This is a genomic window from Mucilaginibacter sp. SMC90 (assembly GCF_022811725.1).
GTDB lineage: Bacteria > Bacteroidota > Bacteroidia > Sphingobacteriales > Sphingobacteriaceae > Mucilaginibacter.
The window spans coordinates 3,516,605-3,574,275 of the sequence record NZ_CP094527.1; the positions used below are offsets into that span (position 1 = coordinate 3,516,605).

The 57,671-nt window shown below is 41.4% G+C and carries 39 protein-coding genes, 2 tRNA genes and 3 rRNA genes (2 of these 44 running past the window's edge); 28 read left to right on the forward strand and 16 right to left on the reverse strand.

Annotated elements, in window-relative coordinates:
* Positions 1-84 carry the final stretch of a hypothetical protein gene (locus tag MTO98_RS14875; protein WP_243487412.1) on the forward strand. Its footprint begins 234 nt before the window's first position, so only the last 84 of its 318 coding nucleotides appear in the window; the start codon falls outside the window, past its left edge; it ends in the stop codon at positions 82-84.
* A gap of 13 nt (positions 85-97) precedes the next feature.
* On the opposite strand, the gene MTO98_RS14880 is transcribed toward MTO98_RS14875, so the two are convergent.
* Positions 98-913 carry an NUDIX domain-containing protein gene (locus MTO98_RS14880; protein ID WP_243487413.1) on the reverse strand — a complete coding sequence of 272 codons (816 nt, stop codon included), beginning with the start codon at positions 911-913 and terminating at the stop codon, positions 98-100.
* Between the two features lie 97 nt (positions 914-1,010).
* Between MTO98_RS14880 and MTO98_RS14885 the strand changes: the two genes are divergently transcribed.
* The 3 genes from MTO98_RS14885 to MTO98_RS14895 are packed head-to-tail and all read left to right on the forward strand — an operon-like array spanning position 1,011 to position 4,421.
* Complete coding sequence (locus tag MTO98_RS14885; RefSeq protein WP_243487414.1) at positions 1,011-2,003, forward strand: TIM barrel protein; 993 nt, start codon at positions 1,011-1,013, stop codon at positions 2,001-2,003.
* 27 nt (positions 2,004-2,030) lie between these two features.
* The gene (locus MTO98_RS14890) at positions 2,031-3,779 is read left to right on the forward strand and encodes a GMC family oxidoreductase (RefSeq protein WP_243487415.1); all 1,749 of its coding nucleotides are present in this window, start codon (positions 2,031-2,033) and stop codon (positions 3,777-3,779) included.
* An 18-nt stretch (positions 3,780-3,797) separates the two neighbouring features.
* Complete coding sequence (locus MTO98_RS14895) at positions 3,798-4,421, forward strand: gluconate 2-dehydrogenase subunit 3 family protein (protein WP_243487416.1); 624 nt, start codon at positions 3,798-3,800, stop codon at positions 4,419-4,421.
* Positions 4,422-4,464: 43 nt separating this feature from the next.
* Here MTO98_RS14895 and MTO98_RS14900 read toward each other — a convergent pair whose 3' ends face one another.
* The gene (locus tag MTO98_RS14900; protein ID WP_243487417.1) at positions 4,465-7,854 is read right to left on the reverse strand and encodes a DEAD/DEAH box helicase; all 3,390 of its coding nucleotides are present in this window, start codon (positions 7,852-7,854) and stop codon (positions 4,465-4,467) included.
* A 236-nt stretch (positions 7,855-8,090) separates the two neighbouring features.
* Between MTO98_RS14900 and MTO98_RS14905 the strand changes: the two genes are divergently transcribed.
* A complete protein-coding gene (locus MTO98_RS14905) occupies positions 8,091-9,200 on the forward strand; it encodes a deoxyribonuclease II family protein (RefSeq protein ID WP_243487418.1) in 1,110 nt (369 codons plus the stop codon).
* An 89-nt stretch (positions 9,201-9,289) separates the two neighbouring features.
* On the opposite strand, the gene MTO98_RS14910 is transcribed toward MTO98_RS14905, so the two are convergent.
* From MTO98_RS14910 to MTO98_RS14935, 6 genes are all read right to left on the reverse strand, one after another.
* Positions 9,290-9,724: a MarR family winged helix-turn-helix transcriptional regulator gene (locus MTO98_RS14910; protein WP_243487419.1), complete on the reverse strand. Its 435-nt coding sequence runs from the start codon at positions 9,722-9,724 to the stop codon at positions 9,290-9,292.
* Positions 9,725-9,756: 32 nt separating this feature from the next.
* The gene (locus MTO98_RS14915) at positions 9,757-13,026 is read right to left on the reverse strand and encodes an efflux RND transporter permease subunit (protein ID WP_243487420.1); all 3,270 of its coding nucleotides are present in this window, start codon (positions 13,024-13,026) and stop codon (positions 9,757-9,759) included.
* A 2-nt stretch (positions 13,027-13,028) separates the two neighbouring features.
* Complete coding sequence (locus MTO98_RS14920) at positions 13,029-16,283, reverse strand: efflux RND transporter permease subunit (protein WP_243487421.1); 3,255 nt, start codon at positions 16,281-16,283, stop codon at positions 13,029-13,031.
* A 47-nt stretch (positions 16,284-16,330) separates the two neighbouring features.
* Positions 16,331-17,515, reverse strand: coding sequence for an efflux RND transporter periplasmic adaptor subunit (locus MTO98_RS14925; protein WP_243487422.1), 1,185 nt, complete (start codon positions 17,513-17,515; stop codon positions 16,331-16,333).
* A 22-nt stretch (positions 17,516-17,537) separates the two neighbouring features.
* Positions 17,538-18,992, reverse strand: coding sequence for a TolC family protein (locus tag MTO98_RS14930; protein WP_243487423.1), 1,455 nt, complete (start codon positions 18,990-18,992; stop codon positions 17,538-17,540).
* A 229-nt stretch (positions 18,993-19,221) separates the two neighbouring features.
* Positions 19,222-19,608, reverse strand: coding sequence for a hypothetical protein (locus tag MTO98_RS14935; protein ID WP_243487424.1), 387 nt, complete (start codon positions 19,606-19,608; stop codon positions 19,222-19,224).
* Between the two features lie 488 nt (positions 19,609-20,096).
* Between MTO98_RS14935 and MTO98_RS14940 the strand changes: the two genes are divergently transcribed.
* Both MTO98_RS14940 and MTO98_RS14945 read left to right on the forward strand, forming a co-directional pair.
* Positions 20,097-22,040: a hypothetical protein gene (locus MTO98_RS14940; RefSeq protein ID WP_243487425.1), complete on the forward strand. Its 1,944-nt coding sequence runs from the start codon at positions 20,097-20,099 to the stop codon at positions 22,038-22,040.
* Positions 22,041-22,328: 288 nt separating this feature from the next.
* Positions 22,329-23,483: an acyltransferase gene (locus MTO98_RS14945; RefSeq protein ID WP_243487426.1), complete on the forward strand. Its 1,155-nt coding sequence runs from the start codon at positions 22,329-22,331 to the stop codon at positions 23,481-23,483.
* Here the strand turns inward: MTO98_RS14945 and MTO98_RS14950 are convergent.
* Positions 23,480-24,955: an oligosaccharide flippase family protein gene (locus MTO98_RS14950; RefSeq protein WP_243487427.1), complete on the reverse strand. Its 1,476-nt coding sequence runs from the start codon at positions 24,953-24,955 to the stop codon at positions 23,480-23,482. The genes MTO98_RS14945 and MTO98_RS14950 overlap by 4 nt on opposite strands.
* Complete coding sequence (locus tag MTO98_RS14955) at positions 24,956-26,026, reverse strand: glycosyltransferase family 4 protein (RefSeq protein WP_243487428.1); 1,071 nt, start codon at positions 26,024-26,026, stop codon at positions 24,956-24,958.
* A gap of 166 nt (positions 26,027-26,192) precedes the next feature.
* Here MTO98_RS14955 and MTO98_RS14960 point away from each other — a divergent pair, with 166 nt between their 5' ends.
* The 4 genes from MTO98_RS14960 to MTO98_RS14975 all read left to right on the forward strand — a co-directional run bounded on the left by MTO98_RS14960 (position 26,193) and on the right by MTO98_RS14975 (position 31,529).
* On the forward strand, positions 26,193-27,749 hold the full coding sequence (locus MTO98_RS14960) for a glycosyl hydrolase family 28-related protein (protein ID WP_243487429.1): 1,557 nt from the start codon (positions 26,193-26,195) through the stop codon (positions 27,747-27,749).
* Positions 27,750-28,003: 254 nt separating this feature from the next.
* On the forward strand, positions 28,004-29,560 hold the full coding sequence (locus MTO98_RS14965) for a glycosyl hydrolase family 28-related protein (protein WP_243487430.1): 1,557 nt from the start codon (positions 28,004-28,006) through the stop codon (positions 29,558-29,560).
* 200 nt (positions 29,561-29,760) lie between these two features.
* On the forward strand, positions 29,761-31,137 hold the full coding sequence (locus MTO98_RS14970) for an O-antigen ligase (RefSeq protein WP_243487431.1): 1,377 nt from the start codon (positions 29,761-29,763) through the stop codon (positions 31,135-31,137).
* Positions 31,138-31,337: 200 nt separating this feature from the next.
* Entirely contained in the window at positions 31,338-31,529 is a 192-nt protein-coding gene (locus MTO98_RS14975; RefSeq protein ID WP_243487432.1) for a hypothetical protein, read from the forward strand.
* Positions 31,530-31,566: 37 nt separating this feature from the next.
* On the opposite strand, the gene MTO98_RS14980 is transcribed toward MTO98_RS14975, so the two are convergent.
* Complete coding sequence (locus MTO98_RS14980) at positions 31,567-32,412, reverse strand: WecB/TagA/CpsF family glycosyltransferase (RefSeq protein WP_243487433.1); 846 nt, start codon at positions 32,410-32,412, stop codon at positions 31,567-31,569.
* 618 nt (positions 32,413-33,030) lie between these two features.
* On the opposite strand from MTO98_RS14980, the gene MTO98_RS14985 reads away from it, so the two are divergent.
* From MTO98_RS14985 to MTO98_RS15015, 7 genes are all read left to right on the forward strand, one after another.
* On the forward strand, positions 33,031-36,381 hold the full coding sequence (locus tag MTO98_RS14985; RefSeq protein ID WP_243487434.1) for an amino acid adenylation domain-containing protein: 3,351 nt from the start codon (positions 33,031-33,033) through the stop codon (positions 36,379-36,381).
* A 203-nt stretch (positions 36,382-36,584) separates the two neighbouring features.
* Positions 36,585-36,992 (forward strand): hypothetical protein, encoded by a 408-nt coding sequence (locus MTO98_RS14990; protein ID WP_243487435.1) that lies wholly within the window; start codon positions 36,585-36,587, stop codon positions 36,990-36,992.
* A gap of 80 nt (positions 36,993-37,072) precedes the next feature.
* Positions 37,073-38,308, forward strand: coding sequence for a glycoside hydrolase family 55 protein (locus MTO98_RS14995; RefSeq protein WP_243487436.1), 1,236 nt, complete (start codon positions 37,073-37,075; stop codon positions 38,306-38,308).
* 20 nt (positions 38,309-38,328) lie between these two features.
* Entirely contained in the window at positions 38,329-39,108 is a 780-nt protein-coding gene (locus MTO98_RS15000; protein ID WP_243487437.1) for a polysaccharide biosynthesis/export family protein, read from the forward strand.
* Between the two features lie 6 nt (positions 39,109-39,114).
* Positions 39,115-41,448, forward strand: a complete 2,334-nt coding sequence (locus MTO98_RS15005; RefSeq protein ID WP_243487438.1) for a tyrosine-protein kinase — start codon at positions 39,115-39,117, stop codon at positions 41,446-41,448.
* A gap of 32 nt (positions 41,449-41,480) precedes the next feature.
* Positions 41,481-42,626 carry a glycosyltransferase gene (locus tag MTO98_RS15010; RefSeq protein WP_243487439.1) on the forward strand — a complete coding sequence of 382 codons (1,146 nt, stop codon included), beginning with the start codon at positions 41,481-41,483 and terminating at the stop codon, positions 42,624-42,626.
* A 13-nt stretch (positions 42,627-42,639) separates the two neighbouring features.
* On the forward strand, positions 42,640-43,083 hold the full coding sequence (locus MTO98_RS15015; protein ID WP_243487440.1) for a GNAT family N-acetyltransferase: 444 nt from the start codon (positions 42,640-42,642) through the stop codon (positions 43,081-43,083).
* Here the strand turns inward: MTO98_RS15015 and MTO98_RS34275 are convergent.
* Both MTO98_RS34275 and MTO98_RS15020 read right to left on the reverse strand, forming a co-directional pair.
* Entirely contained in the window at positions 43,078-43,200 is a 123-nt protein-coding gene (locus tag MTO98_RS34275; protein WP_256464372.1) for a hypothetical protein, read from the reverse strand. The genes MTO98_RS15015 and MTO98_RS34275 overlap by 6 nt on opposite strands.
* A gap of 21 nt (positions 43,201-43,221) precedes the next feature.
* Positions 43,222-43,476 carry a hypothetical protein gene (locus tag MTO98_RS15020; RefSeq protein ID WP_243487441.1) on the reverse strand — a complete coding sequence of 85 codons (255 nt, stop codon included), beginning with the start codon at positions 43,474-43,476 and terminating at the stop codon, positions 43,222-43,224.
* An 883-nt stretch (positions 43,477-44,359) separates the two neighbouring features.
* Between MTO98_RS15020 and MTO98_RS15025 the strand changes: the two genes are divergently transcribed.
* The 10 genes from MTO98_RS15025 (at position 44,360) to MTO98_RS15070 (ending at position 53,685) form a co-directional block, all read left to right on the forward strand.
* Positions 44,360-45,880 (forward strand): 16S ribosomal RNA (locus MTO98_RS15025).
* A gap of 278 nt (positions 45,881-46,158) precedes the next feature.
* Positions 46,159-46,233 (forward strand) — tRNA-Ile (locus MTO98_RS15030).
* Positions 46,234-46,325: 92 nt separating this feature from the next.
* Positions 46,326-46,399: transfer RNA gene (locus tag MTO98_RS15035), tRNA-Ala, on the forward strand.
* 272 nt (positions 46,400-46,671) lie between these two features.
* A 23S ribosomal RNA gene (locus tag MTO98_RS15040) occupies positions 46,672-49,551 on the forward strand.
* Between the two features lie 269 nt (positions 49,552-49,820).
* Positions 49,821-49,932, forward strand: a 5S ribosomal RNA gene (gene rrf / locus MTO98_RS15045).
* The 16S, 23S and 5S rRNA genes sit together here with 2 tRNA genes alongside, the layout of an rRNA operon.
* Before the next feature lie 720 nt (positions 49,933-50,652).
* Positions 50,653-50,928 carry a hypothetical protein gene (locus MTO98_RS15050; RefSeq protein WP_243487442.1) on the forward strand — a complete coding sequence of 92 codons (276 nt, stop codon included), beginning with the start codon at positions 50,653-50,655 and terminating at the stop codon, positions 50,926-50,928.
* A gap of 42 nt (positions 50,929-50,970) precedes the next feature.
* Positions 50,971-51,177: a hypothetical protein gene (locus MTO98_RS15055; RefSeq protein ID WP_243487443.1), complete on the forward strand. Its 207-nt coding sequence runs from the start codon at positions 50,971-50,973 to the stop codon at positions 51,175-51,177.
* Complete coding sequence (locus MTO98_RS15060) at positions 51,177-52,763, forward strand: Na+/H+ antiporter (protein ID WP_243487444.1); 1,587 nt, start codon at positions 51,177-51,179, stop codon at positions 52,761-52,763. The genes MTO98_RS15055 and MTO98_RS15060 overlap by 1 nt, the downstream gene beginning before the upstream one ends.
* Before the next feature lie 50 nt (positions 52,764-52,813).
* A complete protein-coding gene (locus MTO98_RS15065; protein ID WP_243487445.1) occupies positions 52,814-53,149 on the forward strand; it encodes a hypothetical protein in 336 nt (111 codons plus the stop codon).
* Positions 53,150-53,217: 68 nt separating this feature from the next.
* Positions 53,218-53,685, forward strand: coding sequence for a hypothetical protein (locus tag MTO98_RS15070; RefSeq protein ID WP_243487446.1), 468 nt, complete (start codon positions 53,218-53,220; stop codon positions 53,683-53,685).
* Positions 53,686-53,874: 189 nt separating this feature from the next.
* Here MTO98_RS15070 and MTO98_RS15075 read toward each other — a convergent pair whose 3' ends face one another.
* The 3 genes in view from MTO98_RS15075 to MTO98_RS15085 are tightly spaced (at most 20 nt apart) and all read right to left on the reverse strand, a layout consistent with a single transcriptional unit that may run on beyond the window.
* Positions 53,875-54,558 (reverse strand): arylesterase, encoded by a 684-nt coding sequence (locus MTO98_RS15075; protein ID WP_243487447.1) that lies wholly within the window; start codon positions 54,556-54,558, stop codon positions 53,875-53,877.
* Positions 54,559-54,578: 20 nt separating this feature from the next.
* Positions 54,579-57,137, reverse strand: a complete 2,559-nt coding sequence (locus tag MTO98_RS15080) for an ABC transporter permease (protein ID WP_243487448.1) — start codon at positions 57,135-57,137, stop codon at positions 54,579-54,581.
* A 4-nt stretch (positions 57,138-57,141) separates the two neighbouring features.
* Positions 57,142-57,671 carry the 3' portion of an ABC transporter ATP-binding protein gene (locus MTO98_RS15085; protein ID WP_243487449.1) on the reverse strand. The gene runs 160 nt beyond the window's last position, so only the last 530 of its 690 coding nucleotides appear in the window; its start codon lies off the right edge, out of view — the gene reads right to left on this strand; it ends in the stop codon at positions 57,142-57,144.

Here is a 57,671-nt window from a genome sequence, read left to right on the forward strand (position 1 = left end):
TTTATTTTCGGTCTTTCTTTAGTTGCTCATTGCATAGTTACGTTTTTAGTGCTCCCGCTTTTGCGTAAATCTAATGCATCATAATTTGGTAGCTTGCTTAGCTTAATACAAGTCCTTCTTTCAAAGCGAGGTTGTACGTTTCCTTATCAAAACTATACAGATGTGGTGAGCGGTGCGCTCCTATACTGCGCTTTTCGTCCAGTTTTTTTAAAAGGTTGAGAGCTATAAGTTTTTTAGGGAAGTTACTAATATCAAGTTTTTTGCCGAGTAGTGTTTCATAGAGGGCATGTACCTCGCTCAAGGTAAATTTTTCGGGCAGCATATTAAGGCCAATAGGATAATGGTACAGATGTACCCTCATGGTGTGCAAAGCCTCGCGTACCATCTCATTATGGTCATATTCAAGATTGGGCAAACTGTCTATGTCAAACCAGGCACATTCGGCGGTAGTTATATCAGTTTGCAAAACAGTTTGCGAAAAATCAGTTATCGCATAAAAACCCACCGATATTGTTTGATTAAAAAGCCAGTTGCCTTTCAACGAATCAATACCTGTTATCTCCACCCATTTTTTTTCATCAAACTTATTAAACTGGATACGGTCAGGATCGCCGAAGGTTTTAAATTGCTGCAAAAAAAGATTGTCTATCCCCGTACGATCTTTAACATTGCGGTTAGCTGCTTCCACTAATTTTTCGGTGCGCTTAATGTAACCGCCGGGCAAACACCAGCCATCAATATTTCTGTGTTTGATAAGCAGCAATTTGAGCTGTTGTTCATGGTATCCGAAAATAGCACAGTCGATAGATACATGAGGAATGTAATATAAATGCCCGTTGAGTATAAAATCCTTAAATTCTTCTTCTGTTTGCATCTTCAAAAATAGCATTTCCCATTGTTGAAACCATAGCATTAAATTTATTTAGTGAATTTTACTAAATAATAAATTATTGTATCTATCTTCATTTTGTAAAATCTACTAAATAAATAGTACGCTAACCAATTACATAATGAAAACCAATAGAAGAGACTTTATCAAGCATGCCGCGATGGGGGCGGCCGGATTGGGACTGGCGGCATCCATGCCCGAATTTTTGTATGCCAACGCCGGCACAAAACCGTATTTTAAACTTGCTATTTCGCAATTTTCGTTTGCAAGCCAATTCTGGACAAAACAACTCGATCCCCTTGATTTTCCGGCAAAGGCCAAAGAGCTGGGCATAACCGGGTTGGATTACTGTTCTATGTTTTTTGCAGATAAAGCCAAAGACCAGCAATTTTTAAACGACCTGAAAAAACGCGCTGCCGATGCCGGGAGTTACAACCTACGCATCATGGTTGATGGCGAAGGGGTTTTGGGCGACCTGGATGAGGCAACGCGCTTAAAAGCTGTAGACAACCACCATAAATGGATAGATGCAGCCGCCGCTTTGGGTTGCCCCATGATCAGGGTAAATGTGGAAGGAGAAGGTAACCCGGATGATGTAGCTAAAGCGGCTATTGATAGTTTAGGCCGACTCATTGAATACGGCAGCAAACAAAAAATAGATGTCATAGTAGAAAACCATGTAGGTATTTCCTGCAATGCAGGCTGGCTTGCCAATGTTATGAAGCAGGTTAACAGCAAACACTGCGGCACACTGGCCGATTTTGGAAATTTCTGTGTAAACCGTACTAAGCCCGAAACCAATGATATTGCCGGTTATATGAAAACCAAATGCCTGGAAGAGTATGACAAATATAAAGGCATAACCGAATTGATGCCCTATGCTAAGGGCGTGCATGCTAAATCACATGTTTTTATGGCTGACGGCAGCGATCCGGAAACCGATTTCCTGAAAATGTTTAAGATCATTAAAGATTCGGGCTTTAAAGGCTGGGTGAGTATAGAGTATGAAGGCGGCTTGCTGAAAATGTACAGCAAGGACGAAAAATACCTTGATGATTATGCTGGAACAGTAGCAACCAAAAAGCTCATTGAAAAAGTTGCAGCCCAGGTTTAGGCCTTTCATATTTAATCAATTAATGTAATGCAGATAAAAAAATCGTCAACTATATATGATGTTGTTGTAATTGGCTCCGGAGCAGGTGGTGGTATGGCTGCTTATACTTTAGCTACAGCAGGCATAAAAGTGCTCATGCTGGAAGCCGGGCCGTATTTTGACCCCGCAAAAGATTCGCAGCAATTGAAATGGCCATACGAATCTCCGAGAAGGGGTGGTAATGCTACGCGCCCTATGGGTGATTTTGATGCAGCTTACGGTGGCTGGCAAATTGAGGGTGAACCGTATACTCAAAAAGATGGTTCTGAATTTCAATGGTTCCGCTCAAAAATGCTGGGTGGCCGAACTAATCATTGGGGGCGTATTTCGCTGCGTATGGGGCCAAAAGATTTTAAATGTAAAACAGCATATGGAGTAGGTGATGACTGGCCAATAACCTATGATGAAATAAAACCATACTATGATAAGATAGATCGTTTGCTGGGCGTGTATGGTTCCATAGAAGGACTGGAAAATGATCCTGACGGTATTTTTCTTCCGCCGCCAAAACCCCGGCTTAATGAGTTGTTCGTTAAAAAAGCTGCTACCGGCATGGGTATAAAGGTGATTGCTGGTCGTGGTTCGATACTGACAGCACCGTTACCTGGAAATAAAGACAGGGGAGCTTGTTTTTATTGCGGGCAATGTAACCGGAGCTGTAAAATTTACGGCGATTTTTCATCCTCATCATGTCTGGTGATCCCGGCTATCAAAACAGGCAATTTAACGGTTATTACTAACGCTATAGTAAGGGAAATCCTGACAGATAAAGAGGGCCTGGCAAGTGGTGTATCATATATTAGTAAGGAAGATATGCAGGAATACCAGGTTAATGCCAAAACAGTGATCCTGGCGGCCAGCACATGCGAATCGGCACGGATCCTGTTAAACTCAAAATCAGATAAACACCCTAATGGGTTGGCCAACAGCAGCAATGCTGTAGGTAAATATCTGCACGATTCTACCCAGGGAGGTGGCGTAGCGATATTGCCGCAATTGTTTGGCCGCAAACGATTTAATGAAGATGGAGTTGGCAGTCTTCACTTGTATGCCCCATGGTGGTTAGATAACAAGAAACCAAACTTTGCACGAGGTTATCACCTTGAAATCTTCGGTGGCATGATGATGCCCGGTTATGGCGGTTACTTTGGTTTTGAAGGGGCCGTTGTGCCATTTCTGAATGGCTTTGTTCCCGGTGCAGATGGCAAAACAAAGGACGCAGGTGGCTTTGGCTTATCGCTAAAAAACGACTACAGGACCTTTTACGGCAGCATGGCAGGTGTAGGCTGTCATGGCGCATCGACAGCCAGAGAAGATAACTATTGTGAGATTGACCCTACCGTGGTTGATAAATACGGCGTACCGGTTCTGCGTTTCAGGTATAAATGGGCACAGGACGATATCAACCAAGCCAAACATATGCAGGATATCTCGCAGGAGATTGTGAAACAAATGGGTGGAATTTCACTTGTGCAGCCCAAAGGCCCGGAAACAAATTATGGGTTGGACAAACCAGGCAAGGGCATTCATGAGGTTGGCACGGTGCGTATGGGTGATGATGCTAAAAAAGCCCCGCTCAATAAATGGGGGCAGGCAAATGATTGTAAAAACCTGTTTGTGACAGATGGTTCGGTTTTTACCCAGCAATCCGAAAAGAACCCTACTTGGACAATCCTCGCGCTCTCCATGCGTACTGCCGAATATCTGATAGATCAGCGTAAAAAACAGAATGTTTAACCTTAGCAATTTGACAACATGAACAGACGAGATAGTTTAAAAGCCATAGGTTTAGGTACGTTATCGGCAACAGCACTTATTACCTCCTGTAAAGGTCGATCTGAAGAAAGCTCAGCCGCAGAAAATATTGAGGTAGCATCCACAGGGCGGCAAGACTTTGAAATAGCCCGTGACAAATCATTGCTTAAAGAAACCTTTTTTGACAAGCATGAAATGGCCACCATAACGGTACTTGCCAACCTCATCATACCAAAAGATACAAGAAGCGGCAACGCATCCGACGCCAAAGTACCTGACTTTATTGAATTTATTGTAAAAGATGAATCCGAACATCAACTGCCAATGCGCGGTGGACTTAAATGGCTGGATATGCAAAGCCTTAACCGTTATAATAATGATTTTTTGAGTTGTACGCTGCAACAGCAAACCGAATTGATCAGCGAGATAGCATATCCATTTAAGGCAAAACCAGCTATGCAGCCCGGGGTAGCTTTCTTCAGTAAAATTCGCGACCTCACGGCTATCGGGTTTTTTACCAGTAAAATGGGCATTGAAGATCTTGGCTACAAAGGAAATTCGCCCGGCAAATGGGAGGGTGTACCTCCTGATGTGCTGAAGCAATATGGCCTCGAAAATGTTTAACCCCTACATGTAAAGCCTCCTGTAAAACATTACAGGGGCTTTTTTAGGTTAGTAGATTTAGCAGGTCATCTTTTGAAAGTGAACTTGTAACAGTTTTGTCGGGGGTGATCAGTTTACTTGCAATATCTTTTTTTGATTGCTGCATTACCATGATCTTTTCTTCAATTGTGCCTGGGCAAATAAGCCTCACCGCTACGATCTTCTTATCCTGGCCTATGCGGTGACAGCGGTCTATAGCCTGATTTTCAACGGCTGGGTTCCACCAGGGGTCAACAAGGTAAACATAATCTGCTTCTGTTAAATTAAGGCCCGTGCCGCCTGCTTTGAGGCTAATGAGGAAAACCCTGATGCCAGCATCATTTTGAAATTCGTTTACTACCTGTTCCCGCTTGCGGGTTTGCCCGGTTAGATAGGAAAAGCCGATACCGCGGGCACTTAACTCCTTGCGGATAAGATCAAGCATGGATACAAATTGCGAAAATATCAGGATCTTATGCTGATGCTTTTTACTTTCAATTTCATCCATCAGGGCATCCAGCTTGGCTGAAGCTTCGCCCGGCATTTTTTCTCCTTTTAGCAGCATCGGCGAATCACAGATCTGCCTGAGTTTATTTAGTCCCTTCAGCACATTCATTGAGCTTTTTTTAAGATCTTCATTTGTTGTAGCCGAAATATATTCTCTAAATTCTTTCTCGTAAGAATCATAAATATGGCGTTGTTCCTGCTTCATTTCGCAGTACAATACCATTTCTGTTTTTTCAGGTAGTTCCGCCGCAACCTGCTGTTTGGTTCGTCGAAGAATAAAAGGTTTAACTTTTTCCTGAAGCTGTGCCGCGCGTTTACTTCCTTTAAATTTATCAATAGGGACTGCATAAATATCTTTAAAGTACTGTTTGCTTCCCAGCAAACCGGGGCAGGAAAATGATAGCTGGCCATACAGGTCGAACGTATTATTTTCAACAGGTGTGCCTGTTATGGTGATCCTGTTACGAGATTTCAGCAACCGGGCAGCCTTGTAACGCTGCGACTCGGGATTTTTGATATTTTGGGATTCGTCGAGAAAAACGTAATTGAAATTAAAATCCTTTAGAAAATTAATATCCGACAGCAAAGTACCATACGAGGTGAGTACAATTTCATACTGATGCAAGTGTTTGGTGTGCTTAAGCCGCTCGGCTCCGTAAATAGTATGAACCCTGATGGAAGGCGCAAATTTTTGCACTTCCTGCTGCCAGTTAAACAGGAGCGATGTAGGTACTACAATGAGGTTAGTGTTGTTTTCAACCCTGCTTCGCTGCAGTAGTACAAAGGCAATAACCTGGATACTTTTGCCCAGTCCCATATCATCGGCAAGGCAGCCGCCAAAATTAAGCTCATCTAAAAAGCTCAACCAGTTCAATCCCTGTTTTTGATAGCTACGGAGCGTTCCGTTTAATCCTGGGGGTACAGGCACTTCGTTAATGATTTCTGTACCGGTTAGTTTTCTGCTATATACAGCAAGCTCGTTTCGTACGTCTTCATCCAACATATCCTCATCATAATATTGCTGTATAGCTGTATAATTACTTTTTGAAGTATGCAGTGTATCATCGTCACTGACCTCTCCCGAATTAAAATATTCAGTGAACTTCGCTATCCATTCAGACGGGAGAATCCCCCTGGTGCCGTCATCAAGCCTTATGTATTTGCTTTTGTTTTTTACAGCCTGGTGTATCTGCTTTAATGAAGCCCTTTTTTTGCCAAATTTTAAATCAATAACCGTATTGAACCAGTTAATGCCACTTACTACGTTAATATTTATCTTTACCTTATGTGGGTTAAGCTTATTGCCCTCCAGCTCATTAAAGCCAAGTATTTCGATGTTATAATTATGCCATTCGTCAAATACATTCAGAAACCAGTCTTCATCTAAAAAATATCTTTTGTGCAGATAAAAGTAGTCAAGATCATTATCCAGCTGTTCATTAAAATATGGGTGCTGTTTAACGAGCAAAGCGGTAAATGCTATTTCTTCGTCATCGCGTCTTTTTACTAAAAACTGGTTGCCTTTTTCATCGGTGCCATAGATCTGTTTCTGAGTACGAATAGGTATTTCGGCTTCCCCATAACGCATCACAGGGATAATCATGACATGGGCACCAAAATCCGAAAGGTAAATTATCTTTTCGGCAGGCTGATCAAAACCTTCTTTTTTAATTTGCTCTTGTGTTGCCGGTTTAATATACGTATAATCAATGCGAAGCTTGTTCTCCAGCTTATTAAGCAGGTGTGATTTCAGCTCGCCGAATTTACTTTTGTGAACCTGCAAACTACCCTGCTTTTTTTTCAGCAGCTCGATAACATTTAATACCTGAAGGCTTTCAACAAGATAAAGCGTATTGCCTGTACTTATAAAATAAGTGTACCTTATATCAAGATCTTTTACATCATACAGCATGCCATCTATATTAAAAATACCGCTTATTTCATAAAACTCGTCCCAGGTGTTTACTTTAAGTTCGAGGTCGGTCTTTAAAGGCTTAACCTGAACCTGGCTTACAGAGCTTGCAGTTATCTTTTCTGATATATTGTTGTCATGAGCGTAAAAATTATAAGCTAACGGGTTTTTGATGATGGCCTTTAGTGCTGCTATATCAGCAACGGTTCTTTGGGTATTGATGTGGTTTTGAAACTTATGAACACCTGTAAAAAACTTAAGTTGTTGAGCATCGTTAGTTTCCCATACCAAGTCTAAAGGTGCTATCGGTACTAATGGGTTTTTGATCTTTCCGTCTTTAGTAGTTTGTGCAGCGTATAGTTCAACAAATAAGTATTTATAGTATTTATGTTGTTTTAGTACGATGATGGTTTTCGTTTCAGCATTATCAGCGGGCAGTTCAATAGGTTCAATATTATCATTTACAATGACATTTTGAAAATTGGTTAGGCTTTCTTTAGTAACGGCTGTTAAAGTTGCCGATCGGGGAATAATTTCAAAACTTTTGGATAGTGCCTTCACCTCAAAAAACTTGTCGAGATCGGGCCGGTCTTCAAGCCCGTAATCGGCTGCTGCCTTTTTTAATTTTTTATGTCTTAGGTCGCCATCAAAAAATACGCGTAACTCATCACGTTGTGTAATGGCCGATAATACCTGTGCCTGGTGTTCGCAAAGTTTATTACCTGTGGCATGGCATCCGCATGAAAGTGCAAGCTGTCCTTCATCACTGGTAACAATTACCTCTGGAAAAGCAACCATGCCCGATTGATTAGTGAATGCTCCCTGATTAATTTCAAGGTGTTTAGCCAGTATTTGCCTGTAACTCTGCGTGTCAAAATAAATACTGACCGCCGCGTGAGCGGCAATAATACTTTCGCTAAGGTCTGCTAAAGTTGCGCCTTTGATGATGATATTATGGTTGCCTGAGCCTTCCTGGTAGCTGATTGTCCTGATCACTATAGCTTTAATGTGTTACCCGGTAAATATCATAACAATTATGCTAAAGATTTAATATTAGTAGGCCCAATTTATCCGGAATGCCTGTCATTATACGTAAAAATACGGCAAGGCAGCCTAAAAATACCGTGTAATTACGTTGGTTTGCATGCACGATATTGCATTATCTTTATTGTAGCCTCATCAACGCCTGCAAGCGATTAATCAACCAATTTTACAACCTAACCAAAAAAATTATGAAAATTTCTGCGCTTGATGAAAATGGCGCACCAGTTGACTGGTGGTTTATTTACAAAGTTCCTCAACTTGACGGAGGGGTGGGCAATGACAAGGCTACAGGGTACGAATATGTTTATTATGACTCAAAAATTGATGCCAACACCGATCCGAGACTAAGAGTCATAAACAAATCCCCCAATGTTTTAAACAGCGACAAAGGTGCAGTCAATCTTACAATGGATTCTGTGTTTAAAAACTTCAAATCGCCGGGCCCTACCACCGGATGGATCCTTTATAATGATGAGATGCCCGAAAGTCTTAATAAACATGACGATGGTACCAGGGGCCACACCAAAGGAGTACTGGCTTTTGATACCGAATCGCAAACGGCATTCTGGCTGCTTCATTCATGGCCGAAATTTGCCGACCCGGGTGCTATTAAAGATCCCACACCCAAATATGGGCAAACCTATTTATGCATTTCTTTAGATCTGGATACAGCCAACGCCATTGCAAAGCAAATGCTTAACCACCAGGAACCGCAGATCTACTTTCATAATACAGCCAACCTGCCCGAAACCGCAGACCTTTATAAGCTGACACAGCCGTTAACAAATCATCCATCGCCACTTGGCGATGCTATCGATCTACAATCTATCGGAGGTATGCCCTTCAAAGTTATAGCCAAGAACCGGGAATGGAATAAGGATTTTTGGAACGAATTGGTAGGTGTTGTTTTGGAAGATGATTTGGACGTTGAAACCTGGATTCGGGGCCCCATTCCGCCTATTGCCGACAGCGACGGTATTCACAAAACTTTTGACGTTAAATATATCAACTTGGGCTTCATGGGCGCGCATTGGGCCTGGCCCGAAACAAGTGACCATGCTAAGTGGGGAGTTACTTTACATGAACCATGGATTTGCATTGGCGATATTAACCGTATGATCTCGCAACGAAAACGAGGAGGGGGGACTATTGCATTTAAAAATCAAACATTATGGTCGGGCCTGTCCAAAACAACACTGTTATTGGCTCCTCCCGGGCATAACAGGACCGAAGCTCATGAGTTGATCCAAAAAACGCATCATCATCATGCAGAAGCTCCTTTGAGAGTACAACAGTGATGGGAAACTGGAAATATTCATTTCGATACCGGTCTTTGAAAACAAAGACCGGTATCGAAGAATAAAGTATTGGGCAAAATAAAATAGGACTAAAAGGACAACCTCTTTGTCAGATTATTTTGGATCATTTCAGATACCTCGAAAAAAGTGGTCAGTTTTTGCTGCTCTATACCAGCTTCTGCTAACTCGTTTATTTTTTCAACGCTTAATTTAATGTGGGGTATTGAACTTATGGCCAATGCTGAAAGCGAGATATAATGCTGACGCCTGTCGTCAGGATTAACATTTACCGATATTAATCCGCGCTTTTCCAGTTCAAAAACAATCACCGCCGTGCGCGATTTATCAATCTGAAGCAGTTGCGAAAGTCTGTTTTGTGTAATCTGTTTCTCCTCAACGGCAAGCGTTAATAACGCTTCAAAGTGATGATCAAGTTCAAAAGGAGAAAGTTCTTTTAAGATCATTTTAGTGTATAAGTAATTGATCTTTTTTAATCTTTTTGATATCAATTGTATATTTTTCATACGCTTATGAAAGTAAGTCCATTGCCTTTATTTTAATGTGTTTCCCGTAATCCTGTATGCTCTGCACGTGCCTCTGCAATATCATACTCTAATTCAGGGTCAATATTCTGTGCCTCAACTTTCCTGGCTTTTTCCATCAGTTCGTCATGGTGTTCCTGCAAATAAGCAAGCTGCTTTTTCCCGTAGGATAATCTTGTAAGGAGTACAAACAGCACCGGCACAACAAAAATGGATATAGTTGACGATGCGATCATTCCCCCCAGCACGGTAACGCCTATCGTATTTCGGGATTCGGCACCTGCGCCTGTTGCCAGCACAAGTGGTAATACGCCTAAAATAAACGCCAATGATGTCATGATGATCGGTCGCAAACGCAGGCGTACAGCTTCCAGTGTCGATTTGATAAGCTCCTCGCCACGGTCTACCCTTAACTTGGCAAACTCTACAATAAGAATGGCGTTTTTTGCTGATAGGCCTATCAGTGTTATTAAACCTATTTGTGCGTAAACGTTGTTAGTTATGGTTGGCGAAACAGATAGTGCTACTATAGCCCCAAATGCACTGATAGGAACCGCAAGCATAACCGAAAATGGTACCGACCAGCTTTCGTACAACGCGGCAAGAAAAAGGAATACGAAGATAATGGAGAACAGGAAGATATAAACCGTAATGGAACCTGCTTTGATCTCCTCATAGCTTAAGCCCGAAAACTCATAAGAATAGCCGCGTGGCAGTGTGGTAGCAGCCAGTTGCTTCAGTGCTTCAATGGTTTGACCACTGCTGTATCCGGGCGGAATAGCGCCATCAACTTCTGCCGAACGGAAAATGTTAAAATGGGTAATCAAAGGTGCGGCAACAATTGGCTTGTAGCTGATAACTGTACTTAGGGGCAGCATTTGGCCCGCCGAGTTATGTACATAATATTTATTAATATCAGATACCAGTGCCCGGTAGGAGGTATCTGCCTGAACTACCACGTGATAGGTACGGTTATATAACGTGAAGTTATTTACAAACAAACTGCCCATGTAGGCCTGCATTGTTGAAAATACATCCGAAATATTGATGCCCAGCTTTTCGCATTTCTCCCGGTCTACGTTTAATTCATAGCTTGGCGTATGTGCCGAAAAATAGCTGTAAGCGCCTGCCGTTGCCGGTACTTTTTTAGCAGCGGCTACAAACTTTTTGACTGTCTTTTCAAAAGCATAGATATCGTCGGTAGAATTTCCCTGTTCTATCTGCATGCTAAAACCTGCTGCCTGGCCTATACCCCTGATTGGTGGGGGTTGGGCAACAACAATATTGGCGTTTTTGATACCTGCTTTGGCAATTTTTTGTTTAATGACATTCATTAAACCCTGTATCCTGGTGTTGGGTGTAGTACGATCATCCCAGGGGGTAAGCATGCAAAACATGGATCCATTATTTGAGTTTGCTCCGCCGTTAAGGATATTGAAACCTGAAATGGCTGTGTAATGCAATATACCCGGAGTTGAGGCAACAATTTTCATCAGCTTGGTCATCACATTAACAGATTGAATTGTGGCTGATGCTTCCGGTAACTGGTAGGTTATATACAACCTGCCGCCATCTTCAGATGGAACAAAACCCGAGGGTTTTGTCTTAAACAAAATATAGGTACCTGCACAAATGCATACCAGTAAGATAATAATGTAGCGGGCTCCCTGTATGCACTTTCTTACACTGTTAGCATAGCTGAACGACATTTTATCAAACATCCGGTTAAAGGCATTGAAAAACCTGTCTATCAAATTTTGCTTAGCGCCATCTGCTTTAGCGGGGCGCAATAACAGTGTACATAATGCCGGCGTTAAAGAAAGCGCTACAAATGCCGATAGCATTACAGAAATTGCAATGGTAATTGCAAATTGCTGATACAAGCGCCCAACTATTCCCGGAATGAAGCCAACAGGCACAAATACCGATGCAAGAATAAGCGCAATGGCAATTACCGGTGCCGAAATCTCTTTCATAGCATGGTAAGTAGCCTCTTTGGGCGACATCCCTTTTTCGTCTATATAGTGCTGTACAGCCTCAACCACTATAATGGCATCATCAACCACTATACCTATGGCCAATACAAAGCCAAACATAGTAAGGGTGTTTATGGTAAATCCAAGCGGTATAAAAAAGCAAAACGTGGCCAGTATAGATACCGGGATAGCCATAATGGGGATGAGCGTTGATCGCCAGTTTTGAAGAAACAGCAATACCACTATGGCCACCAGGCCCAGTGCTTTAAGCAATGTGCCTACTACTTCCTGCATCGAAACCTTGATAATAGTTATGGATTCAAAGGGTACTACATAATCAACATCGCTTGGAAATGATTTTTTGAGTTTTGCTAATGCTGCATATACATTTTCGGCTGTTTGCAGCGCATTACTCCCCGGCGACTGATACACCTGGATAGTAGAGGCACGGTTGCCGTCAATAAAGGCATTGCTCGAAAACGTAAATTTACCGAGCTCAACCCGGGCAACATCTTTGAGCCTCACAAGCTGGCCTCTGCCCGGAATGCTTTTGATGATAATGTTTTCATACTCCGACGCTTTATTGAGCATGCCGTTAACCAATATTCCACTTTCATAAACCTGCGATGAAGATTGCGGAGGCGCGCCTACGGCCCCCGCAGCAACATACATGTTTTGTGAGGACAGCGAACTGGTAACCTCGGCAGGGGTTAGTTTATAGGATGCCATTTTATTAGGATTGAGCCATATACGCATGCTGAAATTATCAGTACGCGCAGTTACATCGCCAACGCCCGGCACGCGTAGTATGGCATCCTCAATAAAGGTGTTAGTATAGTTATCTAAAAAAGTAATGTTATGGGTATGCTTTGGCGAGTAAATACCAATCATCATCAACTGATCGGGGTTACTGGCACGTACGGTTAAGCCCAGCTTACTTACAACGGAGGGCAATAACGGCGAAGCAATCCCCACTCTGTTTTGAACGTTAAGCGCTGCTATATGCACATTGGTGCCAATTTTAAAAGTGACCCTGATACCCATACCGCCACTATTGGTGCTGGTACTGGTCATGTACTCCATGCCCGGTGTACCGTTTACCTGCTCTTCGATGGGTGTGGCCACCGTTTGTTCAACGGTTTGCGCATCAGCACCAGTGTAGGAACCATTAACGGAAACACTTGGGGGCGAGATGTTCGGATATTGGTCTACAGCCAGGTTAAACAGACATATCAGCCCTGAAATCATCAATACTACGGATATAACGATTGCAGTGACCGGTCTTTTTATAAATGTATTTGCGATCATCGTTATTCAGTTTTATGTAATTCGCGGGATTTTGCAATCTCGTATTCCAACTCAGGATCGATATTCTGGGCTTCAACTTTTTGAGCCTTTTCTTTCAGGCTTTCGCGATGGGCCTGCAGGTATTCCAGTTTGTCGGCACCGTATGAAAAACGGGTTATTACTACAAACAACACCGGCACAATAAATATTGCTATTGTTGATGCCGCAAGCATACCGCCAAGCACAGTGTAACCTATAGTTTGCCTTGCTACAGCGCCGGCCCCGGTAGCCAGTACCAACGGCAAAACACCTAAAATAAATGCCAGTGATGTCATGACGATAGGCCTTAAGCGTAAGCTTACGGCTTCAAGTGTTGATTTGATCAGTTCTTCGCCCTGATCAACCCGCACCTTTGCAAACTCCACAATTAGGATGGCATTTTTTGCCGCCAAACCTATCAGGGTTATCAAACCTATCTGGGCGTAAACGTTATTGGTAAGGCCTGGGACCATTACAAGCGCAACGATTGCACCTAAAGCGCCGATGGGCACGGCCAGCAGTACCGAAAACGGAACAGACCAGCTTTCATACAGTGCTGCCAAAAAGAGAAACACAAACGTGAGGGAAAATATAAAGATGTAGATAGTGGTTGAACCTGCTTTTACTTCTTCATAACTTAAACCCGACAACTCAAATTCGTACCCCTCGGGTAAAACTCGTTTTGCCAGTTTCTGCATTTCGGTTATTGCTGCACCGCTGCTGTAACCTTCGTTGGTTGAGCCATCAATTTCGGCCGAGCGGAAGATGTTAAAGTGGGAGATCAGCGGCGGGGCATCAACCGGCTTATAACTAATAACCGTTCCTAATGGCACCATGCCGCCGGCCTGATTGCGTACATAGTACTTATCCATGTTGGTTACCAGTTTCCGGTAAGCCGTATCTGCCTGTACAACTACGTGAAAAGTGCGGTTATAAGTAGTAAAATCATTAATGTAAAGGCTGCCCATATACGCCTGTATAGTGGTAAAAACATCGGCCACATTTACACCGAGTTTTTCGCATTTCTCCCTGTCAACCGTTAGGCTGTAATTAGGGGTGTGCGAAGTATAAAAAGTAAAGGCTTTTTTAATTACCGGATTTTTGTTGGCTTCGGTTACAAAGTTGTTTACCACTTTTTCAAATGCCTGCAAATTATCGGTAGTACTGCGTTGCTCTATCTGCAAGCTAAACCCAACTGTTGTACCAATGCCTGGCAGGGGCGAAGGTTGGATCACCTCAACGTTGGCATCATTTATACCGGCGTCGGCAATGCGTTTTTGCAGTACGCCTATAATTCCGGGTACCTGCTCGCTTGTTTTACTCCTGTCGTCCCAGGGTGCAAGTTGACAATAAATGGTGCCGTTATTAGAGTTGCTTGCATTGGTAACAACGTTAAGGCCCGATAGTGCAGCGTAATGCGCAACTCCGGGTGTGGAACCAATTACCTTCATTAATTTCGACATCACTTCAACCGAACGGGCAGTAGACGAAGCCGGAGGCAATTGAAAAGTGACGTATAGGTTTCCGTCATCTTCAGAAGGTATAAAACCCGATGGTTTACCCTGGAAAAGGAAGTAAGCACCTGCACAAATACATATTAGTATAATGATAACCAGGCGTGATGCCTTAATGCTTTTTTGTACGCCAAGGGTGTAGCGGCTGGTTATTCGTTCAAATACATTGTTAAAAACAAAAAACCATTTATTGATACCTTTTGCTTCCTTGTTAATTGGCGAGGGTTTGAGCAACAACGTGCAAAGGGCCGGCGTTAACGATAAAGCTATAAAAGCCGATATGATAACAGATATGGCGATAGTGATAGCAAATTGCTGATAAAGGCTGCCAACGATGCCAGGTATGAAACCTACCGGCACAAATACTGCGGCCAATATAAGCGCAATAGCGATAACCGGAGCCGAAATATCCTTCATGGCAGTATAGGTGGCTTCTTTCGCAGACATATGTTCATGATCGATATAGTGCTGCACAGCCTCAACCACAATAATGGCATCATCAACCACAATACCAATGGCTAACACAAACCCGAACATGGTTAAGGTATTAATGGTGAAGCCAAGCGGTATAAAGAAGCAGAACGTACCAAATATAGATACAGGTATTGCAAGTACCGGGATGAGTGTTGAACGCCAGTTTTGTAAAAACACAAATACAACTACGGCAACCAGCGCCAATGTTTTTAAGAGCGTGCCTATCACATCGCTCATGGATACCTTTACAACCGTAACAGATTCAAAAGGTACCTGGTACTGTACATCGGCCGGGAAGTTTTGTTTCAGCTTGGCGAGGGCGGCGTATACTCCATTGGCAGTTTCAAGTGCGTTACTGCCGGGTGCCTGGTATATTTGCAGATATGACGCTTTATGGCCATCGACAAAAGAATTACTTGAGAAAGTAAACTTACCGAGTTCAACGCGGGCTACATCTTTAAGGTAAACCATCTGGCCGGTTGCAGGTATGGTTTTTACAATTATCTTTTCAAACTCAGATACTTTACTTAACCGGCCATTTACCAGGATACCCAGTTCGTAGGTTTGGGTTGAAGCTTGCGGCGGCACACCTGCCGTTCCTGCTGCCACCTGTACGTTTTGTGCGTTTAGGGCAGCAATAACATCAGAAGGAGTCAGGCTGTATGAGGCCATTTTGTCCGGGTTCATCCAGATGCGCATGCTAAAATCGTCGGTAAAGCGGTTTATACTTCCCACGCCCGGCACCCGTAACAAAGCATCCTGGATAAAAATATTAGTGTAATTATCTAAGAAGGTAATGTTATGTGTGCCTTTAGGGGCGTATATGGCCACCATCATAAGCATACTTGGGTTAACTGCACGTACGGTAAGCCCCAAACGGCTTACCACAGCCGGCAGTAGCGGCGTGGCTATGCTAACCCTGTTTTGAACATCAAGCGCGGCCACATCGATATCGGTACCGGGCTTAAAAGTTACATTCAAAGTCATTTGACCATTGTTGGTGCTGTTACTTTGCATATACTCCATTCCTGGTGTACCATTTACCTGTTCTTCAATAGGGGTGGCAACGGTTTGTTCAACCGTTTGGGCGTCGGCCCCGGTAAACTGGCCATTAACCTGTACAATGGGCGGTGTAATATCTGGGTATTGATCTATAGGTAAAAGCAATATGGATACCGTACCTGTAATCACCAATACAATGGATATTACTATCGCCGTTACAGGCCTTTTTATAAAGGTATTTGCTATCATAAATGTTGTCCTGAATAAATTAAAAGTGTTTTGTTGGTTTGCGGCAATTAACGGCCGCCTTTACCACCTGCCGATGGGGCTGCTTTATTAGCAGTTGTTATCGGCACGCCATTACGCAGCAGTTGTACACCATCAACTACTATACGTTCTCCGGCTGCAATGCCGCTTTTAATGATCATGTTTGCCCCAATAGTTTGTCCCGGCTGAACCTTTTTTTGCAAGGCAAAAAGCCTGGATATTTTATTTTTGGTAGAGTCGGCTCCTGCTTTTGGGTTGTTGACCAAACTATCCTTGGCGGTAAACACAAAATATTCGCCCATTTGCTCAATTACCGCTTTGCCCGGCACCAGTAGCTGAGGGCCTGCCTCCTGGTTATGTACCCGCACAATACAGCTCATACCAACTCTCAACATACGTTTAGGGTTAGCAAACACAAGCCTTATCGTTACTGAGCCGGTTTGCGGATTAACCGCGCGGTCAATAACTGAAATTTTCCCGTTTACAGGGTAAAGTGAATTATCCGACAGTAAGAGTGTGAAAAGAGAATCCACACCCTGTTTTTTGGTTTGCTGAAGGCGTTCAAATTGTGGTAATTGCTTTTCGTTTATTACAAAGTCAACTGCCATTGGGTCATCTGTCGAAATGGTGTTTAATACAGTTGAACCAACATTTACCACATCGCCCAGTTTAACCTGGCTAAAACCTATCGTACCGCTAAAAGGTGCATAAACCGTAGCGTAGTTTAAGTTAGTTTTAGCCGTTTTTACAGCCTGACCAGATGCGCTTAACTGGTTTTGTGCATTTTGCAATGTGATAACCGCATGGTCATAAAGCTGTTTGGCAACGGCATTGTACTTGTTTAAATATTCATACCTGTCGGCATCCTGTTGTGCCTGGGTCAGGCTGCCTTCGGCAACTTTTCGGTTAGCTACGGCGGCGTCGTAATTATCCTGGTATATGCGCCTGTCTATTTCAAATAGTTTTTGTCCTTTTTCTACATGTGTACCTTCAGTAAAAAATATACCGGTTATAGCCCCCTGTACTTGTGGCAGCAGGTTAACCTGGCTTAGGGCCGCGGTAGTAGAAGGGTACTGATCGTAATAAAGTACATTCTTCGCTTTAACCTTTAGTAAATTAACCGGTATTTCGGAATTAACGGGTGGCTGTTTTTGTTTGCATGCACCCAGGATAAGTATGCTGATAAAGCTGGTAATTAATGATATTTTGTTCATGGAGATTATATTTTCTTTAGCATTAATAAGTAACATTACCGATTGCCTTTTGCAGGTCTATCTTGCTCGACAGCAGTTGAAACAATGAGTTTGTATAATTTATTTCTGCGGTAATGAGATTTGATTCGGCGGTTATTACATTAAGGTAGGCTACAACACCTTGCTTGTATTGCAGGTTCACAACAAAGTATACTCGTTTTGCCATGCCCACGTTTTTTTGCTGCTCCTGGAAACTGTACAGGTTGCTTTTATAGCTGGCCAGGCTTGTGGTATATTGCTTATATATTCCAAGCTTTAAGTCTTTTTCATCCCAGTTGATCAACTGCTCCTGCAATCGTGACTTGTGTATGCTATGTGTGCGTGCAAACCCGGTGAAAATGGGGATGCTGAGTGATAACCCTACCGATGAACTTGGATTTGAGCCTGACAACAGATCAGAAAAATGATTATTGGCAAATTGCAGCCCATAATTAAAAAAGCCGGATACTGTAGGCAAAAAGGCGTATTTATAATATTTGGTAAGTTGCGCCTGCAAGTCTTTACGGGTTTGAATTTGTTGATATTCAATCCTGTTTTCATATTGCAGCCGTTCGCCGGTATCAATACGGATGTCGTTCATCATTTGCACGGTATCGATACTTACATTAAATTGCTTTTCAGGCTCGTATCCAATCAACTGCTTCAAAGCGGCATACTGCGGAACAAGGTTTTCTTTGGCCTGTTTTAATTGCGTTTTTGAGTTACTAAGCGTGATAGTTGCCTGCAAATAATCTGTTTCATCGGCAATGCCACCTTTATATTGATGATAGGCATCGCGCAGGCTTTTGCCAAGTCTTGTAGTATCCTCTTTTAATACGTTGATTTGCTGTAGGGTGAGCAGTACATTATAAAAAGCTTTACTGACCGATGTTACCAGATAAATTTTTGTACTGTCTGTAACCTGCTTTGCTTGTTTTACAAGCAAGGGCGCACTTTTGGCAGCATACAATAGTCCCGGGCTCACAATTGCTTGCGAAACGGACAATTCGGGAATGAATGTATTGACATAATTACTGCGGATGGGTGTGCCGGTAGTGCTTCCCGTTGCTGATCCGTTAGCCGTATTGGTTGAAATATTGTTATTGGGTTGCTGTATATAATGAATAAGATTGCCGCTGGCATTAACCTGTGGCAACCATGCCGCTAAATTAATAGCGTTTGTAGTATGGGCTATATCCGTGTTGATAAGTGATTGGTTTAATGCGGGTTGGTGAATTAAGGCATAATCGATGCACTGTCTTAAGGTTAACGATTGCCCGGTGTCTGCCGTAAGTGGCATAACAGGGAAACCTACTTTACCCGTGTCTGGTACTTGATCGGGAGCAGGGAACTGCTTTTTGTTGATTTGTGCTGAAGTATTTAGTGATATAAGGCACAACATAGCCGCAGCAAAAAAACAGGTGCGTACTAAGTGCATGCTGAAAAACATGTTTTTCATTATTAACCGATATTTATTTAGAATTGACTTTAATCCGCATGCATTGACGTATAGCGAGGGCTATTTACCGGAGCGCCATTATTTACGGCAACTTCAATAAGCAAGTCCTGCTTGAGCGTTACATTGATTAAATATGATTAGATGAACACGCGAAAATTCGCGCAATGAAGTATGGCCAAACCTATATTAGTTGTACAAAATTTGGCAGACCATACACAAGAGGCGGTGGTCAGATCCTTAATCTGCGTAGCTTAAGGTAAACACCGGGATAGGAGATATCACCCGGGCCTGAATAGATTTCGCGCCTTTTTGCTAAAAATAATAAAGTTATCGCGCTGAAAATAAAAGCAAGCAGGGGAGTAAAGGCGGTTGTTTTGGGTACCAGTATTTTGCGTTTACTTTCAATAACCGAACGGATGCCATGATGTGCCGCCGACGTACCGTTACTTTGGCTGCGGTTTTTATGAATAAACTCGTTATTAATTAAGGCCTTGAGCTTTATAGCCTCTTTATTAAGATTGGGTAAAAAAAAGATATGCGTTAATGAGATAAATAAATATGCCGCAACTACAAGCATATTTATTAACTGATCGACGATATTTTTAAACCGGTTCACCCTGATTGAATTTTAATTAATTGTAGTACCTATTGCAATCAATAATGTTCTGTAACTATTTCAGTACAAACATGAAAGCTCTGATTTATTGTGCAAATAAGAATACTTTATTCTTTGCCAACATTGCAATTTAAACACTGCCCTGAGTGCCAAACGCATCTTTAAGGGCGCATAAGAGTTGTTTTAACGCAACTATGTTTGTTTCCCTGTTCAAATATTCTTTGCTCTGCAATAATAGTAAGTTTTATTTCTTGCCGTTGTAAAAATTGCTTTACTATTGATTGTCTATATAGGATGTTTCATGTTTATGCCATCGGATAGAGGAGTATTTATGTGAATTTTTGCAGATGGAGATAAACGATTATATTCGTTACCGAATAAACCTGTTAAGTTGACATTAATTTCCTTTATGGCCAATATAGCCACTGCATTAGCAGTGCCTGTTAAGTTATGGAAAGCTTTAGACTGCCCCCCAATTTATTTTTTATATGAGAAAACTTTTAATCGCATTCTTTTTATTAAATGGTTATACAACTTATGCCCAAATTAAATCTTCGGGTATTTTGCTGAATAGCGTAAATGCTACCAGCAAGGCAGCAAAAGGCTATTTGGCGGTGACTGCCAGGGAAAGCAACAAGCCAGTTGAACTGGTTTTTCAAACACATACCTGCGTTGGTATCAATCGTGCAGACAATAAATGGTACGTTTTACCTTTAAATGATGCTTCCGGCAAAATTAGCGCTAATACGAATTTGTGGGTACTGCCGCAAGATGCACTTTCAAAAGATAAGGCGTATCTGATCAAGTTATCAGGCTCCGACTCGGTTACCGCTGTTTCAGAAAATTACCGGTTAAAGGTTAATGTGTATTCTCAAAAATTTGAGCTGTATACAACTGAAGCCCGCCCGCATAGCGATTGTTTTAATAATCGTTATACCATCAACATACAAGATGGCGATGCCCTCGCAAACACTTTGGCTGGTTTTTACTGGGGAACGATGTTACAATCGGTGATAGAAAAAACTAAAGCAAAAAACTACCCTTACTCAAGCGGGTACGTAATTAGTACGCTAAATCCAAAAGCCTATGCCGGCTCTTATCCTGATGTTGATCACGAATTTCAAATAAAAGGGAGGCTTGCCTTTGCTTCCGACCTGGATGTTGACGTTGTGAAGCGAATGATGGAGCTTCAATTTAAATTAATGCAGGATGATCCTGAAGGCCTGTTTAGGGATCCATGTTCTGTTCAGCCCAGCGGGGAGCGTGAATATCACATTCGCAGAAATAGTCAAAACAATAAGGTAAATGCCAATATGTTTTTACTAACGGGTAATATGGAAATCCAGGAGGAAGCATTTCATTACTTTGAAGCCACCAAGGATTCCGTATGGTTAAATAAAAACATCGAAAATCTTGAAAAGGCTGCTGCGCTGACCATCGCAAACACTGATCAATATGGGCGTGTTTGGTCTGATGTATATTATGAGGATCAGGTAATGAAGGATGGCAGGGAAACCATGTCTGGCGCATTGGCTGCTTATACCTTTCAACTGCTGGCGCAAATGGAAAATATTTTGCACCGGGGAGATAAGTCAGATTACTATACCGGGATCTCAAAAAAAATTGCACAGCAATTGGTTAAGCCATTGCCACAAGGATTTTGGGATGAGCAGGAACAAAGGTTTGTTGATTGGGTGGATAGAAGCGGGGTAAAGCACAATCACATACATTTGTTAGCCAATATTTTGCCGGTTATATTCGGATATACAACCGAAACTCAAACACAGGCTGTAGCTAAACTGGTCAATTCAAACCTGGCCGAATTTCAAAGGTTCCCGAGTTTTATATCGGCAGATGTTGCAGGGTACGATAAAAACGAAATAGGTGATGGCGGCCCTTATGATCTTTGCGCAGCCGGGCGTTACTGGTGGTGGGATGCTTCATACTGGAAATGGCTCAATAACAACGATATGCTCTCTAAGCAACTTAAAACGGTTGCCGCTGAAGCTGTTAAAGATTCATATTACATGGGCGAAAGATATGATATGAACCATGTATATTATGTTGATAATAAAGATTGGCATGGGGCCGATATGTATTATGAATACCCTTGTGTTTACACATCAGTGCTTATAGATAATTATTTAGGCATCCAGCATACATTAAATGCCGATTTGAGTATTAAACCCAAGGTAAGCGGGGCCGGGACAATTGAATTTACTAATCCATTGTATAATATACGCTATACAATTACTTCAAAAGGTTTCAAGCTAAAAAATCTTTCTGACAAACCACGCCGTTTTGAAGTCGACTTATCTTCTGTTTTTAAAGAAAAGAAATTTAAGCTTGTCACGAAGTCAAAAACAGAGAGTACAGGACCGGCTGCTGTAATTGAATTATCGGCAAATGAGGAAGTAAACTGGATTAAATGAAGCTTAAAGAACAAATGAAAGCATAGGCTGATTTTTTATCAGTAAATCAAAAACGCTATAAATGAATTTTATAGCGTTTTTGATTTAGTAAGGATGGGGAGTTGAGAATATTTGAGAGCAGTATTTCTATATCAACAGGAAGGGTAATTTCTTGTATGGTATAAATATTTAATTTTCTGTGCTTCGGTAATTAGTTTTCGCAAAAAACAAACAATTTTTAAATGTTTGAATTGTGTTGATATATGATTGCGTCTAAACTCTTCCAAACAAAAAGTATCAGTTTTTTTCATGGATCCATTTAACACCCGATTTATACAAAACCAAAAAAGGTGGCCCTGGATAGACTACGACAAGGGAATAAGTATTATACTTGTTGCCTACGGCCATTGTTACGAAACATTGAAAGATCATGGACTGGCACTTGATCAGTACCCATTTCTGAATTATATAGGCGTATTTTTATACGGTTTCCGGATGCCCCTGTTTTTTATCATATCAGGATTGCTAATTGTAAAAAGCCTGAATAAAAAAGGCTTAAAAGCATACATCGGAGACCGGGGTAATAACATTTTATACCCATTGCTGGTATGGGGCGTAATACAGATTTCATTGCAGATTGTCATGAACAGGTTTACGCATAACGGTTACACACCTGTTGATTATCTTAACCTGATCATCAACCCGCGGCGGACAGGGATTTTCTGGTACCTCAACGCGTTGTATTGCATTGGTGTATTGTACGCATTTTTGCATGTGAAATTAAAGCTGCCTTCCATGGTACAGTTTTGCATTGGGGTTGTGTTATATGCCCTGTTCCCACTCATGTACCAGCTAAAAGCCGGGCTGTTTACCGATATATTTGAGTATTATGTGTTTTTTGCACTTGGCGACCTGCTGTCGAAACTGATGCTGGATGACAGAAAAATGCAATTATACACTTCATGGAAATTTTTTGTCCCCCTGTTTATTGCGTTTATTGCTATACAATATTATTGTACGCCTATAAACCTGCAACCATCAGATTTTGGTATCCGTAACGTAGAGATAAACAGCCACTATATTTTCTTTTTGCAGGCCATTATCGGGTGCGCACTATCTATAAACTGTTCCTTTTTTCTTCAAAAGCTACGTATTCTAAATTTTCTCAGAATCGTTGGCTACCATTCCCTATATATATACTGTGTGCAGATAATAGTAATGACAGTTGTACGTACGGTTATGATGGGAGTTTTTCATATTACCAATCTGCCGTTATTGCTATTGGTTATCTGGTCGGCCGGAGTAGTGCTGCCAATCTTTTTCTATAACTTTTGTTTACGATATAATTTTTGGTGGCTGTTTAGCTTCCGAAAGCCAGAAAAACAGATAGCCTGGATAAAGCAAGCCAATCTGTTTGGCTTTACGAAAAGTAAGATACTCTCAACCGACGATAAGACCGCTTAACGGCCCACGCTTTTACTTAATAAAGCCGGCTTAGCATATTGAAATCTGTTACCCATGAAAGTAAAGGCCAATGTTATTGCCCAGGTTAACGTAAACAATATATAGGGGTTAACTACTTTGCTCAACAATATATACCCGCCAATAAATGCAGCAGAAATTACATAAAATTTGGCAACCGAAAGCAACGTAACCATTTTTCGGCCGAGCAGTAAAATATCCTGCGAGATATGAAATACCAGGAATGATACAAAAATGGAATAGTTCACCACGCTTAACGATTTAATGTAAAGTACGCCCAGCAAACACACCGACAGGTTTACGATAAGCGCAATGATGTTAAACAACATATCTTGTTTTTCCATTTTCATGGCTATTAAAACATTGGCCTGGAGTAATGCTGTAGGGAAAACCAGGATTGTTAAAAACATCTGGCGTGTATACTCGGCATTGTTAAGGTAAGTGTTGCCAAAAGCAATCGGGATCAGCTTATCAGAAAACGAATAAATAAAGGTATAGGCCAGCCAGCCGAATAGTAAATAATAAACGTGTACTTTTTTATAAAAAGCAAAAAAATCCGCTTTATCGGGCTTGGAATAATGTTTTACCAATAACGGAAATACAGAAGTAGAAATAACAACAGGTAAAATCTGGGCTATCGAAAATATCTTAAATGAAATTTCATAATTGGCTACATCAAAAGCAGTTAATACTTTTGAAATGATAATATTTGACATGCGCCAGTTGATGATGGATACCCCGCCGATAATAACAAATGCCCAGTTCATAATAACCATAGCCTTGAGGTCAAGGTAGCTAACCGAGCAGCGCCAAAGTGTTTTTACGGTAATCATGTTTGATGACCCGATAACGAGGAATAAGTTAAGCGTTAAAAAACGAATAGCAATGAGTATTACGGACAGGGTTATAATGGAAAACGGATATATCAATAGTACGCAGCCGGCTGCAAACTTCAAAACAGATTCGATTGTGAGGATAATGGCGGTTTTCTTTTGCTCAAAGTTGGCTATGTTTAATGATTTTATGCCGTTTATCAGGTTATCGAAAATTACGTTAACACCCATTAAAATAATAAGCACTCGGGTAAACTGATCGCCATAAAGCAAAAAGGCCATAGCAATATTTACTGCATAAAATATAAGCCCGAAATAGATCTGCATTTTTATGAACTTACTGATCATGGTAGGCTTATCTTCGGTATGCATATATTCTCTTATAAACCACTGGCTTAGGCCCATAGTTGAGAATGCTGTTACCAATTGATATATCGCATTGGCAACAATATATTTAGCAAATATGCCTGTTGGGTACATCCTGGCCAGGATCACAAAAAACAAACTCAGAAACACCGTTTGCGACATTTGTGAAATTATCCCCCAACTGCTGTTTTTGAACAGTGAACTTTGAGACAAGCCGGAAATTTTAGCTTTAACTGAATTATAAGTGATGTTCATTTACTCAGCTGTGTATACGTTTTTGATGTGTTTACCGGAATTATTCTGATAGGTTTTTGACGATGATTGCGGCTGCAATGAATCGATAAGCGCGATGTAGTTATTCAGCATAGCCTCGTAGGTAAACATCTTTTCATATCTGGCCCGGCTGTTAACACTCATTTTTTTATAATCATCCACCGAAAGATTAGCCAGATCGTTTAACTGATTGGCCAGCATGTCCCAGTTTTCCGTTAGCTCAATGCCGTTAACACCCGGAACTCCTATCTCCAGGTTGCCGCCTATATCGTTTACCAATAATGGCTTTCCATACATTGTGCCTTCTATCAAAGAAATCGGCAATCCTTCCTGAACAGAATATAACATCAGGAAATCGGCCTGTTGCACTAACTCGTTAACTCCGTCAACAAAACCAAGTGCCTTAAAGTTTGCAGAATCTTTGCATTTTTCCTGCAATAAAGTTAGGTCGGGCCCGTCACCCGCAAAAAGAATTTCTATATCAGCGTGTAGTTTGCCTTTAAGGTGATCTACAATGAGCAATTGCCTTTTTACATCAATTACCCTTGCGGAGTATAGTATCCTGATTTTACCATCCCGTTTAAATGATATTTGCGGCTTGCCAGTAGCCTCATCTTTTATCCCGTTATAAATAACAGTGATATTCCTTTTTTTTAGTCCAAAATACCCGAGCAGGTTTTCTGTAACTTTTTTGGAGATAGAAACAATATTGTACGGAAAAAAAGATATGTTTTTATGAGTGTCATATACATTATGGGCAATGTATATGATCCTTGTGTTTAAAAAGCAGATACGTTTTATCACCATGATCAACGCCATAACATTGCGGGCGTGTACCAGCAGTATCTTGTTATTGAGATAAAAAGGGTTGCCAAACTTTACATACTCAGATACGGGGATTTTATATTTGGGATGCACTTTTTGATAGGGGATAAATCCCAATATTTTGCAATTGTACTTGTGTTTGATGCCGTTATGGATATCTAAAAGAACTTTTTGGGCTCCGGCATATTCACCAAGGTAAGAGGTAGTTGCAACGATGTCTAAAGCCATTATTTCAATATTGAGTAAAGTGTTGGCTTAATTTTCATAAAAACCATATGATATTTAAAATTTTCACGTTAATACAAACTGTAGATTAAAAAGTTTTCGGAAAACAACTACTTTTGGTCACTTTATTTAATTATTTATTATTTAATGTAATTTAATACCCCTGCCTATGCGAAAAATCTTTATTTTTTTGGCTGCGCTATGCTTTTTTAGTTGCAAAAAGGAAGCCAATTCGTTAAATTCAACTAACGAAACTCCAAAACTTAGTGATTCTTTAACATTTAATTCACTGGCGGCATCAGCCAGTACAAGTTATGTTAACGTTAAAAACTATGGTGCCAAAGGTGATGGCACCACCGACGACACAAAAGCGATAGTCGCAGCGCTTGCCGCTGCAAAAAAGGCTGGTGTACATAGTGTTTATTTCCCCGATGGAAGCTATATGATTGGCCAAACAGGTGATGGCGGAGGGGTAATAAGGCTTGTTGATGGCGTAGGCATGATGGGGAATAGCCCCGCTACATGTCATATTAAACTAACCGGAGGCAGGCATAACCCTAATCCTATTTTTTGCCAGGACTATGTGAACACACCATCAGTAAGTAATTTGGTTATCCAGGGCATTGATTTTAATGGAAATTCGGCTTTGCAAACATTTGACAGCAGTTACCAGTATTGTGCCGCCTTTAACTTTCACAACGGAAAAAACATTGAAGTTAAAAATTGCAAGTTTCAGAGTTTCAGGGGCGATGGTCTTCTATTTGGTGATGTATTTGAACCGTCTTTAAATGCAAGGATAGTTACAAATGTAGATGTGCATGATTGTGAGTTTTATAATATCTACCGCGAAGGCACTATGTTTTGTGCGGTAAACGACGCTACTTTCTATAATAACAATGTACATGGCGACGGGTACCTGGTTGGCGGTGTAGACATTGAAAGACATAGTGTAAACGAAACTGTATTAAATGTGTCGGTTTATAACAACACTTTTAATTTTACCGACGGCTACGGCCCGGTTGAGCGGGGAGGGCCAAAGGTTCGTTATCGCAGGGCGGTTACCATGGGCTTTTTTTATAATGGCTATAAAAACGGAGTTGCTGATTCACTAAGCGGTCATTATAAAATATACAATAACAAAATTTATCAGGGACAAATTGATTGCTGGGGGATGCTTAACGTGAGTATATCCGGGAACAGCTTTAAAAATAGCTATGAAAATATTACAGGTGTAGGTTATGTTACTGCGCCCGCGATCAATATTTCAGACAATGTAGCAACCAAAGGGTTAATCAACGTATTTGCAGATAATAACACTATCAATAGTGGTATTGGCAATGGCATAGCGTTTAAAAACTACGCTAAAGTGACGGCGAATGCAAATAAGATAACAGGCACCCCATTAGATGGTATCACTGTATTAGGTACAAGTGGCTGCTTTTACGGCAACACTATAACAAATGCAGGTTCGGTTAGCCAGCCACGATCGGGTATTTTAATTAACGGAAACGCATCGGGGCTTTACGTTTCAACTAATGAGGGTATCAATACCACAAGCGGAACAAGCCGTACTATGGATTATGTTATAAAAATTGCCAGTGCAAACAACGGTGCCGTTGCTCCTCAGGTTTTAAACAACAAAGGAAAAAATATGCTTAAGGGTATTATTTCAGAATACTACTACCAGCCCAACTATGTACTCGCAGCTAATAATTCGGCGCTGTAATTAGCTTTTAGTATCAATAAAAAGGCATTTGTTTTTATAAGCAAATGCCTTTTTTGTTTTCGTTAAAATTGAGTTGATTGGGGTTTGTTTTCCTCAATTATTCCCAAATTTCTACATTTTTCTACAATTTGTGAATTTTTTGCCATATAATTATCGTGCCAAAAATATAATTATATAGAAATTAATTTCGGGTAAAGTAACTTTTTTATCACATAAGGCGTAGAAGTGCGCATATTGATTAAAATTTACCTCTAATGAAACGAAATTTTTTTATTTTGGCATTGTTTTTATTTGCGTCTTGTAAAAAGGACGACGTGGCGATAATTCCCCAAGTAGATAATGGGATCAATGTAAATGCACCTGCTGTATCATTAGCCGCTACAGCTACGCCTGCAAATGCAGTGAGCGTGAAAGATCAGGGTGCAAAAGGCGATGGAGTGACTGACGACACTAAAGCTATAACCAACGCTTTACTTTACGCCAAAGCTCATGGCATTGGTAATATCTACTTTCCTGATGGCAGCTACATGATTGGCCAGATCGGCAATGGCGGCGGAATCATCAGGTTAGCCGATGGTGTAGGCATGATAGGGAATGGCCCGGCAACCTGCCACATTAAATTAACCGGTGGTCGTAAAAACCCCAATTCAATATTTTACCAAGATTATGTTGGTATGCCATCTATAGGCAACCTTGTAATACAAGGCATTGATTTCAACGGAAACCTGCCCTTGCAAACCTACGACGCTGACTATCAGTTTTGCCATGCTTTGAGTATCAACAACGGGAAAAATATCGAAGTGAAGAATTGTAAATTTCAAAGCTTCAGAGGCGATGGGTTACTGTTTGGCGATGTGTTTGAAACAAGCCTTAACAAAAGGATAGTTACAAACGTAAATGTTCATGATTCGGAATTTTTTAATATCTACCGCGAAGCCACCATGTTTTGCTGCGTAAATGGCGCATCATTTTATAACAATAATGTGCACGGCGACGGTTACCTTGTAGGTGGTGTGGATATTGAAAGGCACAGTGTTAACGAATCGGTTTTAAATGTATCGGTTTATAACAATATGTTCAATTTTGCTGATGGCTACGGCCCCGTTGAGCGTGGAGGGCCAAAGGTTCGCTATCGCAGAGCGGTTACCATGGGCTTTTTCTATAATGGTTACAAAAATGCTACCGCCGACTCATTAAGCGGTCACCATAAAATTTACAATAACAAAATATATCAGGGCCAGATTGATTGCTGGGGTATTATAAACGTTAGCATATCCGGCAATTGCTTTACAAATACCTACGAGAATATAACGGGAGTGAATTTTTTAACTGCATCGGCAATAAATATTGCCGACCCTGCAAGCACCAAGGGCTTAATCAATGTATCGGCAGACAACAATACGATAAACTCGGCTATGGGTAATGGCATTGTGTTTCATGGTTATGCCCAGGTACAGGCTAATGCCAATACTATTACCGGTACCCGTACCGACGGCATAAACCTGATCAGCACCAGCGGCTATTTTTATGGAAATACCATAACAAATGCCGGAACGGCCGCTCAAAAAGCTTCGGGGTTCATTGTTAGCGGCAATTCATCGGGTCTTATCATAACTACCAACCAGGCAACTAACACTACGGCGGGCGCAGCCCGCACTATGGATTATGTAGTGAAAATAGCGGGTGTTAACAATGGTAAGGTTGCGCCTAAAATTCAAAACAACAAAGGTAAAAATATGGCATCGGGTATTGTATGTTTATATTGGTTACAATCAACTTTTGCCGAATTGCTTAACAATTTAGCCGGCTAATTAATTTAATATAACTTGATGCAAGGGGGATTCATTAATGAGCCCCCTTTTTTATTCCGCATACAGCTAAGAAATATTCAAACGGCCCAAACTTTTTTGCCAAACAATTATTATAGCTTGAACGCCTGCTTTAAATACCTGCAGTAGGGTAGTGGCCTGTGGGTACATAAAGGCGGTTTATTATATGCAGTCCTTGAGCTATGCTTCTTAAAATTGTAATCTTCTTTGTGCTTATCGCCATTTACGTTATCTGGCATGTAGTTAACCTTGTTCAAAAAAGAGATTCATCATATCTGCTTTTTAGTTTTATAATCACCTGCATTCCGTTCCAGATGTCTTTTCCTATATATACACCAACATATATATCGGTAGATGGTATAGGTTCTTTCACGGGCAAGATATTTTTGATGTTGCCACTAATAGCATCGGTTGCGCTGCTCCTAACGCAAAAGAATAAAAACGTGACATATTGGTATAAAAATGAAAGGTGGGTGATGTGGATCTTGCTGCTTATAGCAATTTCTTTTATTAATCCTTTTAATGTGGCGCGGTGGGGTACAGTGGCGTTTGCTGTTACATTGATATCTTACATCCTGTTCTTCAGGCTTATCTATAATAAACTAAATCCGCTGCAGATATTGAACGGTATTTTTGCCAGCTTTTTATTGCTGTGCGTACTCAATTTTTGCCTTGCTATTTTATATCCGGTATTAGGGGTAACATTTGTAACTACAATTTTTCAGGCGGGTGGTGATATGTGGGCTACCAGGAATGGTACACGTGCCGGTGCTATAGGTGTTTTTGTGACGCCGGCTAATCTTGGTTTATTTTCAGTTATTGCTTCGGGTTTTTTCTTTGCCTGTTACCTTAATGGTTTCAAAAAAAAATTAAGCTTAATGGTGCTTATCGTAACGGGAATAACAATCATCCTTACCTACTCGCGTACGTCATATATAACGCTGGTGGTAATATTGATCACGCTGTTTTACATATTCAAAAACGCCGCTAAACCACTGTTATCATTAAAAAGTTTCTTTTTGGGTGTGTTGCCTGCAGCAATAGTATTGTACTGGCTGGTATTTCTATCGCCCTTTAGCGCAACTTTTTTAAAAACAGATGCCAATGATATGTACCAGGCCCGCCTTGACCACTGGACTATGGGAATGGATATATTTCACCGTTCGCCCATCATCGGGGTAGGGATAAACAGCCATCTCGAATTCGTAAACAGGTCGCCGGAGATGAGCAAAGTTATCCATAACGATTTTTTGACATCAAATCCTATTCATAATACCCATCTCATCATTTTGGCCGAAACAGGTATCGTAGGCTTTGCCTTGTGGGTAATATTTATATTAACTACTATAAACAGGGCCAAAATCAATGTAGCCCAAAATGTGAACACTATATTGTCGCTATCACAGATTGCCTTAATCATTACTTATATAATTTATGGCTTTACCGACTGGGCCCCGGTTTCGCATTCTACATTTCCAATATTTTTACTTTTTACTTTCTTCTTTTATAAGTATAGCATCAGCACGCGTTCGGCTAACGTGGTTGTACTAAGCAGTTGAGGGTAAATGGACTCGCTGCTTATCCCAATAAAAGCTTTGTGAAGAAAGTAAATCTGATCCGTTCAAGCTTGTATTTTAAGTATCTTTATAGCACAACCTTCTGCTCTTATTTTAACTATCTATTATTTTAACCGTTGGGTTGGAACTTTACAGCACATTATTCGTATAACAACATACCTTGGTAAAAGCCAAGTTTGAGCATGAATGACAAAAAGTTTAAGTTATTACTCAAAGTAATTAACTTTTTAAGTGTGGTTTCGTTAGAGAAGTACTGGAAAAATGGCTTCAAAATAGTTTTCAAAAAAAAAAAGAAGAGTGATGTATACCACTCTTCCGAAATTGAATCTGTCATCCTCCCTGTAGCTACTGCAAAGCCCGAAAAAGTGGTTTAACAAATATGCCCCTTGTACATTTAGTACCTTATTTCATTTAATTTAAATTAGCAAAACGATCTTCATTGATGTTAAATAATGATTCGTTCTTGGCAACAACCTTCATGTTGGGCCTTTGTTCACTTATTTTAATGCTTTTATCGGATTTTGCGTCTTCATTATTATCATCCGTATCAGCCCTAAATAAGCGGCGCATCATCAGGTAACAAAATTTAGGGTAGGTTTTTATCGATCTTTTTAAAACGCCTTGTTCTTTAAATACCCGGTAAAAAAACCTGAGATTTAGTTTATCTATGAATTGCGGGTAAAAATTAATTTCGCGTTTTGTTTGATGAAGGAAGCCGCCACAGGTATAAACAGCGCCCTCATATCCCGCTTTTCTCAAATCCAGCACCATAGTTTCCTGCAAAATTGCGCCCATGCCTACAAAAACTATATCCGGCTTCAATCTAACTATATTTAAAATAGCTTCGTTACGCTCCCAATCGCTTTTGAAATACCCATTTCTGTAACCTGAGATTTTTAATTCCGGAAAGCTTTTTCTGAAAACCTTTACTGACTCCTTGATACCGCTGGCGTCTGTACCCAAAAAAAATGTACTAAGCCCGTTTTCAATAGCTATCTTAAATATATATGGCACAACCGATGTCATATCGCAGGAAAAACGTTTTATCTTAAAAGCGGCAGCCTTTAAAAAGTTCAATACAGCAACAACCAATATTCCGTCTGGCGCTATAAGGTCAAAGGCCTCAAACAATTCGGCTTTCTGCACCGCCAGTGTATATGAATGTGGATTTAAAAAAGTGATCAGCCTCTTTTTTCTCGGGTCAAAGTCTTCAATAGAGCGTGGTATTCTTGAGATAAAGATGTTGTAGATATCCATTATGACTTGTTAAAGGTTAGAATTTAGTTGTCGGATCTTCATTTATAAATATAGCTTCTCAAACCAAAAGCCAGTTTAATGGCATATGCCGTTCAATAAATGCAAAGACTGTTAAAATTTAACTTTTACAAAGGGGCTTAAAACTACGGGGAGTGGGAATTTTATAAATTGTTACATTCTTATTGTCAGAAATTTATAATAATTATCGTTAAACGAAAATGTGCTTACCCTATATCTAAAATTTTATACAGTAATTGTTACAAAAAATGTACAAACTCTACTGTTAACTTCTTATTTATATGAAATTTTTCTCATTATTCTATTTTGGAGTAGGGTTTTTTGTAACAAAACTATGGGCATTAAAGCCCCCGGTTGCCTGCTAAATAGCCGTATAACTTTATGTGTATATTCAAGTGGTTGATAGTAAAAACATTACTACTAAAACGTTTTTTAACGATAATGATCAGTGCGAAAAAATGTTCAGGCATAAGTGGCTTTTAAGTCCGTAGTGAAATTTTTGGCATCTTTTTCTATCAGGTAAAATATGTTGTCCAATGTATAACATAATTAAACTGGTATAACAGATAGTAAATCGATAACCTTAATATTCACTATAGCATGTCCTTGTTAATTTCCACCGAAACCGAACCATTTAATCTCAACCTTCTTCAAAAAAGCATTTCAACTATAAAAAATAGCAGCTGTATAGATGATCCGGCCAGCGTTAAAAAAAGTCATGAAGCCTTTGCTGCTGTTGATTTAAATATCGACGCAGATTTGAGACAAGCTATACAAAAAGCCGCTTACGATAATAAAGTAGAGTTTAATTCATTTTTAATTACTGCGGCCAACATCGTTTTACAAAGGTATACCGGACAGCCTAATGTACTTTTAGGACAAGCCTTTGTACAATTAGAAGCCAGTAATGCACAAGTAGCGGAATTGTGGAATGAGCTAAACAGCAGCGATCTGCTGACAGATATTTTACTGAAGGTAAACGCTGCAATCACCGTTAACGCTGATTTTACCAACCTGCCTGCAAGCCTTCAACTATCAGGAGCAGGCATCAATAAGGATCTATTTCAGGTATTCTTTATTTCGGATAAAGGATTGGAAGATAATTCGTCAACGCTTATCCGCGAATTTGTAAGCCAGCTAAATGATTTTTACTTCGGCATATATCTCAAAGGCGATGAGAATAGCCAGCTCATATCAATTTTTTACGATACAAATAAGTTTAATGCCCAATTTTTTGATGTTTTTACTACCCGGTTGCTTGCTTTATTACGGGAAACATCCAGTTACCCCTCGCTTAAACTGGGTGAGTTTAATGTATTGGGTAAAGACGAATACGATTTGTTAATTAATAAATTTAACGACACGATTACTGCTTATCCGCACACGAAAACCATTTTTGACCTATTTGAGCAACAAGCCGCCGAAAAACCAGGTGCTGTAGCACTCATCAAAGGCGGTAAGCAGCTTACTTATCATCAATTGAATAAGCAGGCTAACCAGCTTGCTCATTATTTGATAAACGAAGGCGTAAAACCAGGGGATAATATAGGCCTGTTGACAAACCGTAGCTTCGACATGATCATTGGGATGCTGGGAATACTAAAAGCGGGCGGCGCTTATGTTCCGATAGATCCGGATTATCCATTGGATAGACAGGAATATATTTATACCCAATCGGCTATAAAAATGATTGTTGCCGATCATGATTACCCTTTAAAGGTGATTGTTAAAGAAAATAACTTCAAGCTCATCAACCAATTATGCATTGAAAATTTTGATGAACACAACCCTGCTTTAAAGATCGATAGCAGTCAGCTGGCATACACTATCTATACATCGGGGTCTACCGGCAAACCTAAGGGTGTTATGATTGCCCATCACTCGGCAGTTAACTTATTGCAATGGGTAAATAACCGCTTTAATATAACAAATAGCGACAAACTGCTGTTCATTACCTCCATGTGTTTTGACCTTTCTGTTTACGATATATTCGGCATGCTTTCAGCTGGAGCGGCAGTTGTGATTGCTGAGAAAACAGAGATCCAGAATGTACAGATATTGGCAGAAATGCTTATAAAATATCAAATTACATTTTGGGATTCGGTGCCAACTACTTTAGATTACCTGGTTAAGACACTTGAAAAAGACAACCCTAAATACAGGTATTTCGGATTAAAGACTGTTTTCATGAGCGGCGACTGGATCCCTGTGAACCTTCCTGATCGCATAAAGCTTTTCTTTCCCGAAGTGCAGGTAGTAAGCTTAGGCGGTGCAACGGAAGGGACGGTTTGGTCAAACTACTTTGTAGTTGATAAAACTGATCCAGCCTGGAGCAGTATCCCTTACGGAAAACCCATTGCAAATAATTTTTTTTATATCCTGAATGATCATTTACAGCCTGTGCCGGTTGGTACAGTGGGTGATTTATACATTGGTGGGGTAGGAGTGGCAAAGGGCTACGCTAATGACAGCGAGAAAACAGCAAGGTCATTCATTCCCGACCCTTTTCATCCTGGTAGCGGTGGCATGATGTACCGTACAGGTGACTCGGGTAAAATGATGCCCGACTACAACATGGAGTTTATAGGGCGAAAAGACAACCAGGTTAAGATACAGGGATTTAGGGTGGAGCTTGGAGAAATTGAAAGTGTGTTAAATGGAAGCGGCCTGGTAAATTCAGCAATTGTATTAGCCAAGCCTGATAGTGATGGTAACAAACGATTAGTTGCCTATATAGTTAGCAAAACGAACGGCCATGATCCCGAATCGTTTAAATCATACCTGCATAAATTTTTACCAGAATATATGATCCCCTCTGTTTGGATTGAACTGGATAATTTGCCCTTAACAGGTAACGGAAAAATAGACAGGAATGCACTTCCCGAAGTTAACGACGTAGCAAAGATAAAAAGAGAATATGTAGAGCCGGAAACCGAAACCGAAAGGGTGCTGGTAAGTATCTGGAAAGAAAATTTCAGGAACAACGATATTGACGTGCTAAGTAACTTCTTTGATATTGGCGGGCACTCTTTAATGGCGGTGCAAATTTTATCTAAACTCAAAAAAATCACCGGGAAAAACCTGCAGTTATCCGTTTTTTATAAATACCCAAGCGTTAGGTTACTGGCACATTTTATTGATGACGAAAACGATGACTATAATTTCAGGTCGCTGGTTGCAATTAAGCCATCGGGGTCAAAAAATCCATTGTATATCATTCATGGTGATGGTTTAAATGTGCTCAACTTCAGCAAGCTGGCTAATCATATGGGTAAAGATCAGCCGGTGTATGGTTTGCAGGCGCTGGGGCTTAATGGCGTTGATGAGCCTATTGATAAGCTACCTGTTATAGCTTACCACTACATGCAGGAGATTATCAGGCATAACCCCCGCGGGCCATATTTACTGGCTGGATACTCATCTGGTGGCTATGTGGCTATGGAGATCAGGAAGCAAATGGTAGCACAAGGTCGGGAAGTTAAAATGCTGATCATTTTTGATACCGATGCCGAAAAAACCGAGTATAAAGACTGGTATTCACTATTGCCCAAAAAAGCTAAACGTCATTTTCCCCGAATGTTACAGGCAATAAAGTTTTCGATAAGTCAAACATTTAAAGGCAAATCATCCTTGCAACCCGAAGTTCCGGTTGAGAAAAAGAAGGATTCGAAAGAGTTTTACAGGCTCATTCAAAAAATAAAAAATAAGCATATAACCGCATTCAGAAACTACCCGCTTGAACCATTTGATGGCAAGTTATATTTATACAGGGCAAAAATAAGTGTGCATTATGTTGAGTATGGCAAGTATTTAGGCTGGGAAAAATTCGCTGAAAAAGGCGTTGATCTGTTTGAGATTCCGGGCGATCACTTTTCTATGCTGCAAACTCCACATGTAGCTGAGCTGGCCGATATTTTACAAAAAAACATAGACAATGTGGCGTTGGGTTAAATATACAGTCGCCAGGCAAACGATGATGTTATTTGCTTTACAGTTAATTAACATTGTGGCTTTACACCCATAGGTTGTTTTACCTGTAGCCCGGCGTACGCAGGCATAGATATTGCAAAATCATGTTGTAGTCTTTTAAGGGCACTACGTTTGGTGCCGGCTACCGAAATCTAACATCAACTAATTTATAAACATCAATTTATATGAAAAAAATTTCTTTAATCATTCTTTCAGCTCTGATAGCTTTTTCGTCATGCAGAAAATTATCAGATAAGGATAACGCTGCACCTGGTAATAATGATCCAAATTATGACGCCAAAAACAGGGTATTCAGGGTGAAGGCTTCTTCAACTTCTACCTTTAAACTGGTTATTGTTGAGTATGGTGATGATGGCGTAACACCTTATAACACCCAAAACGCCGATCAGTCATCAGCATTTGATTATGGCTTTACTCCGGTTATTGGTCATAAAATAACAGTATCAATTCAAAGTCCAAATGGCAAGATCACAGCATCGGCCTTGTACAAAAATGAATATCTCGATCCTATAAACGTTAAAACCAGTGGATCCGGCAGCACAGCCGATTTTGATTATACTGTTAAAAACTGATCGCTTCCATATTTGTCAAATTCATTTAGCCAGGTTATGGTTAACCGCTTAAGATGTTTTATACACTGCTGATACATATCATGATTCAATTGTTCGCTGTTCAAAAAGACGAAACTCATTTTAGATCAACTGTTATTCCGGTTGACCGAAAGGATTTTCGTGCTGTTAATATTAAAGATCATGGCGCTAAGGGGGATGGCATAACTGATGATACGCAGCCGATAAGAGAGGCTATAATCTTTGCCCATTCAAATAATATCCCAACAGTCTGGTTTCCCGAAGGCAGATACTTAATTAAAGATCCGGGAACCAAGCCAGGCGTAATAAAACTGATGAGCGGAGTAAGCTTAGCTGGCGACGGGCCAATTAAAACTCACATTATACTGTCTGGAGGAAGAATGAACCCTGTTTCGATATTTTATCAGGAATGGCGCGAAGAGCCGTCGATTGATAATATTAGTATAAGAGGTATTGATTTCGACGGAAACCTGAGCAAACAACAATTTGACCCCGGATATCAGTTTTGCCATGCGCTAAGTATAAACAATGGTAAAAACATCGAGGTGAAAAACTGTAAGTTTCAAAGCTTTAGGGGCGATGGCTTGCTTTTTGGTGATACGTTTGAGCAAACACTTAATGCACGCATAGTTTCAGATGTGCGTGTTCACAACTGCGAGTTTTTCAATATTTACCGCGAAGGCACCATGTTTTGCTGTGTTAACGGAGCATCTTTTTACAGCAATTGGGTACACGGTAGCGGCTACCTGGTTGGCGGGGTTGATATAGAAAGGCACAGCGCAAATGAAACCGTTATGAACGTGGCGGTTTATAATAATGTATTTGATTTTCGCGATGGCTTTGGCCCTGTTGAACGTGGCCGGATCATAAAATACAGGCGCGCCGTAACCATTGGCTACTTTTACGATGGCTATATTAATGGTACTGCCGATTCGCTGAGCGGGCATCATAATATATATAACAACAAGATATACCAGGGGCAGATCGATTGCTTCGGACACCTTGACGTTAAAATTAACAGGAATACGATAATTAACACTTTTGAAAAACTTAAAGGTGTACTTCATGTTAGTACACCGGCAATAAACGTTTCTGATGCCCGCAGTACCGAAGGGCTTAAAAATGTTATTATCGATAGCAATTATATAAGATCGGCCATTCCGGGTAACGGAATTGTATTTTACAAATACAAGCAGGTTAACGCCAGCCACAACATCCTTAAGGGTAAAAACTTAGGAGGGGTAATGCTGATAAATTCAGAAGGCGCTGTTAACGCTAACATCACTCAAAATAACTAACGTAACAATTAAAAACATCAATGGCAACCCGTAAAATAGCAAAAGCCTTTTTGATACTGCTGCTCGCAGTTTGTGCATTATCGTCATGCCAATCGTACAAAAATGTACCTTATTATAAAGATTTAGATAAAAATGGTATAGTAACCGAAAAAGTGACCAATACCACCAATTATGTTATTCACACAGGTGATATATTGGGCATCAACATAACCAGCAGAAACCCCGAATCGGCTGCCGTTTTCAACTATAATCTTGCCCGCGTAAACGGAAATGCATACAATACATCGCCCGACAATCCTGTTATCGGTTATCGGGTGGATGAAAGCGGTAATATCCATTTGCCCTTAGCCGGAGACATAAAAGCGTTGGGTTTAACTACACAGCAACTTACTGAAAGTTTAAGCAAAACCCTGCTTACTTATTTAAAAGACCCTGTGGTTAACATAAGGATAGTGAATTTCAAAGTATATGTTTATGGTGATGTTGCACGACCGAATGCATACAACATTACCGACGAACACCCAACCGTTACACAGGCGTTAACTATGGCCGGCGATTTAAATATCACAGCCTTACGAAAAAAAGTTTTATTAATAAGAACCGAGGATGGTGAGCGTAAATACATTCCGCTCGATCTTACTTCTAAAAACCTTTTTCAATCGCCTTACTTCTATTTAAAAAACAATGATGAAATATATGTAACACCGGGTCGGGCTAAACTTACAGCCAACGGCTTACCTGTTTTAGGTATAGTGATATCGGCCCTGTCGGTAGTTGCAATATTGTTAACACGTAATTAGTAACTAATGAGTACAAATCATTCACAGTTTTTAACCTTCGCCACTGAAAAGGAAAAAGACTCTTCAGTTAGTTTAAAGTCGCTTTTTGCAAAATATCTATATAATTGGCGTGTGATTTTAGTAACTGTAGTGGCTATGCTTATTGTAGCATTTGCCTACACGCAACTTGCAGATCCTGTTTACCAGGTTAAAGCAACATTGTTGGTTAATACACCTAAAGATGCTGATAAGCCGGATGCTAACCAGTCTGTACTGGATAAAATTGATTTGCCGAAATCTGCCGATGCGGTTGAAAATGAAATAGCCAAGCTAAAATCGGCCAGGTTAATTAACCAGGTTATCTCTGATTTGCAACTGGACATAAGTTATGAGAAAAAAGATGGTCTGTTTTATAAAGATATCTACGCCACACGCCCATTCAGGATCCTGTTTATAAAGCACAATGCAGATGCCGATATTAAAGCGAAAGTTTTTATCCAGGTAAAGGACAGCAAGTCTTTTATGCTTACAACCGATGGGGATAGTAAACAGTACTCTTTTAACGATGTTATGCATACAGATTGGGGTACATGGAAGCTTATTCCCGCTCAAAACGCCCCGTCTTTTACAGGGCAGCCGTTGAGGGTATCATTACTTGATGCGGATAAACTAACAGAATACTATCAGAAAAACATAGATGCCGGCCTGGAAGATAAACTGGCCACAGCCGTTGATCTTTCATTTAATACAACCGACAGGCAAAAAGGCAAGGATATCATTAATCAGCTTGTTAAGGTTTATAATGATGACGAAATAGCTGATAAAAATAAGGAGACACAAAACACGATCAATTTTATTGATCAGCGCCTGGCTTCATTAACAGGTGAGCTATCCGGTGTCGAAAAAAGCATCTCCGATTTTAAAAGTTCAAACCGGCTTACTGATATTACATCTGATGCAAAATTCGAGTTGGAAAAACTGCAGACCAACGATAGCCGCCTAAGCGAAATTAATGTGCAACTTAGCGTTATCGACGGTATAGAATCCTTTGTGAATTCGCCGCACACGGCTGATAAAGCACCCGCTGTTATCGGTATAAATGATCCATCGCTCGTAAGTTCGGTCGAAAAACTATCGCAATTACAGTTGCAGCGCGATCAGCTGGCTGCCACAACACCCGAAACCAACCCTGATTTTGAGGAAATCAACGCCCAGATCAAAACAACTAAGGCATCTATAAAAGATAATGTTAAAAATATCAAGGCTTCATTGCTCAACGCGCAAAGTAAGTTAAGGTCGCAAAGCTCATCTTCCGAGTCGTCCATAGCCAACCTGCCTGGCCAGGAGCAAAAGTTTATCAGTATAAAACGTCAGCAATCTATAAAGGAAAACCTTTATGTATACCTGCTGCAAAAACGCGAAGAAGTTTCGTTAAGCTATGCCACTACGGTTTCAAATTACAAAGTGCTTGACAGTGCACATAGTTTACCGTCAAAATGGCCCAATAAAAAGGTCATATTTCTGGCGGCTTTCATTTTAGGTATTATTCTGCCTGCCATCGGCATTTATTTGGCGCAGATCTTTAAAGGAGTAGTTCTTGACCCTGCCGAAGTTGAAAACGCCATAGAAATGCCTATTTTTAGTGAGATAGCGGCAGCCCCGGCTTCTGGTCTTGTTAAAGGAGGTTTGATTGTAGAGCAGTTAAGGAACCTGAGAACTCAATTATTTGATCTTCATGGCGAAGGTAAAAAGTCAAACGTAACGCTGGTAACCTCCAGTATTTCGGGTGAGGGAAAAAGCTTTATTGCCGGAAATACCGGCAATATTTTGGCCAATACCGGTAAAAAAACGGTAATACTTGAGCTCGATCTAAGGCGTTCGGCCATTAAAGATATTTTTAAACTATCTAAAAAACAGGTTGGCATCTCCGATTATTTACGAGGCAACGTGCCATTGGCAAAAATTATTCAGCCATCGGGTGTTAAGGAATCATTGGATATCATCAGCAGTGGCTCCGCAGTATCAAATCCTACCGAACTTTTAGAAAATGGAAAGCTTGGTGAACTGATAGCCGAACTTAAAAATACCTATAGCGATATCATTATAGATAGCCCGCCGGTGCACCTGGTAGCCGACGGTTATATAATTGCCCGCGTTAGCGATGTTACTTTGTATATAGTTAGGCAGGGTGTTACCCCTAAAAGCGAGCTTGTGTTCATTAAAAATTTATTGAAAGAAAACAAGCTTCCCGCTATGCAAATTGTATTTAACGGGGTTAATGTTAAAAAATTCGGATTTGGTTATGAGTATGATAACTCATATTATCAAACTACATCATTACCCGGCGAGTTATCAGCTTAGTTATTAATATGTTAAATATTCACTTGTTTTAAATGAAGAAACTATTTGTTTGTTCGGGGTTTTACGCAGGATTACTACCATTTGCTGCAACCATTGTAAATGCCATGCGCGATGAAAATACTTATGGCATATTTATGTGCAGTGGTAAGTGCGACTACCGTAAAGCCGTTATACCTAATGGCGACAAATATTTATTTCTGAATTTTCCTGAAAGTAAGCTAAAAGGATTGCTTTACAGCATATATCCTGCTGCATTGCTAAAGGCTATAACTGAGGTTTGCAAAAAAAACAACATCGAAGTGATCCATCTTTTAACAGAAGATTCCGTACTGGCCCTGCACATTCATCAGCTAAAAAGGCTGGCAAAAGTTTATTACACTGTTCACGATCTGTTTTTTCACGAGCAAGTTTATAAAAACGTATTAAAAAAGTTGATGCGGACACTTTTGGTGAAAAAGCGCGTTACTTATTTGATAAAACATACCGATAACCTGGTAACCTGTAGCGCAGATCAGTATAACTATATGAAGAAGTGGTTTGTAAATCAGCATATTTATTTTCACAATTTCCCAACCCTTGTTACCGACGTAATTAAGACCGGCAAAAAGACCATGCCGGAATTGGCCGGCATTAATAACTATATTTTGTTTTTTGGGCAGCTGGAACAGTACAAAGGGGTTGATATATTATATAATGCCTATATAAATAATGCCGACGGATTTGTAAAAATGCCATTAGTAATAGCTGGCAAGGGGTATATCTATTTTGATCGCGACGGGACGAAGGAAGAGAACGTGATTTTCGTTAACAGGTACATTGATGACGAAGAGATCAGGCAGCTATTTGAAAATGCCTTTTGCGCAGTTTTTCCGTATATATCCGGAACGCAGTCGGGCATATTGTCCCTTCCTTATTATTTCAGGGTGCCTTCATTAGTTTCTGATATTCCGTTCTTCAAGCAGTTTTCTGTAGAAAATGTAACCAGTATCAGTTTCAGCAACGAACATCCGGCTCAAATAATGCAGAAAATAAGGGAGTTGGAAAATACAGACCAACAAAAGATCACTGATGCAGGGATGGAGTTCTACGAGCGTGTTTACGATCAAAAGTCACTGCGCGATCAACTTTCATCAGCATACGCCGAAAGCCCCACATTTCAAACAGAAGCGGTCAGTTAACGAAAATATGAGCATGGAGATTACTTCAATAACCGAAAGCCACTTGTCCCAGTGCGCTGCTATTATGATTGATGCCTATAACGCCCCTCCCTGGAATTGCCAGTGGACAAGCGAAAAAGCGCATCAATATTTGGCCGAATTGATTGACCATAAAGATTTTGTTGGGTTCATCATTTACGACAATAATGAACCAGCCGGCGCCATTTTAGGGCATAAGAAAACCTGGTGGACCAACAGCCAATTAATGATCGATGAGTTGTTTGTTTCGCCTGCTTCTCAGAAAAAGGGTTGTGGAAAGAAGCTCTTGCAGTATTGCGAAGATTATGCCGGTACCAATCAAATTGAGTTATTGGTTTTAATGACAAACAGATATCTGCCGGTATACAACTTTTATGAAATGATGGATTACACACTTGCAGATCAGTACGTGTTTATGTTTAAGCAGTTGAACTTATAGTTTATGGAGATGAAAATTTCCGAATATTGATGGTTTCGGCCCTTCTTCGGGAGAAAGTTTTATAAATTCCTTGTAACAATGGCTGATGTAAACAGCCTGGTCAAAATCTTTGCTCATAAAGGTTGTCATATCTGGTGATTATCGTAAAACAAAGCAGTGCAGCTTTTGGCCATTTAACGGCACATATTTTCCGATAGCTTCTTTGCTGAACGCGTGCTGAATTTGTGTTGTAATTTTAACCTTTTTGGCTAACCGCTGTTGCTTCATTGCATCTTTCTCCGATTTTTTACTCCACCATAAACGCAGGTTGACGCTGTCTTCGGTATTGGGGTCCGCTATTGGCTGCTTAAATGCGGATTGATTTATCGAACTGGTGCCTTTGCAGTTAATCACTGCCTTGTTCAGGAGATGTTGTGATGCGTTAAGATAAAATTGGCGGGTATTGAAGATTGGCGACCATTACAGTATCAGGTCTGTATCCAGGCTATTAAACAACGGCGGGGTAAAGGAGCGGGGAGCCTATACTAATAATAGGTATGCCAGAGTGCTTCTATAATGAAAAGCTGAATTTTTATGTTTGGAGTAAATTTTTCCAGTTGTCTTGTAGATAGTTAAAGGGTTGATTGATTAAAAAGCGGTAAATAATTTGGAGGGAAGGAAAAAGCGCGTACCTTTGCAGCCCGCAAACGAGATAGCGGGATAGTTCATTAAAGGGTTAGAAAAAGGCGAAAAGAGCAGGAAAAAAAGATTCAGAATCTTTTGTGAAGATGAAAAGAAATTCGCACCTTTGCAGCCGCTTCGAAAAGGAGCGGAAGTTCTTAGAAAAGGTTTGAAAGGCGCTGAGGGGCAAGGAGAAAGAGAGAAGGAAGAGCCGCAAAAAACCACCAAAAAATAAAAAAAATTATTTTTTGGAAATAAGAAAAAGGTTTTTACCTTTGCAACCCCGAACGGGACGGACTCTGGAAGGAGTTTAAAACGAAGGAAATGAAAGCGAAAGCGATTAGTTTTCTTGGGCTGAGGAGAGCGATTCTCAAGGCTTGATAAAAATGACAAATCAAAGCGGTGTAACAACCAAAAGATTATATAGCTGATTCGGATGATGAGGCGAGCAAGTTCTTTTAAGAAATGGAAATCATGTAGCGTAACGGGAGGCGACTGAAGGCTAAGGCTAACAGGAGCTGAAGAGTTACAATAAAAAGCGGAATCTGTAATAAGAAATAATAAAAACAGATTCTATTAATTAATAATAGGGTCAGTGATTAAAACAAAACATTTTACAATGGAGAGTTTGATCCTGGCTCAGGATGAACGCTAGCGGCAGGCCTAATACATGCAAGTCGGACGGGATCGGGGAGCTTGCTCCCTGTGAGAGTGGCGCACGGGTGCGTAACACGTATGTAACCTACCTTGATCAGGGGGATAGCCTCTCGAAAGAGAGATTAAGACCGCATAACATTATGTTGTGGCATCGCAATATAATCAAATATTTATAGGATCAAGATGGGCATGCGCAACATTAGCTAGTTGGTGTGGTAACGGCATACCAAGGCTACGATGTTTAGGGGATCTGAGAGGATGACCCCCCACACTGGTACTGAGACACGGACCAGACTCCTACGGGAGGCAGCAGTAAGGAATATTGGTCAATGGACGGAAGTCTGAACCAGCCATGCCGCGTGCAGGAAGACGGCCCTACGGGTTGTAAACTGCTTTTGTACCGGAATAAACCTTGATTCGTGAATCAAGCTGAATGTACGGTAAGAATAAGGATCGGCTAACTCCGTGCCAGCAGCCGCGGTAATACGGAGGATCCAAGCGTTATCCGGATTTATTGGGTTTAAAGGGTGCGTAGGCGGCTTTTTAAGTCAGGGGTGAAAGACGGTAGCTCAACTATCGCAGTGCCCTTGATACTGAAGAGCTTGAATGTACTTGAGGTAGGCGGAATGTGACAAGTAGCGGTGAAATGCATAGATATGTCACAGAACACCAATTGCGAAGGCAGCTTACTAAAGTATGATTGACGCTGAGGCACGAAAGCGTGGGGATCAAACAGGATTAGATACCCTGGTAGTCCACGCCCTAAACGATGAACACTCGATGTTGGCGATATACGGTCAGCGTCTAAGCGAAAGCGTTAAGTGTTCCACCTGGGGAGTACGCCCGCAAGGGTGAAACTCAAAGGAATTGACGGGGGCCCGCACAAGCGGAGGAGCATGTGGTTTAATTCGATGATACGCGAGGAACCTTACCCGGGCTTGAAAGTTAGTGAATGTGACAGAGACGTCACAGTTCTTCGGAACACGAAACTAGGTGCTGCATGGCTGTCGTCAGCTCGTGCCGTGAGGTGTTGGGTTAAGTCCCGCAACGAGCGCAACCCCTATGTTTAGTTGCCAGCATTTAAGGTGGGGACTCTAAACAGACTGCCTATGCAAATAGAGAGGAAGGAGGGGACGACGTCAAGTCATCATGGCCCTTACGTCCGGGGCTACACACGTGCTACAATGGGCAGTACAGAGGGCCGCTACCTGGCAACAGGATGCCAATCTCTTAAAGCTGTTCACAGTTCGGATCGGGGTCTGCAACTCGACCCCGTGAAGTTGGATTCGCTAGTAATCGCGTATCAGCAATGACGCGGTGAATACGTTCCCGGGCCTTGTACACACCGCCCGTCAAGCCATGGAAGCTGGAAGTGCCTGAAGTGCGTAACCGCAAGGAGCGTCCTAGGGTAAAGTCGGTAACTGGGGCTAAGTCGTAACAAGGTAGCCGTACCGGAAGGTGTGGCTGGAATACCTCCTTTCTGGAGCAGTTTCCGCGAAGTAGCTTGGAACTGTTACCTACATGATATTTCTTAAATTTAGTTAAATGGTTGATTAAGTTAAGTGGTGAGTAGTTGAAAAGCGAAGATCACAAAGCGAGAGCAATCATATACTAATAACACACAAACAAAAGGAAAACCCAGAAGATGAAGCCATCAAGTTGTGCGAACAACTGAGAGGCGGGATTGTAAGAGATTACGATTTGCGATTTGAAGAATAAAAAAATCTAAAATCGAAAATCCGAAATCCGAAATAACACAGTCCTGTAGCTCAGCTTGGTTAGAGCACTACACTGATAATGTAGGGGTCAGCAGTTCAAATCTGCTCGGGACTACACAGGGTTCATTAGTTCAATGGTTCATTAGTGGATTGGTAAAGCACCAATAAACGAATGAACGAATGAACAAATGAACGAGCCCATCTAACGGGGGATTAGCTCAGCTGGCTAGAGCACCTGCCTTGCACGCAGGGGGTCAACGGTTCGAATCCGTTATTCTCCACATTGAACCGGAAGTCATTAAGTCATCAGGTCATTGAGTCATTGAAAAATGACATAATGACTTAATGAAAGAATGACGGAGGATCAAAACGTTCTTTGACATATTGGAAGAAGTAATTGAAAACAAGAGAAAACAACAGATAGAGACGTTGTATCTTGAACAAAAGCTTCAAAGGTAAATAAGTAGCAATACTAATGAACCAATGAACTAATGAACAAATACGACTAATCTAAAATAAAGACATACCTTGCGGCGCAAAAGGCGCAAGAGTAGAAGAAAGTAAGAAAGGGTACACGGGGAATGCCTTGGCTCTCAGAGGCGAAGAAGGACGTGATAAGCTGCGATAAGTACCGGGGATCTGCAAATAGGACTTGATCCGGTAATTTCCGAATGGGGAAACCTAATTATCTGAAGGATAATTGCATAAATGCGCTAACCTGCCGAACTGAAACATCTAAGTAAGCAGAGGAAGAGAAAACAATAGTGATTTCCAGAGTAGTGGCGAGCGAAATGGAAGAAGCCCAAACCTATATTGTTACGGCAATATGGGGGTTGTAGGACCACAACATGAATATTAAACAGAACCGGAACAGGATGGGAAGCCTGGCCATAGAGCATGAGAGCTGCGTACGGGTAATGAATAGTAGGATAGTGGTATCCTGAGTACCGCGAGGTCGGAGACGCCTTGTGGGAATTTGCCGGCACCATCCGGTAAGGCTAAATACTCCTGAGAGACCGATAGTGAACCAGTACCGTGAGGGAAAGGTGAAAAGAACCCCGAACAGGGGAGTGAAATAGAACCTGAAACCGTGTACTTACAAGCGGTCGGAGCAGAGCAATCTGTGACGGCGTGCCTTTTGCATAATGAGCCTACGAGTTACTCTTCCCTGGCAAGGTTAAGTGTTTAAGACACGGATCCGAAGCGAAAGCGAGTCTGAAAAGGGCGTATAGTCAGGGGAGGTAGACGCGAAACCTTGTGATCTACCCATGGGCAGGTTGAAGGTGCCGTAACAGGTACTGGAGGACCGAACCGATAAACGTTGAAAAGTTTCCGGATGACTTGTGGGTAGGGGTGAAAGGCTAATCAAACTGGGAAATAGCTCGTACTCCCCGAAATGTTTTTAGGAACAGCCTGGCGGTTGAGTTATAAAGAGGTAGAGCTACTAATTGGGTGCGGGGGAGTCAAATCCTACCAAATCCAGATAAACTCCGAATGCTTTATAATATACGCTGGAGTGAGGCTATGGGTGCTAAGGTCCATGGCCGAGAGGGAAAGAACCCAGACCATCAGCTAAGGTCCCTAAATTATTGCTAAGTTGAACTAACGAGGTCCGATTGCACAGACAGCTAGGATGTTGGCTTGGAAGCAGCCATTCATTTAAAGAGTGCGTAACAGCTCACTAGTCGAGCGATCGGGCATGGATAATAAACGGGCATCAAGCAGTATACCGAAGCTATGGATTCATATTAATATGACTGGTAGGGGAGCATTCTATTTGCCGGCGAAGCAGGAAGGTAACTGACTGTGGAGGAAATAGAAAAGCAAATGTAGGCATAAGTAACGATAAGGCGGGAGAGAAACCCGCCCACCGAAAGACTAAGGTTTCCTGATCAACGCTAATCGGATCAGGGTTAGTCGGGGCCTAAGGTGAAGCCGAATGGCGTAGCCGATGGACAACTGGTTAATATTCCAGTACTTTTTATTACTGCGATGCGGTGACGGAGTAGTGACACTGACGCGAACTGACGGAATAGTTCGTTAAAGGCCGTAGGTATATAGTTTGTAGTTAAGTACGCAGACTATGCTGAAAGCTGATAGTACACCGAATCTTCGGACAAGGTGATAGTTCAGGTAATCAGACTTCCAAGAAAACCCGCTAAGCTTCAGGTAATAAAAACCCGTACCGTAAACCGACACAGGTAGTCGAGGAGAGAATCCTAAGGTGCTCGAGTGAATCATGGCTAAGGAACTCGGCAAAATGGCCCTGTAACTTCGGGAGAAGGGGCGCTGGCAGCAATGTCAGCCGCAGTGAAAAGGCCCAGGCGACTGTTTAACAAAAACACATGGCTATGCAAAATCGAAAGATGACGTATATGGCCTGACACCTGCCCGGTGCTGGAAGGTTAAGAGGGGATGTTAGTCGCAAGGCGAAGCATTGAATTGAAGCCCCAGTAAACGGCGGCCGTAACTATAACGGTCCTAAGGTAGCGAAATTCCTTGTCGGGTAAGTTCCGACCTGCACGAATGGTGTAACGATCTGGGCGCTGTCTCAGCCATGAGCTCGGTGAAATTGTGGTATCGGTGAAGACGCCGGTTACCCGCAACGGGACGGAAAGACCCCATGCACCTTCACTATAGCTTAACATTGATATCGGATACAGGATGTGTAGGATAGGTGGGAGACTGTGATGTGGCTTCGCCAGGAGTCATTTAGTCAACGTTGAAATACCACCCTTTCTGTATCTGGTGTCTAACTCTTCAAAGAGGAGAACATTGTTTGGCGGGTAGTTTGACTGGGGTGGTCGCCTCCAAAAAGGTAACGGAGGCTTTCAAAGGTAAGCTCAGTACGCTTGGTAACCGTACGCGGAGTGCAATAGCAAAAGCTTGCTTGACAGTGAGACAGACAAGTCGAGCTGGGTCGAAAGACGGATATAGTGATCCGGTGGTTCTGCATGGAAGGGCCATCGCTCAAAGGATAAAAGGTACGCTGGGGATAACAGGCTGATCTCCCCCAAGAGCTCATATCGACGGGGAGGTTTGGCACCTCGATGTCGGCTCGTCACATCCTGGGGCTGGAGAAGGTCCCAAGGGTTGAGCTGTTCGCTCATTAAAGTGGCACGCGAGCTGGGTTCAGAACGTCGCGAGACAGTTCGGTCCCTATCTGTTGTGGGCGTAGGAAGTTTGAGTGGGGCTGACCTTAGTACGAGAGGACCGGGTTGGACTAACCTCTGGTGAATCTGTTATGCCGCCAGGTGTACTGCAGAGTAGCTACGTTGGGAATAGATAAGCGCTGAAAGCATCTAAGTGCGAAACTAGCCACAAGATGAGACTTCCATTGAGGGTCGTAGGAGACTACTACGTTGATAGGTTACAGGTATAAAGGTGGTGACATCATAGCCGAGTGATACTAATTGCCCGAAGCTTTCTTCGTGTGAAGGATTAAGGTGAGTGGTTGATTAAGTGAGTAGTTGCAAAACTGTAAACGAAACCAATCACTCATCCGAAACAAAACAAACAGATAAACAACAAAAGCTGTTGTTTTCTCTTAAATTCAATCACTTCTTTCAATAATATGTCATGTTAATGGTAGTGAATGGTGAATGGTTGATTAGGTGAGTAGTTTTAAAGCTATAAACCATGTAAATGATCAGACAAGAACCACTTAACCACTCACATAATCAACCACTAACTTAAAGAAATTCAGGTGCCTATATCGGCGGTGTCTACCTCTTCCCATTCCGAACAGAGAAGTCAAGCCCGCCAGAGCCGATGGTACTGCGGTAAAACGTGGGAGAGTAGGTCGGTGCCACCCTTTATCACCTTTAATGGTGTAACAATGCAAAAGCCTTAGCTAATACCTAAGGCTTTTTGCGTTTACAAGCTTTTCTGAGAGATACCGTTTATTCTAATTCTTAGATTTCAATTATTAACGATGAATGGGCACGGTCACATAGGTATTGCTGATATAAAAATTAGAGTTAACCGTAATTAAATAGCAAATCTTTGGCCCTGTAGCAAGGGCTTGAATAATTTTGTTCGTTCGGATGGTAGCAATATAGTATATTTGTATATGGCGAGAGGCTTGAAGTTATTTTCTGGTATGTTGGTTGTGTTTATCCTTTTGGGATTAACAGCCAGGTCTCATGCAGCGCCAGCCTCTTCCCGCCGTTCATTTACTATAAAGTCAGTTCAGCTAAAAAACTCGGGGCAATTATCAGAAACTCTTTCTGATGTAGTATTACAAACAGGACTGAACTTACAGCCACCTAATTATTTTCCGGATTTGCATGCAGAGACGGTGATTATACAGGAGGTGAGACAGCAATGTCCTGTGATTAGTGAAACGCCCCAAATTTCTCCTACATATCAACTTCTCTATTACAGGTTTATCCTGTACCCGTTTCATGCCTTTTGGTAGTCATTGAGGTTTCTTTGTGCATTAGCTTTGCCCGGCATCTATGTGCCTGCAACAAATGATAATGCCGTTTATCTTGTTAACAGACCAATTTTATTATCGCTTTAATCTGGCGTTATGAAAAGAAATGTAAAGAAGAAATTTCATGCAGAAGTAGCGGTCATGCTGGAAAGGGAGCTTCAGGAAGAAGCCGAGGTTCATTTCCAGGATATGATCATCAAAATAAAGGTCCCCTTAGCTGCAATCGAATCCCGATTGGGAGCTATCCTTCAACGGATCCAACAATTGGTAGAAAAGTACTTTCCGGAAAGAAAGGAAGATATTGCCTTTTTGATCAGGGATGGTGGAAGCCGCTACGAGAATGTTTTTAAAATCTGGAAGTCTTTAGTTTAAGGGTCCGGAATAACTTTATCTTATTATCACAAAAAAAGATCGATGAATAAACAACATTTAGCGGCAGGAACGCTGCTGCGTTATACCGGGAAATTATTTAAAGGATTCGACCCCGAAATGCCACATACTGAGTTTCTTGGCTATGATAGTAATGGCTGGACGGATATCTGGATTAAATATAAAGCGGAGATACGCCTTATTTCTTTATCAGATGTAGAAGTAGTTGTTCACTCAGTAACTGAACAGTAATGGTACAAGATCATTTGTTGCTTGTGCTGGCATTGCTTTTTACTACATCCATGCTGGCTCTGCTCAGTAATAAACTGAATGTATCTTACCCGATACTGTTGGTAGTGTCGGGCTTAGTAATCAGCTTTATACCGGGTGTACCTGTCATTAAGATGGATCCTAACATTATATTCGCTGTGTTCTTGCCGCCGTTGTTGTATTCGGCGGCATGGAACACTTCCTGGGCCGAATTTTGGCGTCTGCGGCGCCCTATCGGACTATTGGCTTTCGGCCTGGTCATCTTTACAGCTACAGCTATTGCTTTTTTTGCACACTGGCTCATCCCCGATTGTTCATTGGCGCTTGGCTTTTTGCTTGGCGGTATCATTTCGCCCCCGGATGCTGTAGCTGCGGTATCTGTTTTTCAGAATCTTAAGGTACCCAGCCGCGTTACTGCTATCCTTGAAGGTGAGAGCCTGGTTAATGACGCGTCAAGTCTTATCGTTTTCCGCTTTGCACTTATCGCAATCTTTACAGGCCAGTTTACTTTCTGGCAGGCTACCGGTAATTTCTTTTCTGTAGTTATTATGGGTGTGTTGATTGGCCTTGCTATAGCGCATTTGGTTTATGCCATTCACCGTTACTTATCAACTACACCAAGTATTGATACCGCTTTGACGCTTATTGCTCCATACCTTATGTACCTTACAGCAGAGCATTTTCATTTTTCGGGTGTGCTGGCAGTTGTCAGTGGAGGACTATTCCTGTCTTTTCGTTCGTCGGATATCTTTTCTTATGATTCGCGTTTGCAATCGCTTACCGTATGGAATGTTGTGATCTTTTTACTGAATGGTGTAGTATTTATCATGATCGGCCTGCAATTACCGGACATTATTCATGGTATTGAACATTACTCTTTGTCTGATTGTGTTTTTTTCGCAGTGGCAATTAGTTTGTTGTCCATTATCATCAGGTTAATCTGGGTTTTTCCATCTGCTTATCTTCCGCGCTTACTAAGTCGCCGGATTGTGGCAAGGGAAGGCCCACTTAGTTGGAAACCGGTGTTTGTGATTGGATGGAGCGGTATGCGGGGCGTGGTTTCACTTGCTTCTGCACTTGCCATCCCGCTAACACTTGAGAATGGAGCTGCTTTTCCGCACCGTAACCTCATTCTGTTCATTACTTTCATTGTGATTCTTTTTACACTTGTATTGCAGGGTTTAAGTTTACCGTTGTTGTTACGTTTACTTAAATTAAAAGTTGTAGAAAATGATGCCAGCCAGGAGCAAGAGATCAGGCACCGACTGGCAATAGCAGTATTAGCATATCTTGATGATAATTGCAGCCAGGAGATAGAAGCTAAGCCGCTATTTCGCAGGGTGAAAGAAAAATATGAGCGCATGGCGGAGATTGCTGAAAAGCAAATTAAGGGGGAAGAACAGATCCCCGCTTTTATCCAAGACTACCGGCAAATGCTACTGGCCATCATCAAGATTCGCAGGGACGAGCTAAAGAAAATGCATAGAAATAAAGAATTCGCTGATCACCTGATCCGTGCCAGGGAACGTGAGCTGGATCTTGAAGAGGCGAGAACGCGAAAAAATTAAAGTATTCAGGGATATCGCTGCCTGTCGTTAATGTAGCGTAGTTGGACAATATGAGATTATATAAATTGCTTACAGTAACCTGCTTGTTGTTCTTTGCTATTTCGGCAAAGGCCAATTGCCGCACGGATAAAAATCAGGTGCAGGGACACACTGTGAGCCAATATTTTCATGTCGAAGTTTTCGCTGAGGAAAACTCCCTGACTTCTATCCTAATTAATCAATCACCGCAAAAGCAAGTAACTCCAAATCCGGCAGATTTAATGGAAGGGGAGGTGAGCCAGATCACAGGTACTGATGAGGTAATGGCAGCCACCATTAGTTTGCGCAATAGTAAGATACCCCGTAGGGTTTCCCTAATCCTATTTCCATTCCATGTTTTTTGGTGATTTAACTATATTTTCTGTGTGAATTAACGAAGCTCCGGCTTCTATAAATTTATTTTGCAAATATTAGTATGTCCCATATTTTAGAAAACTCCCTGGTCGCGGCAGGGCTGGTTGCACTTTTTGGTGTGCCATTTTATATTATTGCCAAACGCATGAAACAAAAACAGCAAAGGCTGTTAAAAGATAAATTATTTCACAAAGCAGCTGATCTTAGCCTTGACCTAACGCGGTATGAACCGGTGAACGATAAGATTATTGGCTGGGCCGAGCCTGGCAGCGTATTGTTAATGGCTGATCTTGCTCAACCTGAAGTTGCGGTATACAGCCTGGCAAAGGCTGTGAAAACCTATGTGTTGAAAACAATGAAAGGGACTTCGGTACATTCCATTTCGCTGCAAATTGCCGACGCCCAAAACAGGGTGCTTGACAGTTTGCCCTTTTATCAACAATTTCAAGACAATGAAATGAAACTGAAGGAATTTGAAAAACAGGCCAAGGATTGGGAAACACTGCTCAATGCCTATTTGAGCCGATAGTGTGAATGCCGCCTGCTCCAAAAAGGAAAAGGCGGCTTTTTTTGTTGAAAAATTGTATCTGCATTTAATTAAGCATCTCGGTAGATCAACATGTATAAAAAAGTAATTTTTGTGATAGAAGAGAGTGATAACCTCTAAAACTCGTTTAAAGCGTATTTACTCAATGAAATAAACGGATAAACAGGATTATTACAATTCGTTTTTCAGAACAGACCAAACAGTATTAGCTACGATCTTAGCGCCTTGAGCGGTAGGGTGGATCCCGTCGCCCTGGTTAAGTGAAGGTACACCGCCAACCCCTTGCAATAAAAAGGGTACCAGCGCCATATTATTCTTTTTAGCCAGGTTAGGAAAGATATTTTTGAACTTATCTGTATAATCGGTGCCCATGTTTGGAGGTACCTGCATACCTAATAAAACGAGTTTTGCATCAGGATATTTGGCTTTTACCTTATCTATTATTGATTGCAGGTTTTTGGCTGTTTCATTTACAGGGATACCTCGCAGGCCATCATTTGCACCAAGCTCCAATACAAACACATCTATTTTTTGCTTTAATAACCAGCTGATCCTGCCGTTGCCGCCTGCCGTGGTTTCGCCGCTTAAACCTGCGTTTATTACTTTATAAGGCAGTTTTAATGAATCTACCCGCCGACTGATCACTCCCGGAAAAGCATCTTCCTGGTTATCAAGACCGTAACCTGCAGTTAGGCTATCTCCAAAAAACAAAACTATTTTCTTTGCCGCTGAATCGGTTTTTGCCGCTTCGGTAGCTGCCTGTGTTTCATTATTATTTGATGATTTAGCGCCATTGCCGCAGCCAGCAAAGGTAAGGCATGTAAGGAAAATGCCGGTTAATAAAGCTTTGTTCATATAAGATAAATACAATGCGCTTAGGCGTTTGTTCTTAAAATCTCCAGTGGCGGTTTATTTAATACGCTGCGGCTGTTCAGTAAGCCAATTACAACTGTTAGCAAACTAACTATCAAAAATAGTACAACTGCTGGTAATACGTTAACATTATACGGTATTTCAAAATTATATTTTGCCAGAAAATACGTACCTGCAAAAGCTATAAGGATTCCGGTTAAAGCCGATAAGCTACCTAAAAACCAATACTCTAATGCAGTTATGGTGAATATTTGCCTACGACTTGCCCCAAGTGTGCGTAACAATACACTTTCCTGGATGCGCTGGTATTTACTGATGCGCACTGATGCTATAAGTACCACAATGCCTGTTATGATACTAAATGCGCTCATGAAACGGATAACGTAGCTGATTTTACTTAATAGTTCATCAACAACACTCAAAATCAAGCCCAGATCGATGATCGAAACATTTGGATATGCCCGAACCACCAATTGCTGAAAAGCAGCGGATACTTTGTTTGACGGCACGTGGGTCATCAATACGTGAAATTGAGGTGCATCTTCCAATATTCCCTTCGGAAAAACTACCTGGAAATTGGTTTGCACTTTACCCCAGTTAACCTTACGGATGCTGGCTACATAAGCGGGCATTTGTACGCCTTGTACGTTAAATACAATTTTGTCGCCAATTTTAAGGTTGCCTCGTTTTGACAGATTTTCCTCAACAGATACCGGAATTTCTTTAGATGGGTCGGCATTGCCAATCCATTTGCCATCCAATAATTTTTCTGACGATGTCAACGAATCTCTGAAGGTTACACGGTACTCCCAGGCAAAAACGCCATGCTGTATCTTAATGGTAGTGTCCTTGGTAAGGTCAGCAGCAGTTTTACCATTTATCTGTTCAATACGCATGGTAACTATTGGCACCTGTTGTAATACCGGTAGTCCTTGTTGCCTTGTTAATTGAACAACTCCCTTTTCCTGGCTGCTCTGGATATCAAACAGGATCATGTTTGATTGATTGCCGCTGGTTGAAAGATTAACCTGCTGCACCAGTAACGTTTGCACAAAATAAAGTGTACAAATAAACATCGTACTTAAACCGATAGACACAATAAGGATAATGGTTTGATTATTGGGGCGATACAAATTGGCGAAGCCTTGCCGCCAAAGATAACTCCAGGAGCCTTTAATAATGGTTTTAGTGATCCTCATCAGTAGCCAGGCTGTTGCCGTAAGGATCATAAAGGCAATCAGAATTCCCAAAGTAAATAATATACTTCCTGTCAGGCTGTCAAGCTGTAAATAACTAAAGGCAATTACAAAAATCAATATGAGTAAATACACCAGCCATCGCAGAGGATCGCGCCTGTTGCCGCTTTCATCAAAAGAGATACGAAGTGTGTTAAGCGGCGAAATATTTCGTACAGAGATTAAAGGCAGTAAAGCAAACAAAATGGATATGATAACTCCAAGTAAAATTCCCTGCCCAATGGCCATCCATGATATTTGTACCGAAATAGTAAACGGCAAAAAATCTTTAAATACAAGGGGTAATAAATGCTGAACCGCTGTGCCCAATATCGCCCCGGTAACAGAACCGATAATCCCGATCCCTACAATTTGTATCAGGTAGATCAAAAATGCTTCGGATGATTTAACACCCAGGCAACGCATAATGGCTATTGATGCTATTTTTTCCTTCACATAAATATGAATGGCGCTTGCTACACCTACACAGCCAAGCAGCAAGGCAACAAAGCCCACTAATGATAAAAAACGGCTAAGATCGCCAAAGGCACGGCCAGTGTTGTCTTTTTTTGTTTCGATAGTTTCAAAGCGCATCCCTGCTTTATCAAGTTCCGGGTCAAGTTTCTTACCGAGTTTATCTATATCAACACCCGGATTGAACTTATAGTAAAAGCTGTAGTTTACCCGGCTGCCAATTTTTATCAACCCGGTTTGCTCCAGGTATTGCATCGGAATGTAAACCACAGGGGCAATACCTGCCATTACCCCGCTTTGTCCGGGTGCTTTGTTCAGTATGCCTGCAATCTGAAAGCTGAGGTTGCCTACTTTTACCGAATCGCCTACTTTAGCATTAAACTGAAGCATCAGGGTTTTATCAACCAGGGCCATTTTACCTTTTTTGAAAATAAGCCCGGCAGACTCAGGGGTGGTTTCCAAAGTACCATAATAGGGGAAACCGCCCTGCAACGCCCTGATTTGCACCAACCGGGTTCCGTTGGTGCGCGAAAAATATAGCATTGATGCAAAACTCCGCTCCTGTGAGCGTTCGTCGCCCAACGAATCGAGCATATGCTTTAATTTATCATCTGCGGGTTTGTTGCCTGATATGGCCAGATCAGCCCCGATTAAAGTTGCAGCCTGATCGTTTATATCGTTTTGCACATTGTATTTGAATGAATAGATAGCTACCAGTGCAGCTATCCCAAATACAATGGCCGATATAAAAAGGAACAACCTTGAACGGTTACGTCTGCTATCACGCCAGGCCATGCGAAACAGCCATGGGATATTTATATTTCTTTTAAAATTAATAGCGGGGTTATCCATTAGCTTATTTGTTAATGGTTTTTTCGTCGGCAATTAGCTTGCCCCCCTTGATCCTTATAATACGCTGGGTTCTGGCTGCCAGCTCAAGATCATGTGTTACAACTACAAGGGTAGTTCCTGCTTCTTTATTCAAGTCAAAAATTAGTTTGATCACCTTATCACTGGTTTCAGCATCCAGGTTACCAGTAGGTTCGTCGGCAAAAAGAATCCGGGGAGCATTTGAAAAGGCCCGTGCCAGGGATACGCGCTGTTGTTCACCTCCCGAAAGCTGAAGCGGGTAATGATGACCGCGCTCTGACAAGCCCACCTTATCTAAAAGATCCAGCGCTCTTGTCCTGATGTTTTTTTCGCCCCTGAGCTCAAGAGGTACCATTACGTTCTCGAGTGCGGTTAGGGTGGGTAACAGCTGAAAATTCTGAAATATAAAGCCAACATGTTGGTTGCGTACCTGTGCCCGTTGGTCTTCGGTTAGTTTATTGAGGTTAATTCCGTTGAGTTCAACAGTACCTGAAGTTGAGCGGTCCAGACCGGCGC

Bases quoted from the DNA above. Each gene is read 5' to 3' on its own strand.
- MTO98_RS14990 (WP_243487435.1), top strand. From the start codon at position 36,585: ATGAAAAAAATTTCTTTAATCATTCTTTCAGCTCTGATAGCTTTTTCG.
- MTO98_RS15015 (WP_243487440.1), top strand. From the start codon at position 42,640: ATGGAGATTACTTCAATAACCGAAAGCCACTTGTCCCAGTGCGCTGCT.
- MTO98_RS15075 (WP_243487447.1), bottom strand. From the start codon at position 54,558: ATGAACAAAGCTTTATTAACCGGCATTTTCCTTACATGCCTTACCTTT.
- MTO98_RS34275 (WP_256464372.1), bottom strand. From the start codon at position 43,200: ATGAGCAAAGATTTTGACCAGGCTGTTTACATCAGCCATTGTTACAAG.
- MTO98_RS14980 (WP_243487433.1), bottom strand. From the start codon at position 32,412: ATGGATATCTACAACATCTTTATCTCAAGAATACCACGCTCTATTGAA.
- MTO98_RS14895 (WP_243487416.1), top strand. From the start codon at position 3,798: ATGAACAGACGAGATAGTTTAAAAGCCATAGGTTTAGGTACGTTATCG.
- MTO98_RS15065 (WP_243487445.1), top strand. From the start codon at position 52,814: ATGAGATTATATAAATTGCTTACAGTAACCTGCTTGTTGTTCTTTGCT.
- MTO98_RS15060 (WP_243487444.1), top strand. From the start codon at position 51,177: ATGGTACAAGATCATTTGTTGCTTGTGCTGGCATTGCTTTTTACTACA.
- MTO98_RS14945 (WP_243487426.1), top strand. From the start codon at position 22,329: ATGGATCCATTTAACACCCGATTTATACAAAACCAAAAAAGGTGGCCC.
- MTO98_RS14970 (WP_243487431.1), top strand. From the start codon at position 29,761: ATGCTTCTTAAAATTGTAATCTTCTTTGTGCTTATCGCCATTTACGTT.
- MTO98_RS14985 (WP_243487434.1), top strand. From the start codon at position 33,031: ATGTCCTTGTTAATTTCCACCGAAACCGAACCATTTAATCTCAACCTT.
- MTO98_RS15055 (WP_243487443.1), top strand. From the start codon at position 50,971: ATGAATAAACAACATTTAGCGGCAGGAACGCTGCTGCGTTATACCGGG.
- MTO98_RS14905 (WP_243487418.1), top strand. From the start codon at position 8,091: ATGAAAATTTCTGCGCTTGATGAAAATGGCGCACCAGTTGACTGGTGG.
- MTO98_RS14930 (WP_243487423.1), bottom strand. From the start codon at position 18,992: ATGAAAAACATGTTTTTCAGCATGCACTTAGTACGCACCTGTTTTTTT.
- MTO98_RS15010 (WP_243487439.1), top strand. From the start codon at position 41,481: ATGAAGAAACTATTTGTTTGTTCGGGGTTTTACGCAGGATTACTACCA.
- MTO98_RS15000 (WP_243487437.1), top strand. From the start codon at position 38,329: ATGGCAACCCGTAAAATAGCAAAAGCCTTTTTGATACTGCTGCTCGCA.
- MTO98_RS14915 (WP_243487420.1), bottom strand. From the start codon at position 13,026: ATGATCGCAAATACATTTATAAAAAGACCGGTCACTGCAATCGTTATA.
- MTO98_RS14965 (WP_243487430.1), top strand. From the start codon at position 28,004: ATGAAACGAAATTTTTTTATTTTGGCATTGTTTTTATTTGCGTCTTGT.
- MTO98_RS14885 (WP_243487414.1), top strand. From the start codon at position 1,011: ATGAAAACCAATAGAAGAGACTTTATCAAGCATGCCGCGATGGGGGCG.
- MTO98_RS15005 (WP_243487438.1), top strand. From the start codon at position 39,115: ATGAGTACAAATCATTCACAGTTTTTAACCTTCGCCACTGAAAAGGAA.
- MTO98_RS14940 (WP_243487425.1), top strand. From the start codon at position 20,097: ATGAGAAAACTTTTAATCGCATTCTTTTTATTAAATGGTTATACAACT.
- MTO98_RS14880 (WP_243487413.1), bottom strand. From the start codon at position 913: ATGCTATGGTTTCAACAATGGGAAATGCTATTTTTGAAGATGCAAACA.
- MTO98_RS15050 (WP_243487442.1), top strand. From the start codon at position 50,653: ATGAAAAGAAATGTAAAGAAGAAATTTCATGCAGAAGTAGCGGTCATG.
- MTO98_RS14920 (WP_243487421.1), bottom strand. From the start codon at position 16,283: ATGATAGCAAATACCTTTATAAAAAGGCCTGTAACGGCGATAGTAATA.
- MTO98_RS15080 (WP_243487448.1), bottom strand. From the start codon at position 57,137: ATGGATAACCCCGCTATTAATTTTAAAAGAAATATAAATATCCCATGG.
- MTO98_RS14975 (WP_243487432.1), top strand. From the start codon at position 31,338: ATGAATGACAAAAAGTTTAAGTTATTACTCAAAGTAATTAACTTTTTA.
- MTO98_RS14950 (WP_243487427.1), bottom strand. From the start codon at position 24,955: ATGAACATCACTTATAATTCAGTTAAAGCTAAAATTTCCGGCTTGTCT.
- MTO98_RS14995 (WP_243487436.1), top strand. From the start codon at position 37,073: ATGATTCAATTGTTCGCTGTTCAAAAAGACGAAACTCATTTTAGATCA.
- MTO98_RS15070 (WP_243487446.1), top strand. From the start codon at position 53,218: ATGTCCCATATTTTAGAAAACTCCCTGGTCGCGGCAGGGCTGGTTGCA.
- MTO98_RS14890 (WP_243487415.1), top strand. From the start codon at position 2,031: ATGCAGATAAAAAAATCGTCAACTATATATGATGTTGTTGTAATTGGC.
- MTO98_RS14925 (WP_243487422.1), bottom strand. From the start codon at position 17,515: ATGAACAAAATATCATTAATTACCAGCTTTATCAGCATACTTATCCTG.
- MTO98_RS14910 (WP_243487419.1), bottom strand. From the start codon at position 9,724: ATGAAAAATATACAATTGATATCAAAAAGATTAAAAAAGATCAATTAC.
- MTO98_RS14955 (WP_243487428.1), bottom strand. From the start codon at position 26,026: ATGGCTTTAGACATCGTTGCAACTACCTCTTACCTTGGTGAATATGCC.
- MTO98_RS14960 (WP_243487429.1), top strand. From the start codon at position 26,193: ATGCGAAAAATCTTTATTTTTTTGGCTGCGCTATGCTTTTTTAGTTGC.